We start from the raw sequence: 53,380 nt of genomic DNA on the forward strand, positions 1-53,380 counted from the left end.
ACGCCGCGTTCGCGAAAGATCTGCGCGGCTTTGGGGTCCATTTTGTCGGAAATGAGGACTTTTGGCATAGGATGTCTCCGTTGCCCCGGGGTTGGCGGGGCCTGAATTTACTAATGATCGTCACCCCGGCGCAGGCCGGGGCCGGCATGTTGGTCGCGTCACGCCCGAATTACGGGGCGGCCCCGGCCTTCGCCGGGGTGACGGACGTTATTTCGACACGCTCGCATAGGCCCAGTCGAGCCAGGGCCCGAGCGCGACGATATCCGCGGTGTCGACGGTCGCGCCGCACCAGATGCGCAGTCCGGGAGGTGCATCGCGGTAGCCCGCGATGTCATAGGCCGCCTTTTCCTTTTCGAGCAGCCCGGCGAACGCCTTGATGAACGCCTCGTCCGCACCCTCGACCGTCAGGCAGACGCTCGTCTTCGAGCGCGTCGCTTCGTCCGCCGCGAGGTGCCCGAGCCACGGCCGGTCCGCGACGATCTGGTCGAGCGCGGCGGCATTGGCGTCGCTGCGCGCGATCAGCCCGTCCGCGCCGCCGACCGTCTTCGCCCATTCGAGCGCTGCGATGCAGTCCTCGACCGCGAGCATCGAGGGCGTGTTGATCGTCTCGCCCTTGAAAACGCCTTCGGTCAGCTTGCCCTTGGAGACCAGGCGGAACACCTTCGGCAGCGGCCACGCAGGCGTATAGCTTTCGAGCCGCTCGACCGCGCGCGGCCCGAGGATCAGCACGCCGTGCGCACCCTCGCCGCCCAGCACTTTCTGCCAGGAGAAAGTCGCGACGTCGATCTTGTCCCAGTCGATGTCATAGGCGAACACCGCGCTGGTCGCGTCCGCGAAGGACAGGCCTTCACGGTCGGCGGGGATCCAGTCGGCGTTGGGGACGCGGACGCCCGAGGTGGTGCCGTTCCAGGTGAACAGCACGTCGTTCGACCAGTCGACCGCGTTCAGATCGGGCAGCTGGCCATAATCGGCGCGCACGACGGTGGGATCGATCTTGAGCTGCTTGACCGCGTCGGTGACCCAGCCCTCGCCGAAGCTTTCCCAGGCGAGCGCGGTGACGGGCTTGGCACCCAGCATCGTCCACATCGCCATTTCGTAAGCGCCGGTATCGGAGCCGGGAACGATCCCGATGCGATGCGTATCGGGGAGCTTCAACAGCTCGCGCATCAGGTCGATCGAATATTGCAGCCGCGTCTTGCCGATGTTCGAGCGGTGCGAGCGCCCCAGCGAGTCGGTTGCGAGATTGGCGGCGGACCAGCCCGGAGGCTTGGCGCACGGGCCCGAGGAAAAATACGGGCGTGCAGGCAGGTGCGCAGGACGCGCAGGCAGTTCAGTCATGTAGTCTCTCCTTACAGAGAGCACGCGCGGCGTTGGGACCGCGTGGCCCGTTGCCGCTCCTAAGCCCGTGCCGCGCAACGTCAAGTCGTTTCCGTCGACACACGCGCAACGATCGTTCAGGATGTAGGCTTACCGGGGGGTAATCACATGAAGATCATCGATCCGCGCGAACCCGCTGCGGTGTATTCCATCGTCTTGTGGCTTGTCACGGATCTGGGGGTTGCAGTGTCCGGCGCACTGCTCATCGTCAGCCTCGGGGGTTTCGGCAACATCTGGTCCCCGCCCGCGCTGGACTTCGTCAAGCGCTTTAGCATCGCGACCAACATCTGTTCGATGACAGCGTTTGCTTTGTCCGTGGTATGCTTCGCACGCTGGATCCACAACGCAAGCATACGGGCACACTTGTTTTCCGGCGGGATGACGATGTCGCCAGGCTGGGCAGTCGGTTCCTACTTCATACCGATCATCAACCTGTTCAAACCGTTCCAAGCGATGCGCGAGATCTGGCAGGCCAGTATCGCGCCGAATACCACCGGTATCGTACCCGTGCCGGTCGGGATGCGAATCTGGTGGGGCCTGTGGCTGGTACGCCTCGGTCTGAGCAATGCCAATTACCAGGCCATCGCCAGCGTCAGGAACCTCCTCGACATCGGGATGAGCGGAGCGCTCAACATCCTGACGTTCGTGATCGACGTACCGATGGCGCTGCTGCTGATCGTCCTGATCCGTCGGCTCGGCGCAAATCAGCGTGCGCGCGTCGAAGCGCAGATTTTTGGATAGCGATACGGGCACCGGAAGACGCTAACGGTCTGGCATGTTTCGTAGCCTTGCCGTTGTTCTGCTGACCCTTTCGCTCGCCGCCTGCGCATCGGGAGACCGACGGAACGCGCAAGCGCCGCAGCGCCCGGCGGGCGCGCGCCCGATCACGCTCGACCTGCCGACCAGCCGCGAGACCAAGGCGTGCTTCGCCGACCTGTCGCGCGCCGAGGTGCGTTACTCTCCCCTGCCCGACCGCGATTTTGGCGGCGGGTGCCAGATCGTCGGCGCGGTGCAATTGCTCGACATCGGGATCCCCGTCACCAATCTCCGCGCGATGCGCTGCGGGCTCGCGCGCAGCTTTTCGGGCTGGGTCGAGCATGCGGTCGTCCCCGCGGCGCACCAGATGCTCGGGAGCGATCTGGTGCGGATCGAGAGCATGGGGACCTATGCCTGCCGCAACGTCGTCGGGACCAGCGCCGCCTATGCCGCACGACGCTCGGGCCATGCCACCGCCAATGCGGTCGACGTGTCGGGGTTCGTGCTTCAGGACGGGCGGCGGATCACGATCCAGGGCGGGTGGAACAACCCCGACCCCAACATCCGCGCCTTCCTGCGTACGATCCGCGCCTCGGCCTGCCGCCGGTTCGGCACGGTGCTGAGCCCGGATTACAACGCGGTCCATTACAACCATCTGCATATCGAGGATGATCGCGCCGGGTTCTGTCGCTGAGACACCCCCCTCTGTCCGTTCGTTTCGAGCGAAGTCGAGAAACCTGCGCTGGTGCCGGGTTTCTCGACTTCGCTCGAAACGAACGGGAGGAGGAAGAGGCGAATTGACCGCCTCGCCTGTTTGACGCCTGCATCAAGCGCCGCCTTCAAATCCGCCGCCGAAACGCCTATTTGGCGCAGATGAGTCAGTCCCCCAAGCACGACACGCACGTTCCTTCGCGCGTATTCCCCGCCGCCCGCACCGACGCCGAACAGGCCAAGACCGGTGTCAGCACCCCCCAGACCGAAAACCCGGCGTATCGCCTCGCCTTCCAGGACATGGATTTCCTGCTGCGCGAGGATCTCCGCCCGATCCGCTTCCAGCTCGAATTGCTGAAACCCCAGCTGATCATGGACGAGGCCAACATCGCCTCGACCTTCGTGATGTACGGCTCCGCACGCATCCCCGAGCCCGCCAAGGCGCAGGCGTTGCTCGACATCGCGCACAATGCCGAGGGCGACCGCGAGCAGGCGATCCGCATCGCGGAGAATCTCGTCGCCAAGTCCAAATATTACGACGTCGCGCGCGAACTCGGGCAGCTGGCGAGCGGCTTCCCGGTCGATACCGAGGGCAAGCGCCACTTCGTCGTCTGCTCGGGTGGCGGACCGTCGATCATGGAAGCCGCCAATCGCGGCGCGGCCGACGCAGGCCATGAATCGATCGGGCTCAACATCGTGCTCCCGCACGAACAGGCGCCCAACCCGTACGTCACCCCGTCGCTGTCGATGCAGTTCCACTATTTCGCGCTGCGCAAGATGCACTTCCTGCTCCACGCGCGCGCGCTGGCGGCATTCCCGGGCGGGTTCGGGACGTTCGATGAATTGTTCGAGCTGCTGACGCTGATCCAGACCGGCAAGATCGCGCCGATCCCGGTGCTGCTCTACGGTCGCGAATTCTGGAACCGCGTCGTCAATTTCGACGCGCTGGTCGAGGAAGGCGTGGTCAGCGCCAAGGACCTGTCGATCTTCACCTTCGTCGAGACGGCGCAGGAAGGCTGGGACGTGGTTCAGGCCTTCTACCGCGACCGCGACTGATCCGGACTGCTGCGGAGGCAGGAAAAGGGTATCGGGCGCTGCGCCCGCAGCCCTCGACCCTGGCCTTCGCGAATTCTCTGGGAAAGTCGGTAACGACCCGTCATTGGCTGTTTTCCCGCGAAGGCGGGAATCCAGCGTGCAGCAAAACAACGGCTGACCGTTCTCGCGACTCCTGGACTCCCGCCTTCGCGGGAGAACAGCTATGGTTTCGCAGCGGTCATGCCTCGTCGGGGAGCAGCCTTACTTCCCCGCCGCCGCCGGAACCGTCGTGTTGCCAAGCCCCTCGACGCTCGGCGACGCCTTGCCGCCCGGATCGGCCTTGCCCGCCGCCGGCGGTGCCTTGGCGTCGGTCGCGGTCGGTGCGCCTGCCGGGGGCGGTGGAAGCGGTACGTTCGAGCCCTGCTGGTTGAGATACAGGATCACGTCGGCGCGGTCCTTGCCCGCGGTCAGCCCGGCGAAGGTCATCTTGGTGCCCGCCGCATAGCCACGCGGCGAGGTGAGCCACTTGTTGAGCTCGTCGAAGGTCCACTTCTTGCCCGCACCCGCCGTCTTGAGCGCGTCGGAGAAGGCATAACCGGCCTTGCCCTGCGCGATCCCCTCGCCGACCGTCGCATACAGGTTCGGCCCGATCCCGTTCGCGCCGCCCTGCGCGATCGAATGGCAGGCGGTGCACTTCTTGAAGACTTCGGCGCCGTGCGCCGCATCGGCCTTGGCGAGCAGCGCGGCGATCGGTTCGTCGGGGGCGGCGGCACCGCCGCCAGCGGCGTCGTCGGCGGGCGCTTCGATCGGATAACCGGCCTTTTCGGCCTTGATCGGCTTGACCAACATGTTGCCGCCGATCGTCAGTGCGAGCGCGAGCCCCATGGTGCCGAGCACCCAGCCTGCGATCGTATTGGTGCGATTATCCATATGGTTGCCGCTGCCCCTGCCGATGTCCGGCCCTCACCGGGGCCGCTATGATACTTTCGTGCATAGATTCGCATGGGGCTGACCGCAAGCCGTGCGTGTACCGGGGTTGCACCCGCTTGCCGTCCGGACCCGGGAACGGTACGCGCCGAGCCAATATGGAAAATTTCGCCGCCCCCGCCCGCGCGATCGTCGCCGAGATGACCGCCGCCGCCGCCGCCGACCCGAGCCGCGCGGTCGCGTTTCAGGGCGCGCCGGGCGCGAATTCGCATATCGCCGCGCGCGAGGCGTTCCCCGACGGCCTCCCGCTGCCGTGCTTCGATTTCGCCGACGCGATCGAGGCGGTGCGCGATTTCCGCGCGGATTGCGCGATCATCCCGATCGAGAACTCGCTCCACGGTCGGGTGGCGGACATGCATTTCCTGCTCCCCGAATCGGGGCTGGTCATCACCGGCGAGCATTTCCTCGCGATTCGCTACGCGCTGATGGGGACCGGCCCGCTGGCGGGCGTGCGCGAGGCGGTGAGCCATCCGCAGGCGCTCGGGCAATGCCGGCTGTGGCTGCGCGAGCGCGGGATACTGCCCGCCTCCTATCCCGACACCGCCGGCGCGGCGGCGGTGGTGGCGGAGCGCGGCGACCCTGCGCTGGCGGCGTTAGCGCCCCCTGGCGCGGCGGCGCTGTACGGGCTCGAGACGCTCGCGAGCGACATTGCGGATGCCGAGCACAACACCACGCGTTTCGTCGTGCTCGCGCGCGAGGGGCATGAGCCGACCGGCGACGGCGAGTGGATGACGACGCTGATCTTCGAGGTGAACAACGTCCCCGCCGCGCTGTACAAGGCGATGGGCGGGTTCGCGACCAACGGCGTCAACATGACCAAGCTCGAAAGCTACCAGCGCGGCGGCAGCTTCGCGGCGACCGAATTCTACGCCGACGTCGCGGGGCGGCCCGGCGACCCTGGGCTCGGCCGCGCGCTCGCGGAACTCACCTTCCATTCGAAATGGGTGCGCGTGCTGGGGACGTATCGACAGGCGCGCGTGCGCGGTTGACGCCTGCGTCCGGCGCTCAGGCGGGCCGGACGAGGTGCTCGGGCAAGACCCCCGGTCCGATCAGCTCCATCCCGAACGCGCGCATCACTGCGGCATCCTGCGCGGTGCTACCATACTGCCCGGGTTTGAGCGTCTTGCCGCGCTGCGCGAAGAACGCCTCCATCTTGCCCGCGGGGGCGAAGGAGATAAGCAATCGCCCGGGTGTCGTGCCCGCGAACGCCCAGGCATGCGGAATCCCGCGCGGGCCGAGCACGCAATCGCCGGGGGCGAGCCAATGGCGCGTATCCCCGACCTCGACGACATAATCGCCCTCGAGCACGAAGAACAATTCGTCCTCGCCGTGGTGGAGATGTCGCGGCGGTCCGCCCTTCCGGTCGTTCGCCTGTTCGAGCACGAACAGCGCGCCTGCGGTATCGTCGGTCAGCACCTTGTAGCGCGTGGTGCTGAGCCCGATCGCGCGCATCTTGCCCTCGCGGTCCGCGTCGGCGGCAACCTTGCCGGGAATCGCCGCCCTTACTGCGGCGCGCGCCTGCGTCAGGATCGGCGCGAACACCGCGAGCGCGGGAACGGACAGAAGCGATCGGCGCAGCATCGACGGTCTCCCCGAACTACTGCGCCGATCCTACACCAAAAACCGTCCGCCAGCGACTTCATTCCCCTAGCGTTACGAGCTTGCTTCGCCTCGTTTGCCTATCGCCTCACGTTTTCGACCACGCCGTCTGCATACAGCTTCCTGATGCTGTCCCGCGAGAACGTCAGGTGTTCCGGGGCATAATAGGATGCATCGTCGGTCTTGCCGACGCTGACATCGCGTTGCACGCTCAGAAGGTCTCCGTAATAGGCCTTTGGCATCTCGACCTCTACGGTGCGGGAGTCGGCGCGGACGACGCGCATCGCCCCGTACATCCGCGGTGCATCGGGATCGGGCATCAGCTTGGCGAGGTTGGTTTCGTAAAGGTCGCCCGCGCGCGGGTCCGCGACAAAGAGCTTGTCGATGGCGGTGTCCGCCACGCGCGCGAACGGCAGCGTGGCGATCAATGCGGCGATACCGCCTGCGCCGACCATCCAGCCCCGGCGATCCCACAGCGGGATCGCCTTGCCGGTTTCGGCGGAATCGAAATCTTCGGCACCGGCGGAGTAGGTAGTGTTGCAATTTTCGCATACCAGCACCGGGTTGCGCCCCGTCGTCCAGCGGAAGACCCAGTACAGGTGCCGCACAGTATACTCGACGAAGTGCGCGAACGCGGAGTCTTCGTCGCAAGCATTACAATGCCGTACGCCCGCATCGCCGACATATGCCGCTTTATGCGACGATCCCCAGGAAAGAAACATGACAGCCCCCTCGTTGCCAAAGCGCGCCACGACGGCGCGCTTCTGGCAAACAAGCCATGTTTACCTTGCCGGAGCCAGACTTTTACGTGGCCTCCGCCCACGCCGTCAGCAGCGTGAACGCGATCGCATAGGCGGGCGGCGGCAGGAACGGCCCGTCGCCCCCGGCGAGCACCGTCCGCACATCCTCGCGCGAGACCCAGATCGCGTCTTCCAGCTTATTGGCGTCGAGCGTGATCGTGTCGTTCTCGGCCATGCCGACGCACGCCACCATCAGCGACGAGGGGAACGGCCACGGCTCGCTCGCGATATCCCGCACGTCGCGCACCATGAGTGCGCGTGCTGGGGACGGATCGACAGGCGCGCGTGCGGGGGTAGGGGCTTGCGTTGCTCCCCTCCCTTCCAGGGAGGGGAGGGAAAAGCCGTTACCCCTCCGCCCACGCCGTCAGCAGCGTGAACGCGATCGCATAGGCAGGCGGCGGCAGGAACGGTCCGTCGCCCCCGGCGAGCACCGTCCGCACATCCTCGCGCGAGACCCAGATCGCATCTTCCAGCTCGTTGGTATCAAGCGTGATCGTGTCGTTCTCGGCCATGCCAACGCACGCCACCATCAGCGAGGACGGGAACGGCCACGGCTGGCTCGCGATATAGCGCACGTCGCGCACCCGCACGCCCGCTTCTTCCATAATCTCGCGCGCGACCGCTTCCTCGATCGATTCGCCCGGTTCGAGAAACCCCGCGAGCGCCGAATAGCGCCCCGGCGGGAAGGCCGGCTGGCGACCGAGCAGCGCGCGCCCGTCATGCTCCGCGATCATGATGACGACGGGGTCGACGCGCGGGAAATGCTCCGCGTTGCAATTCGGGCAGCGGCGGCCCCAGCCCGCGCGGAACGGCGCGGTCTGCGTCCCGCAATTCGCGCAGAACTGATGCCGGCTGTGCCAGTCGAGCACGCTGCGCGCGGCGGCATAGGTTGCCGCCTCGCCCGGCGCGAATTGGCCGAGCAGCCCGAACAGCCGGGGCGAGCGCCCGGGCGGCGCGCGCATGCCGGGGATGTAGGCCGCGAAATGCCCGCGCCCGGCCTCGTCGAGCCCGAGCAGCACGAGCTCGGCCCCGTCGGGCACGTCGGCCAGCGTCGTCCAGCCGAGCGTGCCGTCGCCCATCAGCACCGGATCGAACCCGTCGAGCCGGAGCAGCCGCGAGCGCCAGTCCCCGGTCAGCGCGGCGAGCCCCGCTTCGTCGTGGCGCAGCGCGTCCGCCCGGTCGAGCGTCCCGCCCGTAAACCCCGGAGCGATCACCGCTTGGCCAGGACCGGTGCGAGGTCGGCGTAGATCGCCCTGGTCGCATCCGCGCGGAGCGGGTATTTGTCGCTCGGCAGATAGTTGACCATGATCGTCGCGCGAACCTTGTTGACCGGGTCTACCCAGGCGATCGTCCCCGCAGCGCCGCCCCAGCCGTACGTGCCCTTCGCCGGACCACCGGGCGCGTCGTACAGCGTGACCGAGCCCCCCGCGCCGAAGCCCTGCGGGTTGGTCGTGCCCCCCGTCGCCGAGACCGCGCCCGGATAGACCACGCCGAGCGGGAGCAGGTTGGACATCGCGAGCGCGACGGTCGCTGGCTTGAGGATCCGCTTGCCGTCGAGCGTGCCGCCGTTCTGGAGCATGTGGAGGAAGCGGTCGTAATCGCCCGCCGACATCACCAGCCCGGCGCCGCCATAAGGGAAGCTCGGCTTCTGCAGATAGACCGAGGTCGCGGCCGGATCGAGCGGGACACGGTTCGCGCCGAGGATCGCATAGCCGGTCGCGAGCCGGCGCGCGTCGGCTTGCGGCACGGTGAAATAGGTCGACTTCATCTTGAGCGGCTTGAAGATCCGCGTCTCGAGGAAGCGGTCGAACGGCATCTTGCTCGCAACCTCGATCACGCGGCCCATCACGTCGAGGCCGATCGAATAGCTCCAGCGCGTGCCCGGCTCGGCGATCAGCGGCAGCGTCGCGACCTTGTTGGCGAACGCCTCCAGCGTCGCGGGGCGCTTGAGCCGCATCTGCGCCTCGCTTTTCGCGTCCGAGGTGAACGGGGTGATTCCCGCGTCCTCATAGGCCTTGAGCAGCGGGCCCTTGGTGATGATGGTGTAGCCGAGCCCGGCGGTGTGGGTGAGCAACTGGCGGATCGTCATCGCATGCGTGGCGGGCAGCGCGACCAGCGAATCCGGGCTGACCTGGACCTTCATATATTTGAAGGCGGGAATGAAATCGCTGACTTTCTGGTCGAGGCCGATCTTGCCTTCCTCGATCAGGATCATCGCCGCCATCGCGGTGATTGGCTTGGTCATCGAATAGACGCGCCACAGGCTGTCGGCATCGGTCATCGCCGCGCCGGGTTCGTCGCCCAGCTTGCCGTCGGCGATGACAGCGGGGGGCGCATCGCCGCGCCCGATCACGCCGACGATGCCGGGCATCTTGTTGGCGGCGATATAGTCGGCGAACAGCTTCTGCGTGGCGGGCAGCGCCGGCGCGGTCGCGCCGCGCGCTTCGGTCTGCGCGGCGGGGCGGGGTGCCATCGTCGGCGCGGGTTGCTGGGCAAATGCGGTGCCGGCCATGAGGGCGGCAAGGGTAGTTCCTGAAACCAGATACCGAATCATCACGCTCTCCTGTTTGCCGCCCGTATCGTCGTCGCCGCCTTGGCAAAGACCGTCGGCAGCCCGGCCGAGTCGAGCTCGGCGACGGGCCACCATTCACCCGAATCGCCATGCCCACGCCCGCGCGCCACGGCAAGCGACAGTTCCAGCCGGAAGTGCGTGAAAACATGCGCCACCGTATCGGGAAGCAGCGTCCAGGCGGCGGCCACCGGCGGATCGGCGAGGCCGGGCGGTGCTTCTGTCCACGGCCCCGTCGGCAAGGCGCGCATCCCGCCGAGCAACCCGCGCGGCGGGCGGCGGACGAGCAGCACGCGGTCGTTCTGCTCGAGCCAGAAGATCGTGCCGTGGCGCTGCGGCTTGACTGCCTTTGGCTGCTTGATCGGGAAACCCTCGGGATTGCCCCGGGCGTAGGCGGCGCATTCCGCCGACAGCGGGCAGGCGAGGCAGCGCGGTGCGCGCGGGGTGCAGACGCTCGACCCGAGGTCCATCATCGCCTGCGCAAAATCGCCCGCGCGCGTGTCCGGGGTGATCGTGTCGGTCGCTGTGCGAATTTCTGCTAACCCTTTGGGAAGAGGGGTTTCTATAGCAAACAGCCGCGCGACGACACGTGCAACGTTCGCATCGATTACCACCGCGCGCTCCCCGAACGCGATCGCGGCGATCGCGGCGGCGGTATAGGCGCCGACCCCGGGGAGCGCGCGCAGGCCCGCCTCGGTTTCGGGGAACCCGCCCGCCGCGACCACGGCGCGCGCGCAGGCATGGAGGTTGCGGGCGCGGGCATAATAGCCAAGCCCCGCCCACGCCGCCATCAGATCGCCCTCCGGCGCCGCGGCGAGCGCCTCGACGCTCGGCCAGAGCGCGACGAACTCGGCGAAGCGCGGGGTGACCGCGGCGACTGTCGTCTGCTGGAGCATGATCTCGGACAGCCAAACGCGATACGGATCGGGCGCGTTGCTGCCTGGGGCGGCGCGCCACGGCAGCGTGCGCGCATGGGCGTCGTACCAGGCGAGCAGATGTAGGGGCAAATGACGGGCGATATGGGAAGGACGCTTGGCGGACACGGCCCCGCTATGGCATGGACGGCGCAATGAGCACCAGCGGCACCAAGGCCCCCACCAAGACAAAGCTTCCGCCCGCGCAGCCCGAGCATCGCCGCGGCGGCCGCGCGCGTTCGGTCGCCGAGCTTTTGCCCGACGCGGGACGCGCCGCCTTCCGCCGTTTCGGCTTCGTCCAGAGCGCGGTCGTCACGCGCTGGGGCGAGATCGTCGGGCCGCGCTACGCCAACGTCTCCGCGCCCGAATCGATCAAGTTCCCGCACGGCGAACGCACCGGCGGGACGCTCAACCTCGTCGTGCGCGGCGCGCATGCGACGATGATGCAGCATATCGCGCCTGAGATCATCGAGCGGGTCAATCGCTTCTTCGGCTATGCCGCGATCGCCAAGGTGCAGATCCGGCAGGGCGACGTGATCAGCCGGCCCAGGCGCACGCCCCCGCCGGTGCTCCCGCCCGCGCCGGTCGAGCTCGGCGCGAGCCTGCGGACGATCGCGGATCCGGAATTGAAGGCGGTGCTCGAAGCGCTTGCGGCAGGGGTGGCGGCGTCGCGCGGCGCGCCGGTGATCGGGGAATAACGGATGCGGAACTTGGGGTGGGTCGCCGCGCTGGCGACCGTTGCGATGGTCGCGCCGCTGGGCGCAGCACCCGTGCGGCACGCGCCGGCGCGCCGGGCTGCGGTCGACTGGACGCGGACGGTGGTGCGGACGCCGGAAGGCGGCGTGCGGATGGGCAATGCGGACGCCAAGGTCAAATTGGTCGAATATGGTGCGCGCACCTGCCCGACCTGCGCCGCCTTCGCGATCGACGGCGCGCCCAAGCTCGTCGCGGGTTATGTCGCGACGGGTAAGGTCAGCTACGAATTCCGCGATTACCCGGTGCACGGCGCGCTGGATCTGGGGCCGATGCTGCTCGGCGATTGCGTGCCGCTGCCGCGGTTTTTCCCGCTGTTGCAGGCGATGATGGCGCAGCAGAAGACGCTGGTCGGGCGCGATGCGCAGATCCCCGACGCCAAGGGCAAGGAACTGGAGAAAGCGACGCCCAATGCGGTAGCGGCCTATCTCGCGGAATTCTACGGCTATACCGATCTGGCGGTGAAGATGGGCCTGACGCGTCCGGCGGCGGCGGCCTGCCTCGCCAATACCAAGGCGGTCGACGGAATCGTCGCTCGCGCCAATGCCGCACAGACGAGCTACAAGATCAGCGGGACGCCGAGTTTTGTCCTTGGAGGCAAGCTGCTGCCCAACGTGTATAGCTGGGATGCGCTCGAACCCGTGCTCAAGACCGCGCTTGCCGCCCGATAACCCCGTCACCCTAGGAGCTATTCCACGATGAAAACCCGTATCCTGGCGCTCGCGCTTCCCGCTCTCGTGCTGGCAGCCTGCGGTAGCGGCACGTCCGGCAGCGGCAACACCACCGCCGCCAGCGCACCGGTCGCCGCGAAGGCCGCCCCCGCCGGCAAGAGCTGGACCGACACGGTCGTCAAGACCGGCGACTATGGCTATCGCATGGGCAACCCCGATGCGCCGATCAAGCTGGTCGAATATGGCTCGCGCGCCTGCCCGTTCTGTGCGCAGTTCGAGGCCGAAGGCTTCCCGCTGCTCAAGGCGCAATATGTTGCGAACGGCAAGGTTTCCTACGAGTTCCGCGATTATCCGATCCATGGCGCGCTCGACATCGCGCCGATCCTGCTCGGCCACTGCGTCGATGAAAGCGCGTTCTTCCCGCTGCTCGAGGCGATGATGGCGAACCAGCAGACCCTGCTCGCGAAGGAGCAGGAGGTCGGCCAGAAGGTCCAGGGCATGCAGGGCGCCTCGCCGCAAACGATCGCGACGACCTTCGCGCAGGATCTCGGCTATCTCGACTTCGTCAAGCAGCGCGGCGTTCCGGACGCCAAGGCGCGCGCGTGCCTGGGAGATTCGACTCAGCTCGATGCACTGACCAAGGCGACCGCCAAGGCCAATGCGGATCACAACGTCCAGAGCACGCCGACCTTCCTGATCAACAACGAGCCGGTCGAGCTGCAGCCGACCGGTCCGGCCTGGCCGCAGCTGGAACAAGCGCTCAAGCGCGCCGGCGGCTGATCTGGCAGGGGGCGGGAGGCCCGGGGGGATGCAGATCAAGCGGCTCAGGCTGTCGGGGTTCAAGAGCTTCGTCGACGCCGCCGATCTGCGGATCGAACCCGGGCTGACCGGAATCGTCGGGCCCAACGGCTGCGGCAAGTCCAACCTGCTCGAGGCGCTCCGCTGGACGATGGGGGAGACGTCCGCGCGGTCGCTGCGCGGGGCGGGGATGGACGACGTGATCTTCGCGGGGACGTCCACCCGTCCGGCGCGCGATTTCGCCGAAGTTTCGATGCTGATCGAAACGCCCGGGGCGGCGGGGCCGAAGGAGAGTGAAGTCGTCCGCCGGATCGAGCGCGGGACGGGGTCGGCCTACCGGATCGACGGGCGTGACGTTCGCGCGAAAGACGTTGCGCTGTTGTTCGCGGATTCGGCGACGGGCGCACATTCGCCCGCGCTGGTCAGCCAGGGGCGGATCGGCGCGATCATCGCCGCCAAGCCCGCCGAGCGCCGCGCGATGCTCGAGGAAGCCGCCGGGATCGCGGGGCTCCACGTTCGTCGCCGCGACGCCGAGCAGAAACTGCGCGCGACCGAGGCCAATCTCGCGCGGCTCGATGAACTGATTTCGGACCAGGACGCGCGCGCCGCATCGCTTCGGCGTCAAGCGAAACAGGCCGAACGCTATCGCGCGCTGTCCGACCAGATCCGCGCCGCCGAAGCGCGCATGATCTACGCGCGCTGGCGCGATGCGCAGGCGGCATCCGATGCGGCGAAGGCCGAGGCGGCAACCTGCGAGGCGCGTGTGTCCGATGCGGCCGAGGCGCAGCGCGCGGCGGCGGCCTATGCGCTTGCCGCGACCGAGGCGTTGGGGACCGCGCGCGCGGCCGCACAGGCGATGCGCGATGCGGCAAGCGACGCGGCGCATCGCCTGGCGACCTTGCGGAGCGAGCAGGCGGCGGCGGTGCGGCGGCGTGATGAACTTGCGGCCGGACGCGCGCGGCTGGCGGAGGACCGGTTGCGCGAAGGCGCGCTTGCGCACGATGCCGCCGGGGCGATCGCGCGGTTGACCGAGGAAACGCGTGCCACCGAGACGCGGCTGGCCGAAATGACGGCGCGCGTTCCGGCGCTGGAGGCGCGCCAGGCCGAAGCGGAACGCGCCGGGCGCGACGCGGAGGTGGCGCTGGCGCAGGGGCTTGCCGCACAGGCGACCGAGGCAGCGGACGCGCGCGTGGCCGAGGCGGCGCTCGCCGCAGCGCGCGCGCGCGCCGATCGCAGCGCGCGCGATCTCGCCCGGGTGACGGCGGAAGCGGCTGCGTTGGGCGATGCGGCACCGCTGCTGAAGGATCGCGCGATGGCGCAGGAAGCCCGCGCGCAGGCGTTGCAACATGGGGAAGATGCGCGCGCCGGTCTCGCGCGCGCGGATGCCGACGAACGCGGTGCGCGCGATCAGCGCGACCGGGCGCAGGCGACGCGGTCGGGCGCGCATGCCGATCTGGCGGCGCTCGACAGCGAGGCGGCGGCGCTGACGCGCGCGACCAAACGCGACGGGCGCGACCGCGTGCTCGACCGGATGCGGCCCGATCCGGGCTATGAACGCGCGCTCGCGGCGGCGTTGGGGGATGATCTGGAGGCCGGGCTCGATCCGGTGGCCGAGCGGTTCTGGGCGGGCGCCGATGCGCAGCCCGAAGATCCGGCCGTGCCGCCTGGCACGGTGCCGCTCGCGACCCACGTCGTCGCCCCGCCGGCGCTGGCGCGGCGGCTGTCGCAGGTGTTCGTGGTGGACAGCGATGACGGTGTCGCGCTCGCGGTCGGGCAACGATTGGTGACGCTGCGCGGGAGCGTGCGGCGCTGGGACGGCTATGTCGCCAAATCGGGCGGGGCTGCGGCGGCCGAGCGGCTCGAGCGGATGAACCGGTTGCGCGCGATCGAGGATCAGCGGCCGGCGGCAGTGCGTGCGGTCGACTCCGCCGATGCCGAACTCGCACGGATCGATGCGGCGATCGCCGAGGCGCGAACTGCGGCGGTCGCGGCACGGCGGTTGCTCGAGAGCGCGGAGAGTCGCGCGCGCGACGCAGCGCGCGCCGAAGACCGCGCGACCGCCGCAATCGAGCGGATCGAGGCGCAACGCACCGACCTGGCGGCGCGGCGCGCGCGGGTCGAGGCGGATCATGCCGAAGCCGCCGCTGAAGCAACGCGCGCCGCCGCGACGCACGCAGCGCTTCCCGATGGCAGCGCCACGCGCGCGCGCGTGGCTGACCTCTCGCGCGAAGCCGAGCACCGTCGCGCCGAGATTGCCACCGCACGTGCCGACCGCGCCGGGGTCGACCGCGACCTTGGCAGCGCGCGTGAACGCCTCGCGGCGATGGCGGCAGAAGTGAAGGGCTGGCGTACGCGCGCGGGCGAGGCAGCCAAGCGGATCGCGGACATGGACAAGCGCGACGCGGCGCTCTTGGTGGAAGCGAAGGCGCTGGCCGGTCGTCCCGAGGCGCTCGCGGCCGACGTCGTCGCGCTGGAAGCGGCCCATGCCACCGCGCGCACCGATGCCGATGCCGCCCAGGCGGCCGAACGCAGCGCCGACGTGGCGCTCCGCGCCGCCGAAGCAACCGCCGCCGCCGCTGCCGAAACACTCGCGCAGGCGCGCGAGGCGCGCGCTGGCGCGGCGGCGCGCGCGGAGAACCAGGAACTGCGCCGGATCGAGATGAACCGGCTCGCTGGCGAGCGCTTCCAATGCCCCTCGGTGCTGTTGCCCGAACGAGTCGGCTTTGACGGCGCGACGGTGCGCGCGCCGGCCGAGGAATCCGCAACCCATGAGAAACTGAACGTCGATCGCGAGCGGATCGGCCCGGTCAACCTCGTCGCGGAGAGCGAGCTCGCCGATCTGGAGGCAGCGTCGCAGGGGAATGCCGCCGAGCGCAAGGAACTGGGGTTGGCGGTCAACCGGCTGCGCGGATCAATCGGCACGCTCAACCGCGAGGGGCGGCAGCGGCTGCTCGCTGCGTTCGAGGCGGTCGACGGGCATTTTCGGCGGTTGTTCACGACGCTGTTCAACGGCGGTAGCGCGCATCTCGAACTGGTCGATTCCGACGATCCGCTGGAGGCCGGGCTCGAGATTATGGCGCAGCCGCCGGGCAAGAAGCTGCAATCGTTGACGTTGCTGTCGGGTGGGGAACAGGCGTTGACCGCCGTGGCGTTGATCTTCGGGCTGTTCCTGACCAACCCCGCACCGATCTGCGTGCTCGACGAGGTGGATGCGCCACTGGACGACGCCAATATCGAGCGGTTCTGCGACCTGCTCGACGTCATGACCCGCGAAACCGAAACGCGCTATTTGATCGTCACCCACAATGCGGTGACAATGAGCCGGATGCACCGGCTGTTCGGCGTGACCATGATCGAGCAAGGTGTAAGCCGGCTGGTCTCGGTAGATCTCAGTGCGGCCGAAACCTTACTGGCGGCGGAATAGGCGCCGGGCCGTCACCCCGGGCCAACCCGGGGTGACGGAGGCGGCATTAGCGGCAGCGGTTCTTTGCGGTGATCGTGCGATCGATCGCGCGACCCGCGAACGCCCCGCCGACACCACCGGCGATCGTACCAAGCGCACCATGGCCGAGCACCGAATTGCCGAGCAGCGCACCACCGACGCCGCCCGCGACGAGGCCGGTCGTTCCGCTCGAATGGCGGCACGTACGGTAATGGCGACGCGCATGCCCGTAATAGCGCTTTTTCGCTTCGGCCTTGGTCGTCGGCAGGGTCATGCTGACCGGAACGACCAGCGATGCGGCCGCGAGCGAGAGGAGGAATTTGCGCATGAGGGGTTCCCTGGAAACTTGTTGTTAAGGCGCAACGTGTTGATGTCGATTAAGTTGCAGTGCCACATAAGTGAGTGCCTACGGTGTACGACATTCGGGAAGATCCCGCCAATGCAACCGAGCGTCAGCGCACCGCGAGCGTCGGAGATGCGCCGTTGCGGGTGCGCAGCGCCTGCGCCCCGCTGACCCCGATCCCTGCGCCCGTATCTGCGACCATGGGGTTGTGGGAATGCGACCTGCTGTCGCACGCGCTGGCATGGAGCGACGGCGTGTACGACCTGTTCGGACTTCCGCGCGGCGTAAAGATCGACCGCCGAGAAATTGCGGGGCGCTATACGCGTCAGTCGCGGATTGATCTCGAACTCGCGCGACTGGAGGCGATCCGCGATTGCACGGGTTTCATGCTCGATGCGCAGATCGAAGTATCGGGCGGGGCGCGCTGGATCCGGATCGTCGCGCAAGCCGAGGCGGTCGATGGCAAGGCGGTCCGCTTGTTCGGATCTAAGCATGACGTGACGTTCGAACGCGCCTTGTGGGCGGCGCAGGGACGCGCGCTCGACGTCAAGCCGTGTCGGGGGCCGTCCGCGGACACAGAACCCATGCGGGCGCCGGTCGTAGCAACGACGACCCGATAAGCCACAGCATCGACGCGGCGCGGAACGTCGCTGCGACGGCAATGTCCGACGACGATGCCGCGGGATGATATCCATCGATCCCCGCGAACCACCAGAATTCGGCGAAATACGCCGCGATATCGCCCAGCGCGAACCACGCCACCGGCCACAGCCGATAACTCGTCAGGACCAGCATCGGATAGAGCCACAAGTCGAACTGGGGGGAATAGACCTTGTTGGTCAACAGGAACCAGGCGAGCACTGGCGCGAACAGCAGCCACGGCCGCGCTCGGTGGCGGATCCAGCCCAGCCCGACGATCATCGCGGCCCCGCCGAGGAAGACCAGGCCGGACCACAGGTTGCGTGTCGGGACCGGCGTGACCCACCAGCCCGCTTGCGCCAGGATTTCCCAGACCGACGCCGCCGTGCCGGATCGCGCGGAAGAAAAGGTGTAGAATTCCGACCAGTTGGCGAAGGCTTGAACCGCGATCGGTGCATTCACCAGGCCCCAGCTACCGATGGCTATGGCCGCCAGGACTGTCGCTGCGCCGACCCGTCGCCAGACCCCGCCGCCCCCGCGAGCGAACAGCGCTGCCAGCCCGAAGACCGGAAGCAGCAGCACCGGAAACAGTTTGGCGGCACTGCCCAGTGCCGCCAGCGCGGTGGCGATCCGCAGGCCGCCGCGCCGCGCGAACAGCACCGCGGCGACCGCAAACGTCACCGCAAGCATGTCCCAATTATGCCCGAGATACAGGACTAGCGGCGGCGCGCCTGCCCATGCAAATTGCCGTGTGCGATCGACTCTGGCCCGTCGCATCATTGCGAGGACCAGGAACGCCAGCCCGGCATTGACCGCAGCGACAACGAACAGGAAATGCGCCGCCGTTGCGCCCGACCCGAACAGCGTTCGCGTGACGAGCCCCTCCGCCCAGATCAGCCAACCGGTGAGCACCGGATATTCCATCCGCGCCTCGAGGTACGGGATCTGCCCTGCCGAAACCCCGCGCAGTCCCCAGAACGGCACCGCATCGCTGTAACATCCTGTGAGATACTGGATGTCGCCGAGCCAATAGGCGCCGCAATGCCCCTTGAACGCCCAGCCGAGCAGGCAGGTGATTGCCAGCACCCAGCGTGGATCGATCCGCTTCGCCCAGCCGTTCATGATCGCCTCCTTCGAAGGCAACGCCTTATATCGCCGGGATTAAACCGTCGACAGAAGGCGAAAAGGAACGTAGAGAGAACATCATGGCGCAACTCGATGTCCAGCAAAAGCTTGCGATCCTTGCGGACGCGGCGAAATATGATGCTTCCTGCGCTTCCTCGGGTTCCGTCAAGCGGACGTCACGCGACGGCAAGGGCGTCGGGTCGACCGATGGCGGGATGGGTATCTGCCATGCCTATGCGCCCGACGGACGGTGCATTTCGCTGCTCAAGATCCTGCTGACGAACAGCTGCATCTTCGACTGCCATTATTGCATCAACCGCAAGAGCTCGAATGTCCGCCGTGCGCGCTTCACCGCGCAGGAGGTCGTCAACCTCACCCTGTCCTTCTACAAGCGCAATTATATCGAGGGGCTGTTCCTCTCCTCGGGGATCATTGGCTCGTCCAACTACACGATGGAGCAGATGGTCGAGGTCGCGCGGTCCCTGCGCGAGGATCATAATTTCCGCGGCTATATTCATCTCAAGACGATTCCCGATGCCGATCCCGCGCTGGTCGAGCAGGCTGGGCTCCATGCCGATCGCCTGTCGATCAACGTCGAGCTGCCGACCGTCTCGGGGCTCAAGCGGCTTGCGCCCGAAAAGTCGGCGGTGCGGATCGAGGATGCGATGGCGGAGACCAAGACCTCGATCATCGACGCGACTGATGCCCGCAAGAAGTTCAAGTCCGCGCCACGCTTCGCGCCCGCGGGGCAATCGACCCAGATGATCGTCGGCGCGGATGCCGCGACCGACGGCGACATCGTGATGCGTGCCTCGTCGCTGTACAACAGCTTCGATCTGCGCCGAGTCTATTATTCGGCGTTCAGCCCGATCCCGGATGCCAGTACCGTGCTCCCGCTCCAGCGCCCGCCGCTAATGCGCGAGCATCGGCTGTATCAATCGGACTGGCTGATGCGCTTCTACGGCTATACCTCGACGGAAGTCGTGTCGGCGGCGGACGAGACGACGGGGATGCTCCCGCTCGACATCGACCCGAAGCTCGCCTGGGCGCTCAAGCATCGCGCGATCTTCCCGGTCGACGTCAACCGCGCGCCGCGCGAGCGGTTGTTGCGCGTGCCAGGGCTGGGGGTGAAGGCCGTCAACTCGATCCTCGCCGCACGCCGCTGGCGGCGGCTGCACCTCGCGGATGTCGCGCGACTGACCGTGTCGATCACCAAGCTGCGCCCGTTCCTGATCGCGGAGGACTGGCGACCGCTTGCGCTCAGCGACAAGGCGGAATTGCGGCCTGTCGTTGCACCCAAGGTGAAGCAACTGGAGTTGTTCGCCTGACGGGCAAAGGCCCGATCGGGAGGATGATACGATGCACAGGGTAACGCTGGCCGAGCCGGACGATTTCGACGGCTGGCGCGAGGCTGCGCGCGGGCTGGCGGTGGCCGGGGTCGCGCCTTCGGACGTGACGTGGCAGGTCGGCGACGCGCCGGTCGACCTGTTCGGCGAGGATCTGCCGCTGCCGCACAGCGACGCGCCCGCCTTCTCGGTATCGCGCGGCTTCGTCGATCTTGCGCGCAAGGCGCTGCTGCACAGCGATCCCGAGCGGTTTGCGTTGCTCTATACGCTGCTGGTGCGGCTGCGCGACCGGCCCGGCGCGGTCGAGGACAAGGCCGACCCGCTGGTCCGCAAGCTCGAAGGCTTCGCGCGCGAGGTGCGCAAGGACATCCACAAGATGCGCGCGTTCGTGCGCTTTCGCGAGGTCGAGGAGGAGGAGAAGGCGCGGTTCGTCGCATGGTTCGAGCCCGAGCATCATATCGTCCGTTACAATGCCGGCTTCTTCCTCGATCGCTTCGCCAGCATGCACTGGTCGATCCTGACCCCCGAGATCGCTATCCACTGGGACGGCACGACGCTTGCCGAGGGGCCGGGCGCATCGAAGGCGGATGCGCCAGCGGGCGACCCGATCGAGGATGTGTGGAAGACCTATTACGCGTCGATCTTCAACCCGGCGCGCGTCAAGATCGGTGCGATGCTCAAGGAGATGCCGCGGAAATACTGGAAGAACATGCCCGAGACCGCGCTGGTCCCAGGGCTGATCGCCTCGGCGCAGGCACGGGAGTCAGGCATGATCGCGAAGGCAAGGGACGAGGTCGGCGGCAATAGTGTGATCGCGTGGGATGCGCTGCGCGACGAGGCATCCGCATGCACGCGCTGCCCGCTTTATGGGCCGGCGACGCAGACCGTGTTCGGCGAAGGCCCGGTCGATGCGCCGCTGATGTTCGTCGGTGAGCAGCCCGGCGACCAGGAGGATCTGGCAGGACGGCCGTTCGTTGGTCCAGCGGGGCAATTGTTCGACCGTGCATTGGCGGCGGCTGGGGTCGACCGAACGCGCACCTATGTCACCAATGCGGTCAAGCACTTCAAGTTCGAGCAACGCGGCAAGCGGCGAATCCATTCGAAGCCCGGTGCGGGGGAGATCGAGGCGTGTCGCTGGTGGGTCGAGCAGGAGCGGTTGCTGGTCAAGCCGCAGGTGACGGTCGCGCTGGGGGCGACCGCGGCGCGGAGTCTGCTCGGGCGGGTGGTGACGATCTTGAAGGAGCGTGGGCGGCCGATTGCGCTGGCCGATGGCGGGACGTGCTGGATCACGGTGCATCCGAGCTACCTGCTGCGCCTGCCCGATCCGGCGGCCGCAGAGGTGGAGTTCGGGCGGTTCGTCGAGGATCTGCGGATGGCGGGGGCCGGGGTGGCGGGGTTTGCCGGGTGAGGCCCATCCTGTCATGCAAGACTTGTTCGAAACCTCATGTGTTCTCCCGCGAAGGCGGGAGCCCAGGAGTCGCGAACGCTATCGTCGGTCATTCTGCCTGGCCCTGGATTCCCGCTTTCGCGGGAAAACAGTATGTGGGAGGCGTAGTCGCCGCTCTCCAAGGCTTCTGACGCCAGGATCAAACCCAAGCTAACCCGGAGGATCCATCGTTCATTAGGATAAAGATAGGTGGGGAGCTTCTGTTGCTCGGTGCTCCCCGTACCGCCGGTGTCCGCTTCTGTTGCCCGGTGCGGCCCGAACCGCGCTTAGCTTAGTAACCTAGACCGTGAGGCCTTGAGTTACGCTGCAATCGCGAGTGCTTCGTTATCGTTTGCACTTGTGGTTTTGAGCCTTTTACAGGTTACTCAGCCCGGGAAAAAACAGCGCTTTTCGAAACACGTCGATCCTGCTTCGGCCCCGTCATGACCGGTCTGGCTGAAAGCCGTGGCCGGTTGTGGTGGAGCCGCCGGGTACTGCCCCCGGGTCCGTTGTATCTATTGCACGCCGCACTTTATCGCCATAGCCGGGCGAACCCGGCAGAACCGATATAGGCATTGCCGCACGAATGGGAAGCGTACAAAATTAGGTCAGCGCCTTTGACTCGCCACAAAAGCGGTGCATGGGCTATAGTATCATGCTTACCCAACGGTCCCGCTACGCCCTGCGCGCGATGATGTTCCTGGCTGGTGCTCCCAAGGGGAGCCCGCCGATCCCGATGAACCGGATCGCCGCGGAAGCAAACGTCCCGCGCAAGTTTCTCGAACTGATCCTCGCCGACCTGCGCGAGGCGGGGTTCCTCCACAGCCACCGCGGCAAGATGGGCGGCTACTGCCTGTCGCGTCCGACCCACCTGATTTCACTGGGCGAGATCATCCGCGTGATCGAGGGGCCGCTCGCGCTGGTCCCGTGCGTCAGCCGTACCGCTTATCGCTCGTGCAAGGACTGCAAGGACGAGGCGACCTGCGCAATCCGCCACGCGATGATGCGCGTCCGCGATGAGACCGCGCGGATCCTCGACGGGACCAGCCTCGCGGATTCGATCGCCGAGGATCTGGTCGCGGCCTGACGGGGCGCTTGCAGGATGATACTCGAGTCACCCTAGGGAGGGCCGGGGCCGTGTCGTTACCCAGGCGCGGCGGCGTGCCGTATTGTCGGTCGCGCCACATAACACGGCGGCCCCGGCCTTCGCCGGGGTGACGGGCGGATTACCGCCGCTTCAGTTCATCCCGGATCTCGCGCAGCAGCGTCACGTCGGCGGGTTCGACCGGCTCGGCGGGGACTTCCGGCGGTTTCGGCATCAGGCGGTTTACGCCACGCACGATCAAGAAGATGATGAACGCGACGATCACGAAATTGACCGCGGCGGTCAGGAACGCGCCATACCCCAGCAACGGCACGCCGGCTTTCTTGAGGGCGGCATAATCCGACGACCCGGCAAGCGCGCCCGGCACCTTGCCCAGCACCAGGAAATAGCTCGAAAAGTCCAGCCCCCCGGTCAGGCGCCCGATCACCGGCATGATCACGTCGTCGGTCAGCGACGTCACGATCTTGCCGAACGCCGCGCCGATGATCACCGCGACGGCCAGGTCCAGCACGTTTCCGCGCGCAATGAAGGCCTTGAACTCCTTGAACATACATCGTCCCCAACCGATTTCGTTTCGCGTGGCCATCGTACCCCGCTATCATGGGGGCGCAAGGTCTGGAGGGATCCTAACAATGAAGTACCGCACCCTGTTCGTCGCCTCGGCCGGTCTGGCGCTCACGGCATCGCTGTCCGGTTGCGGGCTCAACAGCGTCCCGACGCAGGAAGAAAACGCCAAGGCCAAATGGGCCGACGTAGAGAATTATTACCAGCGCCGGGCCGACCTCATTCCGAACCTCGTGGCCACGGTGAAAGCCGCCGGCGCACAGGAAAAGAGCATCCTCGTCGAAGTGACACAGGCGCGCGCGGGCGCGAACCAGGTCAAGCTGACGCCCGACCAGCTCAACGATCCGGCCAAGGTCGCCGCCTATGAGAAGGCGCAGTCCAACGTGACCGTGTCGCTCCAGCGGCTCCAGGAAGCCTATCCCGAGCTCAAGAGCCAGGCGAATTACGCGACTCTAATGGACCAGCTCGAGGGTACCGAGAACCGTATCTCGACCGCCCGCCACGATTACAACGGCGCGGTGCAGAGCTATAACACCACGATCCGGACCTTCCCCGATGCGATCGGTGCGAAGATTTTTTACGGGGCGAAGCCGCTCGTTCCGTTCAAGGCGACGACCCCCGGTGCCGAAGCCGCGCCCACGGTGAACTTCGGCAACAGCAATTGATCATGGGGCTCAGAGGGCCCGTCCGATGCAGATCCTGAAATCGTTCCTGCTCGCGGTGGCGGTGCTGTTCGGCACCGTCACCACCGCCGCCGACGCGCAGACCTATCCGAAGTTCACCGGGTTGGTCGTCGACGCGGCGAACGTCCTGCCGCCCGCGACCGAGGCGGACCTGACCGCCAAGCTCGAGGCGTTGCAGAAGGACACCAAGCGCCAGCTGATCGTCGCGACCATTCCCAGCCTCGAGGGGCGCGAGCTCGAGGAATATGGCGTCGGGCTCGGCCGCGCCTGGGGCGTCGGACTGAAGGACGTCAACAATGGCGCGATCCTGTTCATCGCGCCCAACGAACCCAAGGGGCATCGCGGGCCGCGGATCGAGGTCGGCTACGGGCTCGAACCGTTCCTGACCGACGCCTTCACCGGGCGCGTGATCCGCGAGCAGATGATCCCCAAACTGTCGCAGTCGGGGGACATTCCCGGCGCGATGGAAGCGGGCACAGATGCGCTGATCAAGCAGCTGCGCGCCTCGCCCGAGGAAGCCAAGGCGGCGACCGATGCCGCGGCGGCGGCGTTCGACAAGACACATCGCCGCTCGACCAACAGCGGCGGGGGGATTCCGTTCGGACTGATCTTCTGGGGCATGGTGATCGGTTTCGTCCTGCTCTCCGCTTTGCGGCGGCGCGGCGGTGGTGGGCAGCAGTATCGCAGCGGGATCGCGCCCGCGATTCTCTGGGGCGCGACGCTCGGCGGCTGGGGCGGAGGCACCGGGGCCGGTGGAGGTGGTGGCTGGGGCGGCGGTAGTGGCAGCGGCGGATCCGATGGCGGATCCGACGGCAGCTGGGGCGGCGGCGGCTTTACCGGCGGCGGCGGCGGATCGTTCGGCGGCGGCGGCGCATCGGGGGATTGGTGATGGCACGGACACCACGGCTGACGCCCGACGATCATGCGCGCGTGCTTGCCGCAGTCGAGGCCGCCGAACATGGCACCGACGGCGAGATCGTGACGATCGTCACCGAACGCTCTGATTCCTATCATGATGCGGCGCTGCAGGTGGCGATCCTCGCGATGCTGCTGGTCGTCGCGCTCGCCGCGGTCGATCCGCTGCGGATCGAGCTGTGGCTCAGCGGCTTTACGCAAGGGTGGGACGCGGCACCCGATCCACGGCTGTTGCTCGGCGCGTTGCTGGTGGTCGAGACGCTGGTGTTCCTTCTGGTGCGGCTGGCGCTGTCCTACATGCCCTTGCGGCTCGCGCTGGTCCCCAAGGCGACGCGGCGGCGGCGGGTGCGGCGGCGGGCGATCCAGTATTTCAAGGTCGGCGCGGAGCGGCGGACCGAAGCGCGGGTCGGCATCCTGCTGTATCTGTCGCGCGACGAACGGATGGCCGAAATCGTTGCGGACGAGGGCATCCACCGTGCGGTCCCGGCCGAGCGCTGGGGCGACGCGATGGCGGCGCTGGTGCACGAGACGCGTGACGGCAGGCCGGGCGCGGGCATGGCGGCGGCGGTCGAGCGGATCGGCGCGATCCTGTCCGAGAGCTTCCCCAAGACCGAGACCGACCGCAACGAACTTCCCGACAGGCTGATCGAACTATGACCGCAGCGACGGTGTGGGCGGGCAAGTACATCAAGGTCATCAAGGACGGGACCTGGGAATATGTCGGCCGCGCCCGCGGAATCGAGGCGGCGGTGATCCTCGCGATCGACGACGGGCATGTCCTGCTGGTCGAGCAATATCGTGTGCCGCTGGGCAAGCCATGCCTGGAGTTGCCGGCCGGTCTGGTCGGCGACGAGGAAGCGGGGGAGGACGTGCTCGATTCCGCCGCCCGCGAGCTGGAGGAAGAGACCGGATATCGCCCGGACTCCGTCGAATCGCTCGGGTTCTTCTATTCCTCGCCGGGCATGGTGTCGGAAGGCTTCACGCTGGTCCGCGCGCGCGGGTTGCGCCGGATTGGCGATGGCGGCGGGGTCGAAGGCGAGAACATCACCGTCCACCGCGTCCCGGTCGCCGAGATCGCAGCGTTCGTCGCAGCCAAGCGCGCAGCGGGGGTGGCGATGGATGTGAAGTTGCTGCTGTTGCTCGGGGCGGGGATGCTGGCGACATAAGCCCGTTATGCCGGCGTAGGCCGGGGCGGCGTCACTGTGCTCGCGTGGCATTCGATAGCGCGCCGGCCCCGGCCTTCATCGGGGTGACGGCGGCAGTTCTGACGACCACCGCAAGGGTCATGCGCGTCACCCCGGCGCAGACCGGGGCCGCATGGTTACTCTCACACGGCGTTCGATAACGCGCAGGCCATGGCCTGAAGTAACGGCGGTCCTACCGAAAGTTGTCGGCGTAGCTCTGCAGTTTGAGCGTACGTTCGGGCGCCGGAACGATCGTGAACGCAAGCCCCTCGCGCTCGGCATAAGCGACTGCGGCTTCCTGCGTCGGGAAGGTCAGGCGCACCTGGTCGCGCGTGTCGCCGGATCCTGCCCAGCCCGTCAGCGGATCAGGGACCTTGGGTTCGGCGGGTGCAAAATCGAGCACCCAGATCGAGGTGCGGGCACGCCCGGAGGACATGGCGTTCTTGGGGCGCTGATAGATTCGGGCGGTCGACATGGCGTCTCCTTATCGTGCTTCGCGCGCGCGCGCATCTGCGTTTTTCGTCCGCAGCGTCGCCGAGGCGGCGGCAGGGTCGTCGGGCCACGGATGGCGCGGATACCGCCCGCGCATTTCGCGCGCGACGTCCGCCCAGCTGCCCGCCCAGAAACCGGGCAGGTCGCGCGTGGTCTGGATCGGGCGGCCGGCGGGGGAGGTGAGGCTCAGCACCAGCGGCACGCGCCCGCCGCCGACCATCGGATGCGCCGCCAGCCCGAACAGTGCCTGCGGGCGAAGCTCGACGCGCGGGCCACCCTCGGCGGCGTAGTCGATAGCATGGCCGCTCCCGGCCGGACTGTGAAAGTGCGTCGGCGCAAGCCGGTCGATCGCGGTCAGCGCGTCCCAGCCGATCACCCCGCGCACCGCATCGGTCAGCGCCCCCTGTTCGATCGTGTCGAGCCGCCGCTTGCCTTCGAGCAGCGGGACCAACCATTCGTCCGCGCGCGCCAGCAGCGCGGCATCGTCGAGCGCGAGGTCCGCGCCGCCATGCGCGGCGGCGAAGGCGGCACGGTGGCGCAGCGCCTGCGCCGAGTCGCTCCACGGCAGACAGGAAAGGCCATGCGTCCTGATCCCGTCGACCAACGCGGTGGTGATCGCAGCGGGGTCGGCGGTGGCGTCCGGTCCGCTCGACAGCCGCAACGCGCCGAGCCTGCGCTCGCGTTTCGTCACGACACCCCCGGTCGTAGGGTCGAAGGTGACGGTGCGGTGCGTCGCGATCCGGTCGCCGAACAGCGTGTCGATCGTCGGCAGGTCGATCGCGGCAGCGGACAGGATCCGCGCCCCCGAGGCGAGTCCCTGCGTTTCGGCCACTGCCAGCCATTCCGCGCGGGCTAGGCTAGCGGTCGGGTCGAGCTTGAACCCGCGCCCGCCGACCGACGCCCAGGTCTCGCCCGAGGCGTCACGGCGGCGCGCGATCCGGTCCGGGAAGGCCAGCGCGATCGCGGTGGCGGTCGCTTTGTCCCGCTCTCCGCTCGCGGGGGGAAGGCGGGTCGGAGAAAGCGCGGCCCAGCGCCTGGCCAGCTTGCGCCCGGCCTCGGCGCGTTGTCCCCGTTCGCCATGCCATCGGCGCCGGCGCGATCCGAGGTCGACGTCGCTGCCGCCGAGCCCGCGCTCGCCGAGCAGCACTGCAACCTCCGCCGCGGTCGACGCGAATCCCAGATCGCCCGCGCGCACCAGCATGTGGCCGAGCCGCGGCGCCAACGGGAGTCGCGCGATCGCCTTGCCATGCGCGGTGGGGCGGCCATCGGCGTCGATCGCGTCGAGCGCCATCAGTCGGGTCCGGGCCTCCTGCACCGCCGCCTCGGTCGGCGGATCGAGCCACGCCAGCGCGCGCGGATCGGCGACGCCCCATAAGGCACAGTCGAGCGTCAGCGCGGACAGGTCGGCTTCGAGGATCTCGGGCGGGTCGAACCGCGGCAATCCGGCGGTGGCGGCTTCCTCCCACAAGCGATAGGCGACCCCCGGCCCCTGGCGCGCCGCGCGGCCCGCGCGCTGCGTAACCGCCGCCTGACTCGCGCGCTCGGTGACGAGCCGAGTCATTCCCGCCGCCCGGTCGTAGCGCGGTCGCCGCGCCAGCCCCGAATCGACCACAACGCGAATGCCGTCGAGCGTCAGGCTGGTCTCCGCAATCGCGGTCGCCAGTACGATTTTGCGCATACCGCCCGGATCGGACGCGATCGCGGCACGCTGCGCGGCGGGATCGAGGCTGCCGTGGAGCTTGTGGAGCACGATGCCGCTGCCAAGTCCCTCGAGCCGCTCGGCGGTCCGTTCGATCTCGGCAACGCCGGGCAGGAAGGCGAGCACCCCGCCGCTTTCCTCGCGCAACGCAAGCCGAATCGCCGCAGCAACCGAATCCTCGATCCGCTGCTCGCCCGCGCGGCCGAGATGCCGCAGCGTCAGCGGAAACATCCGGCCTTCGCTTTCGATCACCGGCGCGTCGCCCATCAGCCCGGAAAAGCGCGACCCGTCGAGCGTCGCCGACATCGCGAGCAGCCGCAGATCAGGCCGCAACCCGCCCTGTGCATCGAGCGCGAGCGCCAGGCCGAAGTCGCTGTCCAGACTCCGTTCGTGGACTTCGTCGAACAATACCGCCGATATGCCCGCGAGTTCGGGGTCGTCCTGGATGCGCGCGACGAAGATTCCTTCGGTCACCACCGTCACCCGGGTCATGGCGGAGCGCTTCGAATCCATCCGGGTCGCGTAACCAAACGTCTTGCCGACCGCCTCGCCCGCCAGCGCCGCCATCCGCTCGGCCGCCGCGCGTGCGGCAAGGCGGCGTGGCGACAGCAGCAGGACTTCGCCGGTGCACCACGACTCGCCCAGCAACGCCGGTGCGACAGCGGTGGTCTTGCCGGCCCCCGGCGGCGCGACGAGAACGGCGTTGCTGCCGTCGCGCAACGTCGCGAGCAAGTCGGGAAGGACGGCGAAAATCGGAAGCCCGCTCATGCCGCCGTCCGTGCCATCCCACGGCGTCGGGGGACAGCCAAATCCTGCGCGGGGTGGCAAGCGAGATGCCATTTGCTATATCGTTCCGGTACCGAACCGAATGGATGGGTGATGGGCGCGCGCGTACTGATCGTCGGACTCGACCCCGATCTCGTCGATTATACCGATCCCGATCTGCCCCCCGGGATGGACGCAGCAAGGGTTCACGCCGGTCTGGTAGAGGTCAATGCGGCCTTCGCCGCGCGCGGCGACCACGTCGACACGTGCGTCCGAGCGCGAGGCTTATGACTGTATCGTGATCGGCGCCGGGATCCGGCGGCCGCAGCGCAACCTGCCGCTGTTCGAGCACGTCGTGAATGCGTTGCGCATCCATGCGCCGGATACGCCGATCGCCTTCAACACGACGCCAGCCGACAGCGTTGCCGCGGCAGATCGCTGGCTGACTTCGGCTTCGGCGTCCTAGTATCACATTGGCAGGCAATGATAGGGCGCGTTCCGGACGGAGGAACGCGTGGCTGGTCATCAACACAATCATCATCATGGTCAGCATAACGATCATGGGCATAGCCATGGCGGGCACGGCCACAGCCATGCGCCCGCGAGCGGGCACGATCGTGCCTTTGCGGTCGGGATCGCGCTCAACCTAAGCTTCATCGTGGGCGAGGTCGTGTTCGGGCTGATGGCCCATTCGGTGTCGCTGCTGGCGGATGCCGGACACAATCTGTCGGACGTGCTCGGTCTGGGCGCCGCATGGGCGGCGATCGCGCTGGGGCGGCGGTCGCCTTCCAAGCGGTTTACCTATGGGCTGAAGGGTTCGACGATCCTCGCCGCGTTGCTCAACGCCCTGCTGTTGCTCGTCGCGCTCGGGGCGATCGTTCTGGAAGCCGCGCAGCGGCTCGCCATGCCCGCGGCGGTCGATGGCCCGCTGGTCGCCTGGGTCGCGGGCGCGGGAATTCTGATCAATGGGATCACCGCGCTGATGTTCCTGCGCGGCAGCGCCGACGACATCAACATTCGCGGTGCCTATCTCCACATGGCCAGCGACGCGATGGTGTCGGCCGGAGTCGTGGTGTCAGGGGTGTTGATCTGGTGGACCGGTGCCATGTGGTTGGACCCTGTGGTCAGCATCGTCATCGCGGTCCTGATCTTCCTGCAAACCTGGGGATTGCTGCGCGAATCGGTCGAAATGTCGCTTGCCGCCGTACCGCGCGGAATCGATTCAGACTTGGTTCGCGACGAGTTGCAGGAGCTGCCTGGGGTCGCCCGCGTCCACCACATCCATATCTGGCCGATGAGCACGACGGAGACCGTGCTTACGGCGCATTTGGTGATGCCGGGCGGGCATCCAGGCGACGCCTTCCTCGAATCCGCGCGAGCGATGCTGAAGGACCATTTCGGAATCGGCCACGCGACCTTGCAGGTCGAACTGACGACGTCGGACATGTCGCCGGAGCCGCAGTGTCGCGCGCATTGACGGCCTGCCGACCCGAACTAGGGCGATTCAAGACGCGGTCATGCTGGTCGTGACGGTAGTGAAGGTCGCCGATAGCTTGCTTCCCAGCGATTGCATCGCGGTCATCGACGCCACGGCGATGAGCGCCGCGATCAAACCATATTCGATCGCGGTGGCGCCACGCCGTTCGTTCCAGAATCGCTTCATGTCGTTTCCCCTGCCGCATTGACAGGGAATTGGTGACGCCGAAAGCTTGCCAGCATTTGGGCGCGCGCCTCCGTATCTCTACGGTATCGCGCGCCTTCGAGCGTCAATAGGCGCGCGCGACCGCGAACTCGACCGCTTCGATCATCGAGTCCTTTGCCTTGCCATTGGCAAAGACGCCAAGCGCATCGATCGCACGCTGTCCGTAATGCCGGGCGCGCGCGAGCGTGTCCTCGACCGCGCGAGTCGAACGGACCAGGGAAATCGCGCGGGCGAAATCCTCGTCCCGATTGCGATGGCCTTCGATCGCCGCCTTCCAGAAGGTACGGTCCTCGGCTCCGCCGCGCGCATAAGCGAGGATCACGGGTAGCGTCGCCTTGCCCTCGCGGAAGTCATCACCCGCGTCCTTGCCCATCGTGCCCGCGTCCGAGACGTAATCGATCGCATCGTCGACCAGCTGGAACGCAATGCCGAGGTTGCGGCCATAGGCGTCGAGCGCGAGTTCTTCCGACTCGGGACGTTCGGCGACGACGGCGGACACCCGGCATGCGGCGGCAAACAGCGCGGCGGTCTTGGCGCCGATGATGTCGAGATAGCGTTCCTCGGGCGTGTCGACCCGGCGTGCCGCTGTCAGCTGGTTGACCTCGCCCTCCGCAATGATTGCGCTCGCGCCAGCAAGAATGCCGAGCACCTTGAGCGACCCGTCCTCGACCATGAGCTCGAACGAGCGGCTGAACAGGAAGTCGCCGACGAGTACACTCGCCGGATTGCCCCAGATCAAATTGGCGGTGCGCTTGCCGCGCCGCAGGTCGGAGCCGTCGACGACATCGTCGTGGAGCAGTGTCGCGGTGTGGATGAACTCGACCGCCGCGGCGAGCCGGTGATGCCGCGTTCCGGTATAGCCGAGCAGGCGCGCGCTTGCGAGCGTCAGCATCGGGCGCATCCGCTTGCCGCCGCCGGCGATGAGGTGACCCGCCAGTTCGGGGATCAACGGGATCTGCGATTGCATGCGCGACAGGATCACCGCGTTGACCATGTTCATGTCGCCCGTGACGAGCTGAACCATGGGTTCGAGCGACGGGGTGGGCCGTGTTTCGCCCAGGCGGTGGATCGTGGCGGTCATGTGGACTGCGATGTGGCCGCGTGGCGTCGCAAACGCAACCCTTTGCGGGTTGCACAGGGCGCCTGGGTCCCGCAAAAAGACGCCTCACGGGACGGGAGTATGCTGGTGTCCGACGAAACGCTCAACGGATACCGCCAAAGTATCGACAATATCGATGCTGCGCTGGTCTTCTTGCTGGCTGAACGGTTCAAGGTGACCAAGGCGGTCGGGCGCTACAAGGCGCGCGCCGGATTGCCGCCGGCGGACCCCGGGCGTGAGGAAGAGCAGATCGCGCGTCTGCGCGGCCTGGCGGACGATGCGCAACTGGACGCCGATTTCAGCGAGAAATTCCTGCGGTTCATCATCGACGAGGTGATCCGCCACCACGAGCGGGTGCGCGAAGCCGAATAGCATCGCAACCGACCACGTCGCGCGAGCAGCGGCGCAATCGCGCTGTACCCGCGCGCCAACCGATGGCAGACGGTGCCGCACCTTCCGACCGCGTCTTTTGTGATCGCTGCCGTGCCGCATCGATCTGAACCAGGAGCATTTCATGGCCTTGAACCCGGGCACCAAGCCCGCCGCACCCGCCGCCGGGGGGGATGCCGACCACGGCGTCAACGCGCCCGACCTGCAGGTCTTCGTCTTCGCGCTGTTCTTCATCTTCGGTGGCATCACCAGCCTGAACGACGTGATCATCCCCAAGCTGAAGGATCTGTTCACGCTCAATTACGGGCAGGCGCTGCTCGTCCAGTCGGCATTTTTCGCGGCCTATTTCGTCTTTTCGCTCCCGGCGGCGGCGATTGTCCGGCGGCTTGGCTATATGCAGACCGCTTCGATCGGGCTGTTGCTGATGACGGTGGGCTGCGTGCTGTTCATCCCGGCTTCGTCGTCCGGGTTGTTCGTGGTGTTCCTGATGGCGCTGTTCGTGCTCGCGATCGGCATTACCACGGTGCAGGTCGTAGCCAACCCGCTGATCAGCCTGCTGGGCGCGCCCCGTACCGCATCGAGCCGGCTGACCTTCGCGCAATTCTTCAATTCGCTCGGCACGACGATCTTTCCGATCGTGGGATCGATCCTGATCCTCGGCAGTCTTGCGAAGATTGACCCCAAGACGTTGTCGGGCGCGGCGCTCGACGCCTATCGCACCGCCGAGACGCAGACCGTCGTCCACACCTATCTCGGCCTCGCGATCGCGCTGGTGCTGGTCGCGGTGGTCGTGTGGTCGCGCCGCAAGCGCCTGCCGCATACGGTGGAACAGAATGGCAGCATCTTCCAGGCGTTCGACCTTCTCAAGCGTCCGCGCTTCGCCTTCGGGACGGCGTGCATCTTCCTGTATGTCGGCGCGGAAGTCGCGATCGGGTCGCTGATCGTCAGCTATCTCGAACAATCGACCACGATGGGCTTCGACGCGGTTACCGCGGGCAAGCATGTCGCTTATTACTGGGGCGGCGCCATGATCGGCCGCTTCATCGGCGCGTTCGTGCTGCGCGTCCTGTCGCCGGGTAAGGTGCTGGCGGGCGTGGCAACGGGGGCGATCTTGCTGATCGCTCTGTCGACGCACAGCACCGGCGCGGTTGCGGGCTGGTCGCTGCTATCGATCGGGCTGATGAACTCGATCATGTTCCCGACGATCTTCAGCCTCGCCAGCGAAGGCCTGGGGGCACGCGCCGCGGAGGGATCGGGGATCATCGCCACCGCGATCGTCGGCGGGGCAATCGTGCCGCCCTTGACCGGCGTTCTCGCCGATCATTCGACGCTGCAATTCGCGCTGCTGGTACCGGCGCTGTGCTACCTCATCATTGCCGCCTATGGGATCTTTACCCGCAAGCCGACGGTCGCCTGACCGTATCGCGGGCCGTTCCCTGCTGGAACGGCCCGCCCCGCGGTGATTACGGCATCGAGATCTGGACGATCGCATCGACCTCGACCGCCGCGCCGAGCGGAAGGCTGGTCACGCCGACGGCGCTGCGCGCGTGCTTGCCAGCCTCACCGAACAGTTCGACCATCAGGTTGGACGCGCCATTGGCGACCTTCGGCTGATCGGTGAAGTCCGCGGTCGAATTGACGAACACGCCGAGCTTCACGATCCGCTCGACCCGGTGGAGACCGCCAAGCGCTGCCTTGACCTGCGCGACCAGCATCAGTGCGCACGCCTGTGCCGCCGCGGCACCTTCCTCGAGGCTAACGTCGGCGCCAAGCCGACCCGTGATGACCGCGCCGTCCTTGAACGGCAGCTGCCCGGAGATATGAAGCAGGCCATTGACCTCGACGGTCGGCACATAGGCGGCCACCGGCGCAGCGGCCGCGGGAAGCGTCAGGCCGAGTTCGGCGAGCTTGTGGTCGATACGGTCTGTCATGGGAATAGCTCCTCATAGTAAGGGGTTAGGCAGGCTGGCCGCTGGCGAAGCGATCCGCGATCCAGCGCTCGGCGACTTGCCAATCGTCGATGCGAACGTGCGCATCGGGGGCTGGGGGCACGTTGACCGCGAGCTTCGGCTCGGAAATCATGTGGACGCGGTGAACGCCGGGCGCGTGCTTGGCGACCGACGCATGGTGGACCGCGAGATCGTCGACGAACACCGTAACCGGGTTGCCGAATTCGGCCTGGAGCCGCGCGACCGGATCGCCCTTGCCACCCTGGTTCGTCTCGACCCGATAGGGCATGTCGTGACCAAGCAACTGCGCGATCCGTGGTTCGCGATTATGATCGCCCAGATTGGTGAGGATCACCACGTCGGCCATCGTCGACAAAGCGGCAAGCGCCTCGCGCGCATGCGGGACGAGCGTCTGGCGTCCCATTTCGTGCGGGAAGAACTGGTCGAGCAGGCCCCACATCTCCTCGCGCGTCGGAGGCGGGGCGCCGTCACGCCGCGTCATGCTGTTGGCGAAGTCGCCACCCTCGATCGCAAAATCGATGTCATGCGTTTCGTGCAGCCACACGCCGAAGTGCCGCACCATGTGCAGCAGCACCTCGTCGCAATCGCAGATCAACAGGCCTTTCACGCAAAGTCTCCGGAAGTGTTCGGGCCGTCGAGCGCGGCATGGGCTTCGGCAAAAGCCTGAGGCGGGACGTCAAGTCCCTCGGCGCAGGCGATGAGATCGGGTTCATGCGCCAGCAGGAAGGCAAGCGTGGCGGACAGTACGCTCGGCTCGCCTGCGCGCGCGCGCAAGTCTGCGGGCGTCAGGCCGGTCACGTCGAGCAGGCGCATCGCGCGGTCCGGCTCGGCCAGCGTCCAGACCAGCGCACGGAGCGCAAGCTGCGCAGGATCGGAGTTTGTCAGCGAGGCGCGCATTGCGTATTCATCTGGCCCATGGACGAGGAAAGCGCTGGCGTGGCAAAAAGGGTGCTTGTTGTCGAGGACAACGAACTCAATCTCAAACTTTTCTGCGACCTGCTGGAGGCGCACGAATATGCCACCGAAGGCGTCCGGGATGGCCGGGAAGCTGTTCTGCGCGCACGGAATTTTAAACCGGACCTGATCGTCATGGACATCCAGCTGCCGCATGTCAGCGGATATGACCTGATCCTGCAACTCAAGGCCGATCCGGTCCTGAGCGGGATCCCCGTAATGGCCGTGACCGCCTATGCGGGGCGCGAGGACGAGGAACGGATTCGCGCTGCCGGGGCCGACGCCTATGTGTCCAAGCCGATTTCGCTGATTCGCTTCGTCGATGCGGTAGCCGCGCTGCTTTGACAGCCGCACGCAATAGCCAGCAAAGAGCAATACGCAAAAAAGCCGCAAGGCTTGCGCCCGCGGCTTCTGGCCCGGGCGAACCCGGGGAAGGCAAACCGCAAATGCGGCTTACTTGATCTTCGCTTCCTTGAACTCGACATGCTTGCGCACGACGGGGTCGTACTTGCTGAAGCTCAGCTTCTCGGTCTTGGTACGCGGGTTCTTCTTCGTGGTGTAGAAGAAGCCAGTGTCCGCCGTGCTGACGAGCTTGATCTTGACCGTGGTCGGCTTTGCCATGACCTGAATTCCTGTGATCTGAAAATGCAAAAGCGGCGAACCGGTCGCCGCTCTCAAGCGCTGTCCGATGGCGGATGTAGTTGGGAATGTCAAGCCGAAGCCAAGGCGTCTGCAGGGTCGGGAACGGGTTTAACGTGCCCTTTACCGAACTGGGTCCAGATTGCGGGTCTAGGGAGTGTCCTGCCATGACGCCAGTTTCTGCCACCGAGACACCCGACGTCATCGCTCTTGCCGAACGGGTCAGCCTGATCGCCGTGCGTGCCGCACGGGCACCGATTCCGGCGCTCGCCGCGGAGATCGAAGCGATCCGCGCCGCTGCTGCGGCGTGCGGCAACTTCCCGGCGGTTGCGGTTACCCAGGCAATTTCGGCGGCACTGGAGCGGGGCGAGCGGGGTGCCTTGGTCCAGGCGTGGATCATCGTGCTGCGCGATGCGGTCTTGTCCGGACGTCACGATCAGCGCGCGTGCGACACCTATGGCGCGGCCTGTTCGGTGCGACTCGCGGGCTGATTCGCACAGGTCATGGATGCCCTGATGGCCGCGCTGGTCGCGGCGCTCCTTGTTCAGGCGAGCGATCGGACCCCGTTCACCAGCGCCCTGCTCGGTACGCGCTTCGCCGACAAGCGTGCCGTGCTCGCGGGCATCGCCCTTGCGATCGCGCTGGGCAATGCCGCCGGGGCCATCGGGGGGTGGCTTGCCGCGCCCTATGTCTCGCCCGATGCGGCGGACCTGCTCGTGGCGTTCGCGGTGCTGTCGGCGGGCGTTGCTGCGTGTTGGCCGATTCGATCGCGGGGCGTTCCGCAACGCCTCGGGGCATTCCCGGCGGCACTTACGGCGATCGGTCTGCTCGCGATCGGCGATCGCACGCAATGCATCACCGCCGCGCTCGCCGCCCGCAGCAGCACCCCAGCGCTCGCTGCCGTCGGTGCGACGATCGGCGCGATTGCCGTGAATGTCCCGGCCGTGTTCCTGGGCGAACGGGGCTGGGGTCGCTTGCCGCTGACCCCGGTGCGACGTGTCGCTGCGGCGGTGCTGATCATTGTAGGAGCGATCCAGACGCTGGCCGCGATGCGTCTGATCTAGGGGACCGCCCAGGCCGAACGGCGCGCCTGGTTCCCGTTCGAGACCAGCCGCTAGGATGCTCGTACCGACCTCCGCCGTGGTCAGGATGACCCGGTTGCGGTTGCGGGCGATCCCGCACGGGAAGCGGCGCATCGGTTAGGCGATCCCAAGCGCGATGCGGGCGTTGTGATGCGCACAGCCAAACACGGCGACGATGGCAAGGACGACGAGCACGATCCACGATCGAATCAGGGCCATGCCGGCGCCGTAGCGGGGTGGCGCTACCACCGCCAGCGATGGGTCTGGCGGAACATCCGCAGCACGGCCATGTTGTGGCACGATGCGGGCGTTTGCGGACCTTCTCGATCGGTTGATCTACACGCGGTCGCGCAATGCCAAGCTGCGCCTGATCGTCGACTATCTCCGCACGACGCCGGATCCCGACCGCGGCTGGGCGATGGCGGCGCTGACCGGGGAGCTCGACTTGCCGGGGGTGAAACCCGCCGTGATTCGCGCGCTGATCGAAGCGCGGGTCGATCCCGTGCTGTTCCGGATGAGCCGCGATTATGTCGGCGATACCGCGGAAACGGTTGCATTGCTGTGGCCGACTCCGCCGGGCACCGTGGTCGAGGCACCACTCGGCATGGCCGACGCGGTCGAGCGGCTGGCGAAGCTGTCGCGCTCGGATACGCCCGCCGTCCTCGGCAAGATGCTCGACCAGCTCGATTCGGACGAACGCTTCGCCTTGCTCAAGATGGCGACCGGGGCGCTTCGGATCGGCGTCTCGTCGCGGCTCGCCAAGACGGCGCTGGCACAGGCGTTTGATCTCGATGTCGAGGCGGTCGAGGAAGTGTGGCACGGCATCGCGGCACCCTACACGGCGCTGTTCGACTGGGCCGAGGGGCGCGGCGCGCAGCCGACTGCCGCCGACGTGCCGGTGTTCCGCCCGTTCATGCTTGCGCATCCGCTCGAGGACGGGCGGGTCGATCTCGCCGATTATGCCGCGGAATGGAAATGGGACGGCATCCGCGTCCAAATCGTCCACGTCGCCGGGGAAACGCGGCTCTACAGCCGCACCGGTGACGACATCACCGCGAGCTTTCCCGAAGTCGCGCGTGACTTTACGACCGTCGGTGCGGTCGACGGCGAACTGATGGTGAAGGGCGATGCGCAGGGCGCCGCGACCGAGGAAGGTGGGGCAGCCAGCTTCAACGCGTTGCAGCAGCGACTCGGGCGCAAGATCGTCTCGGCGAAGATGCTGGCGGACTCCCCCGCGTTCGTGCGGCTCTACGACATCCTGTTCGATGGCGAGGAGGATCTGCGCCCGCTGCCATGGAGCGCGCGGCGCGAGCGGCTCGAGGGGGTCGCGGGCCGGCTCGACCCCGAACGGTTCGATCTCAGCACCGTGATCGCGGCGGAGGACTTTACCGCGCTCGAGGGGATCCGCGCTGGCGCGCGCGACGGCGCAATCGAAGGGGTGATGCTCAAGCGCCGCGATTCCCCCTATGTCGGTGGCCGCAAGACCGGACTGTGGTACAAATGGAAGCGCGATCCGCTCACCGCCGATTGCGTGATGATGTACGCGCAGCGCGGCAGCGGGCGGCGGTCGTCTTTCTACAGCGACTATACGTTCGGCTGCTGGACCGAGGACGGCGCGCTGCTTCCGGTCGGCAAGGCCTATTCCGGGATCACCGACGAGGAATTGAAGTTCCTCGACAGCTTCGTGCGCAATCATACGACCGGACGGTTCGGCCCGGTGCGCGAGGTGGACAAGACGCTGGTGCTGGAAATCGCGTTCGATTCGATCCATGAATCGAAGCGGCACAAGTCGGGCGTGGCGATGCGCTTTCCCCGCATCGCGCGGATCCGTACCGACAAGCCCGCCGCTGAGGCCGACACGTTGGACGGCCTCAAACGATTGATAACCTGACCGCTCGACACGCGCGGGCGGGCTGATAATCTGCTCCCCAAAAGGGGAGTAAGGCGTGCACAAATTAGTCATGGCGGCGATTGCCGCGCTGTTGGCGGGGACGGCCGCGAACGCCGAGACATTCGCGATCCAGGCGGGGCATGTGATCGTCGATGCCGCCAGGCCGGCGCGGGGCGCCTCCACGGTGGTGGTCACCGACGGCAGAATCGCCCGGATCGAGGACGGAGCGACTGCACCCGCCGGCGCGACCGTCGTCGATCTGCGCGACAAGACCGTCATGCCCGGGTTGATCGACGTCCATGTCCATCTCACCAGCAATTCGGGCGAGCCCTAGTACCAGGGACTGACCCCGAAATATTCCGAACCCTATGCCGCCACGGTCGGCCTGCGCAATGCGCTTATCACAGCGCGGGCGGGGTTCACCACGGTCCGCGATCTCGGCGGGCCGCCGCTTGCGAGCATCGCGATGCGGGATGCGATCAAGGAAGGGGGTTTCCCGGGGCCGCGAATCCAGGTCGCTGGCCCGGCGCTGTCGATCATCGGCGGGCATGGCGATGCGACCGTGGGGCTCGCGCCCAACCTTCGCGCGGCGATCGAGGCAACGGGTGAGCAATTCTGGGTCTGCACCGGGCCGCTCGAATGCGGGAAGGCGGTCCGCAAGATTGCCGCTTACGGCGTCGACGTGATCAAGTTCCACGCGACCGGCGGGGTGCTCGACGACGGGAAGATCGGGCTCGAACAGCATTTCACCGACGAGGAAATGAAAGCGATCTGCGACACCGCGCACCAGCTCGGGCTCAAAGTCGCGGCACATGCGCATGGCGCGAAGGGGATCGGCGCGGCGGTGCGTGCCGGGGTCGATTCGATCGAGCACGGCACCTATGCCGATGATGCCGACGTCGCGCTGATGAAGGCGCGCGGGACGTATTATGTCGGCACGCTGATGGCGTTCAGCGGGCTGCGACTGTATCTCGGCAAGGGCATCTACACCGCCAATACCGAAATCAAGGCGCGGCAGACGCTGCTCGTGTGGGGCAAGGCGCTGAACCGTGCGTACAAGGCAGGCGTCCCGATCGCGCTTGGCACCGATGCCGCCGTCTTCCCACACGGTCGCAACGGCGAAGAGGTCGGGCTGATGGTCAGCAAGGGCGGGATGACCCCGCGCGACGCGCTGATCGCGGCAACGAAGGGGGGTGCGGATCTGCTCGGACTGTCGCGCGAGACCGGGACGCTCGAGCCCGGCAAGTCCGCCGACCTGATCGCCGTGACGGGTGACCCGCTGACCGATCCGGCTGCGGTGACGCATGTGAGCTATGTGATGGTGGAAGGTCGCGCGATTCCGCTGCGGTAGCGCGACTTGCCTGGACCGGTGCGCGTTCTATGCGAAAGTCGGTTCTGCCTCACGGTTTCCCGTTAAAGCGGGAATCCACAGTTCGGCAGAACCACGACGTTTGCATGTCCGACCGCTGCACTCCTGTCGTCTCAGGCGCACGGTCGGGGTGTCGGACCGGTTTCGTTTTTAGCAAGGGATCCGCCGTGTCACCACATCGGCCTTCCGAACGCGCTTGGGGTTCCGAAGGTGCAAGAACCCTGGCCGCCGGCGACGCGCGGTGGTTACAGGTGACAGCGCCTGTCCCCCTCGTTACCTCTCTCTCATGACCGACTTGCGCACGCTGTACCCCGAGATCGAACCTTACGCGACGGGGATGCTCGACGTCGGCGACGGTCATCGCGTCTATTACGAACGCTGCGGGACGCCGGGGGGCACGCCGGCGGTGTTCCTGCACGGCGGCCCGGGGGGCGGGATCGCGCCGAGCCATCGCCGGCTGTTCGACCCGGCGCGCTACGACGTGCTGCTGTTCGACCAGCGGGGATGCGGCCGCTCGACCCCACATGCGTCGCTGGAGGCGAACACGACCTGGCATCTCGTCGCGGACATCGAGCGGTTGCGCGCGATGCTGGGGGTCGACCGCTGGCTGGTGTTTGGCGGGTCATGGGGGTCGACCTTGTCGCTGGCCTATGCCGAAACCCATCCGGAGCGGGTCAGCGCGCTGATCCTGCGCGGGATCTACACTGCGACGCCGGCCGAGATCGCCTGGTATTATCAGTTCGGCGTGTCCGAGATGTTCCCCGACAAATGGGAGGGCTTCGTCGCGCCAATCCCTCCCGCCGAGCGAAACGACATGGTCCGCGCCTACCATCGCCTGCTGACCGGAAACGATAGCGCGCGGCAACTGGCAGCGGCCAAGGCATGGACGATCTGGGAAGGGGAGACGATCACGCTGCTTCCCGATCCGGCCATGTCCGAAGCGTTTAGCGATGGCCATTTCGCCCTGGCGTTCGCTCGGATCGAAAATCACTATTTCGTCCACGATTGCTGGCTCGAGGACGGACAGCTGCTGCGCAATGCCGGGCGGCTGGCGGGAATTCCCGGCACCATCGTCCATGGCCGGTACGACATGCCGTGTCCGTCGCGCTATGCCTATGCGTTGCACAAGGCCTGGCCCGAGGCCGATTTTCATCTCGTCGAGGGTGCGGGCCATGCCTATAGCGAGCCGGGCATTCTCGACCAGTTGATCCGCGCGACCGACCGGTTCGCCAACGGCTGAGAACGGCGCGCGGGCGTCGTCCAAAGCGCTTCGACGGACCGGGGACGCTGGCGAGGATCAGGCGCTACGGACGGTAAAGGCTCCGCCAACCCTGCCGGGTGCGCCTGCGAAAGCATGGGCGCAGGAGTCCCGAACGCCTTCAGCGGATCCTTTGCGCAGCCCCCAACTGCCCACCGGTGGAGGAACGGGGCGGACGCCCCTGGCCGCGTAATCTCCGCTCAGCGCGTCCATTGCGCCAGCCAGTCCGCCAGCGCTTGCGGCGTCAGCGTCCGAGCGTCGGCCAAGGCGGCGGTCCGTCCGGCGTTGCGGAGGGTGTCGGTGCGGGGATCGATGATCAGCACACTTGGCACGCCACCGCCGAAATGGCCGTCGAGCCCATAATGCGCTGCAATGTCCATGTTCTTGTCGAATCGTCCGACGTCCACGGTCACGATCTCGTAATGTCGCGCCAGGAAGCTGTGGAGCGCGGGCAGGTCCATCGTGCCGGCGAGAATGCGGCAATCGAGGCACCAGTTTCCGCCCAGGTCGACCAAGAGCAACTTGTGCCCGGCCTTTGCCCGCGCTCGGGCGGCAGCGATCTGCGCCCTGGCGTTGGCGGCTTCGTTATAGGGCAGGGGCAGCGGCGTCTTGAGCTGCGCGAAGCTGGTTGCGGCAATCTTCGGCGCGGGCGCGGCCACGATCGGAGTGGCAAGGGTCAGCGCAAGGAGGGTTGCAGGCTTCAGCAGGCGCATAACGAGGACTTTCCTGGGAGCAGACGCCCTCGAACCGACAGGTTCGGGCGATCCATTCCGGTAAGGCACCTCAGCGCATTGAACGACAAAGAAAAACCCGGCGGGCATAAAGCCCGCCGGGTTTTTCGTAACCGGTATCGATGCGTAGGGTTTACGCGATCGACGTCAGGTTGACGGCTGCCATCTTGCCGCGGCGGTCGACTTCGAGTTCGAACTCGAGACGATCGCCCTCGTTGAGCGAGGTCATGCCGCCGCGCTCGACTGCCGAGATGTGGACAAACGCATCGGGCTGTCCATCGTCGCGCTGAATGAAGCCGAAGCCCTTCATCGCGTTGAAGAACTTGACCGTGCCGGTAGCCTTCTCGCCGGTCAGCTGGCGCTGGGGCGCGCCGCCGGGGGCCGGACGACCACCAGGGGCCGCTGCATCACGCTCGCGCGGCGGACCGCGGTCGGTGACGGCCATCGGCTCGCCGTCGATCTTGAGATCGGTTGCAGAGATGCGGCCACCGCGGTCCACCAGCGTGAAGCCAAGCGGCTGGCCTTCGGCCAGACCGGTCAGGCCGGCCTGTTCGACCGCCGAGATGTGAACGAACACGTCCTCGCCGCCGTCGTCGCGAACGACGAAGCCGAAACCCTTCTGGCCGTTGAAAAACTTAACGACGCCCGTGCCTTCGCCGACAACCTGCGGGGGCATCCCGCGACCGCCGCCAGCTGCACCACCGCCGAAGCCGCCGCCACCGCCGCTGCGGAAACCACCGCCGCCACCGCCGCCGCCGCCGAAGCGATCACCGCCGCCACCGCCGCCGCCGCCGAACCGGTCACCGCCGCCGCCGAAACGATCGCCGCCACCGCCAAAGCGATCGCCACCACCGAAGCCGCTGTCGAAGCCGCCGCTGTCGCCGAAACCGTCGCGCTTGTCGCGCCCACGCCCGCCACGATCGCCGCGGCGTCCTTTATCGAAACTCATGCCCTGTTCGTCTTCCCGCTTCGTCCGACCTCATTATAGCAACCATTGCATCGGACGAAAGACGCAAGGCTTCGTGCACCAAACCGCTCGTGCCACCGACTCGTGTTAGCCTAATTTTCCATACGCTGCGAACAAATTCGTCCAAATTGGGGCGTGGGTCGCACCGATCTTGCGCAAGCGTTGCAACCACGGCACAGGCTGCGCCCTTATGTCGATCCTTGCGCTCCTGTCCGATCCCGCCGCCTGGGCCGCGCTGGCGACCCTGATCGTCATGGAGGTTGTCCTTGGAATCGACAATCTCGTGTTCATTTCGCTCCTGTCGAACAAGCTGCCGGAGGGACAGCGCGTGCGGGTTCGGCGCGTCGGGATCAGCTTGGCGCTGGTACTCAGGCTGATCCTGCTGTCGACGATCGCGTGGATCGCCGGGTTGGTCGAGCCGGTGTTCGACCTGGGCCTGACCGGCGCGCTTGGCGATCATGGCCAGCCATCTTTCGAAACGGCGTTTTCGGTGCGCGACCTGATCCTGATCGCGGGCGGGGTATTTCTGCTATGGAAGGCGACGAGCGAAATCCACCACACGCTCGACCCGAACGACTCGGGCGAGGAGACCGCTGAGAAGCCCTCGATCGCCATTTCCTTCGGCAGCGCGATCCTCCAGATCCTGCTGCTCGACATCGTCTTCTCGTTCGATTCGATTCTGACCGCGATCGGGATGACCGACCAGTTGCCGATCATGCTGGTGGCCGTCGTCGTCGCGGTCGGGGCGATGCTGTGGGCCTCGACCCCGCTCGCCAATTTCATCGAGCGCAACCCGACGGTCGTGATGCTGGCGCTGGGGTTCCTGCTGATGATTGGCGCGATGCTGATCGCGGATGGCTTCGGCGTGCATGTGCCAAAGGGCTATATCTATGTCGCCATGGCCTTTTCCGGTGGGGTCGAGGCGCTTAACATCGCGGCCCGGCGCAGTCGTGCACGCACGCGCGGGCATTGAGCCCAACCCGATTCGTCGCTAGGGCCGGGCGATGAGCGTAACACTCCACGAAGAAGACATTCCCGCTGACCTGTTCGCGCCTGGCGTCGACATCGCGGTGGATACCGAGACCATGGGTCTCATCACCCCGCGCGATCGACTGTGCCTGGTCCAGCTGTCCGACGGCGGACCCGACGAGCATCTCGTCCGCTTCGGACCCGAGAGCACCTATGCCGCGCCCAACCTGCGCGCGCTGCTCGAGGATCCGGCCCGGACCAAGCTGTTCCACTTCGCGCGCTTCGATCTCGCCGCGATCAGCCATTATCTGCAGGTCACCGCAACCCCCGTTTATTGCACCAAGATCGCATCGCGGTTGATCCGCACCTATACCGACCGCCACGGTCTCAAGGAACTGGTGCGCGAGTTGCTGGCGCAGGACATTTCCAAGGCGCAGCAATCGTCCGACTGGGGTGGCCCGGTGCTGAGCGATGCACAGAAGGACTATGCTGCATCCGACGTGCGGTTCCTCCACGCCTTGCGCGAGGAACTCGATCGCCGGCTGGCCCGCGAAGGGCGCACGGCGCTGGCGCGTGCCTGCTTCGAGTTCCTGCCCGCACGCGCCGAACTGGATCTGGCGGGCTGGCCAGAGACCGACATCTTCGCGCATGCCTGACCCCCGCGCGATCCGCAGTGCGCGCCAGCGCTGGGCCGCGCCCGGCAGCAGCCACGACCGTACGGTCGCGGTGTTGCGCGTCGTGCTGCCGGTCGCGATCGGGATCATGGCAGCGTTCGTCGTCGTCCTGCCGCTATACGCCGGCGGGGATGTCAGTTTCCTGCTCGACAAGAAAAAGGTGGAGGTCGCCAAGGAGCGGATCCGTATCCAGTCCGCGACCTATCGCGGCCAGGACGACAAGGGACAGCCGTTCGCCGTAAACGCCGGGTCGGCGGTGCAGAAGAGTTCGGCCGAGCCGATCCTGCGGCTAAACAAACTGTCCGCTCAGATCGGGCTGACCGATGGCCCCGCCAACGTCGTCGCGGATCGCGGCCATTACGACATGGACACGCAGCAGGTCATGATCGACGGGCCGTTGAAGGTCGACAGCACCGGCGGCTATCACCTGGCAACGCAGGACGCGACACTCGATCTCAAGAGCAAGACGCTGAAAAGCGGCGGGGCGGTGACCGGTACCGTGCCGCAGGGCACGTTCAGCGCGAACCAGATGAATGTCGATCTCAATAGCCATGTCGTCAAGCTAGACGGCAATGCGCGCTTGCGGATCGTGCCGCGAAAGACGAGATAGGCCGCATGCGCCGCACCCTCACCTTGCTGACCCTTTCGCTCGCGCTCGCGAGCCCGGCCTTGGCGCAGGGGCGCAATTCGCAGGCGCCGATCAACCTCAACGCCGATCATATCGAGTTGCAGGACAAGGCCAACCGCGCGTTGTTCTCGGGCAATGTCGTGGTCAAGCAGGCCGAAATGACCCTCAACGCCCAGCGCATGACGGTCAGCTATGCCGGCCAGATCAGCACCGGCGCCTCGCCGGAAGCGCAGCGGATCGATGCTTCGGGGGGCGTCACGGTCACGCGCCCGACGCAGACGGCGCGCAGCAACTTCGCGGTATACGACCTTAAAAAAGGCGTGATCACGATGCTCGGCGCGGTGACGCTGATCCAGGCGGGCAATACCGTCAACGGTGGTCGCCTCACGATCAATCTCGATACCGGTCGCGCAATCATCGACGGCTCGTCGGTCGGTGGCGGCGGGTCGTCGAGCGCTCCGGGCACGACCACGACGAGCAATGGTCGTGTGTCGGGCACGTTCTCGGTCCCCAAGCGCAACTGAGCCTGCCGTACCGCGGGCGGACTCGTCGCCCCGCCGGTCGCGCTTTCCTGATCGCATCGATTGGCGTAGATGCGGCAGCGGACATGCGATATGCATGCACGAAGCCTGCCAGATGCCGCCCGGTAACGCTTCGGTAAGATCGAAATGCGAGCAGGGACGTGCGATGACCGATACGCTTACCCCAACGCCGGGCCTGACGCTCGATACCGCGCCGCCGATCGCGGAAGCGCCGGTGATGAACGGCCTGTCGGTCGTGTCGATCGCCAAGTCCTACGACAAGCGCCCGGTGCTGACCGACGTGTCGGTGTCGGTCGGCAAGGGCGAAGTGGTCGGGCTGCTCGGGCCGAACGGAGCAGGCAAGACGACCTGCTTCTACTCGGTGATGGGCCTGGTAAAGCCCGATTCGGGTCGCATCATGCTCGACGGCGAGGACATTACCGGCCTGCCCATGTATCGCCGCGCGATCCTGGGGCTCGGCTATCTGCCGCAGGAAACGTCGATCTTCCGCGGCATGACGATCGAGCAGAACATCCTGAGCGTGCTCGAACTGGCGGTGCCCGATGCGACCGAGCGCAAGGCACGGCTCGATACGCTGCTCGAGGAATTCGGGTTGACGCGGCTGCGCGATTCCCCGGCGATGGCGCTGTCCGGCGGCGAACGCCGGCGCGCGGAGATTGCCCGCGCGCTTGCTGCCAATCCGTCGATCATGCTGCTCGACGAGCCGTTCGCGGGGATCGATCCGTTGTCGATCGCGGATATCCGGGACCTGATCTGCGAATTGAAGCGACGCGGGATCGGCGTGCTGATCACCGATCACAACGTCCGCGAGACGCTCGAGATCGTCGACCGCGCCTATATCATTTATGACGGTCGCGTGCTGTTCACCGGATCGCCTGCCGAACTGGTTGCCGATGCCAATGTGCGGCGCCTGTATCTCGGCGAGGGCTTCTCGCTGTGATGGCATGACCCCGGTCTCCCTCTTTGCAACCAGAGCCGCACGGTAGCGATGTCGCTCGCGCCTCGTCTCGATCTGCGCCAGTCGCAAGCGCTGGTGATGACGCCGCAGTTGCAGCAGGCGATTCGCCTGCTCGCACTGTCCAATCTCGAGATCGAGGGGTTCCTCGCCGAGGAGATCGAGCGCAACCCGCTGCTGGAATCCGGTGAACCGAACGACGATGGCCCGACGCTGGAACGCGAGCCCGATATCGCGCCGCGGGACGAACCCGCCCCCGCCGACGAACTGCTAATGCAGGGTGGCGACACCGGGGAAGCATCGCTCGACGTCGACTTTACCGCAGAGAGCTTCCATCATGACAGCGTCGCGGACCAGCCCGGCGGCGCGGGGATGGACGGTGCGCTCGGGCTGAACGGCGCGACAAGCGGTGGCGCCGGGAGCGAGGATGGCCCCGACCTCGACTCCTTCACGACCGCCACGCTCAGCCTGTCGGATCACCTGCTTGCGCAGGCCGGGACCGCGGTCGACGGACCTGACTTGTTCATCGCCGCGCATCTGATCGACCAGATCGACGAGTGCGGCTATCTCACTGCGCCGCTGCTCGACATCGCGACCCGGCTGGGGGTGCCGCTGGCTCGGGTCGAAGCGGTGCTGGAAACGATCCAGACGTTCGATCCTACCGGTGTCGGCGCACGCGACCTTGCCGAATGCCTCGCGCTCCAGGCGCGGGAGGCGGACCGCTACGACCCGTGCATGGCGCGGTTGCTCGACCATCTCGATCTGCTCGCGCGGGGCGACCTCTCACGGTTGCGGCGGATCTGCCATGTCGACGACGAAGATCTCGCCGACATGATCCGCGAACTGCGCGGCTACGACCCGAAGCCCGGCTGTCGCTTCGGGGGGGAGCCGGCGCAACCCGTCGTCCCCGATCTGTACGTCGCCAAGCGCAAGGACGGCTGGGGCATCGAGATCAACGCCGCCACGCTGCCGCGCGTGCTGGTCAACCGCACCTATTATGTCGAGCTGTCGGCGGGAAAGACCGACAAGGCGTCCAAGGCGTGGCTGGGCGACATGCTCGCGAGCGCGAATTGGCTGATCAAAGCGCTGGACCAGCGGCAGCGGACGATCATCAAGGTCGCCACCGAAATCGTGAAGCAGCAGGAGGCGTTCTTCCTCCATGGCGTCGCGCACCTCAAGCCGATGACGCTGCGCCAGGTGGCCGAAGCGATCGAGATGCATGAATCGACGGTGAGTCGCGTGACCAGCAACAAATATCTGTCGTGCGCGCGGGGTCTGTACGAGCTCAAATATTTCTTCACCTCCGCGATCCAGTCCTCCGACGGCGGGGATGCGGTGTCGGCGCAGGCGGTGAAATCCGCGATCAAGGCGCTGATCGCGGCCGAGGGGGATGCGATCCTGTCGGACGATACGCTGGTCGAGCAGTTGAAGGCCAAGGGCTTCGACATCGCGCGCCGCACCGTCGCCAAATACCGCGAGGCGCTCGGCATTGGCAGTTCCGTCCAGCGCCGCCGCGCGCGGGCGCTTGGGGCGGGGTGAAGCCGCGGGCGCAGTGGCGGACGGTGAGCATCAGTGCGGATAGAAGGCGGAGCGATACGGACCAAGGTGTAACGCCAGCCTAGTCGTCCTCATCCTCATACCCCACCAGCGCCAGCGCGCGCGCCTTCATCTGGCGGGTGGCGCACCAGTGTACGAGGGCATCCTCGCGCCCGTGCGTGACCCACACTTCCTTTGGGGCGATTTCGGTCAGCGTGTCGGTCAACTCGTCCCAATCGGCGTGATCGCTCAGAATCAACGGCAGCTCGATCCCGCGCTGCACCGCGCGCTGGCGGACCCGCATCCAGCCGGAGGCCATGGCGGTGATCGGGTCGGGGAGGCGGCGTGACCAACGGTCCGCCAGCGCACCCGGTGGGGCGATGACGACGTGCCCCATCATCTCCGCCTTGCTCGCCGCCGTCGCCGGGCGAAGCTCGCCGAGATCGACGCCATGCGCCTGATACAAGGCGCACAGCCGTTCGAGTGCGCCGTGGATATAGATTGGCGCGGCATGTCCACGCACGCGCAGTTCCGCAATCACGCGTTGCGCCTTGCCGAGTGCATAGGCGCCGACCAGCACGCAGCGGTCGGGATTGGCGTGGAGGGCGGCGATCAGCTTGTCGATCTCGTCCCCGGTGTCGGGGTGGCGGAACACCGGCAGCCCGAACGTCGCCTCGGTGATGAACACGTCGCACTTCACCGGCTCGAACGGGGCGCAGGTCGGATCCGGCCGACGCTTATAGTCGCCCGAGACGACGATCCGTTCCCCACGATAGTCGAGCACGATCTGCGCGGAGCCCAGCACATGCCCGGCAGGGACAAAGGTCGCGCGCACCTCGCCGAAATCGTGCGTCTCCCCGTAGGCGACCGGATGCCCCGCCTGCTCGCCGTAGCGTGCGTCCATGATCGCCAGCGTCTCGGGCGTTGCCCACACCGCGCCATGCCCGCCGCGCGCATGGTCGGCATGGCCATGCGTCACCAGCGCGCGCGCCGTCGGGCGCGACGGGTCAACCCACACGTCGGCGGGTTTGACATGAATGCCATGGGGTTGCGGATCGATCCAGTCGCCGAGTTTTGCCATCCGACCCATGTGGGGGCGGTGACACGCGCGCGCCATTGCCGGGTCATGCAAAAGGTGGAGCGGCAACCATTCGGCGTGCCATGCATTTCTCCAGCGTAACGAACAGGGAGATATCCGATGCGTGCACTCACTCTTGGTTTGCTGGCTGCGTCAACGCTGATTGCCGGTTGCGACGAATATGGCGGCCGCCCGGGCGGTTATGGCGATAACCGCTACGCGCAATATGATTATGACCGGCCGGATCCGTCCTACAACGGTTATGATGCATCGCGCTATTATCGGGACGATCGCCGCCATTACCAGGAGCGTCGCCTGTCGGAGAACGATCGGGTCTATCGCGGCAGCGACGGGCGCTACTATTGCCGCCGTAACGACGGCACGACCGGGCTCGTTGTCGGTGGCATCGCTGGCGGGGTTCTGGGTGCGGCGATTGCCCCGGGTGGCTCGGGCCTCCTCGGTGCCCTGATCGGCGGCGCGGGCGGTGCGCTTGCGGGCAAGGCGATCGACAAGAACGGCAGCGACAACCGCTGCCGTTGAGTGGGTAGGGAGCGCGGTTCCGAAGGGACCGCGTTCCCGCCGTACCGGAACGCTCCCGGCGATGGACCGTTGACCACCCTCAGCATCCGACAAAGGTCCATCATGAGCAAGACGCACAAACATCACCCGAAAAAACCGCCGCATGCGGCCGGCAAGCCCGAGCCCAAGCGTCCGTCCCGGACCATCAGCACGGCAACCGCCTGGTCGATCGGTGCGGCCGCGATCGCGGCCGGCGCGGGTATCGCTGCGTTTCTGACGCGGGGCAGGATTGCGGCGCTGCTGTCGGGGTCTGCTGCCGAGGGCCATGTTCCGACCGACTTGCTCGACCCGAAGCGCAATGCCGACGATCGTGCTATCGCCGATTTCCGTCCCGACATGTCGGCACCGATGACCGCTGCCGAACGGGAGGCGCTTCGCCCTGCGACCGGCCCGGCACCCTCGATGGTCGCCTCGCGTGGGACTATGAACGCACAGACGGGCGCGTCCAACTAACATCTCTTGCAGAATCGGCCGCCGTGCGCTGGCGGCCGACCGCGTCGGCGCGTCAGCGTCCGGCGTATCGACGATGCACGATGCGGCGGATGAGCGCCTGAAACGCGATGATCGACAGCAGGCCGGCCTGGCTGAACCGTGCATCGACGAACGCAATCCCTAACGACAGCAGCGCGCCTGCAACGACGCCAAAGCTGCGCGTCCGTGCCAATGTCACGGCTTCCGAAGGGACATCGTCCCGTACGATATCCGTCGCCGTGGCCAAGCGGGTCACCCGCAGGCTCAGCAACCCACTCACGACCAGCGTAAGCGCATAGACGATCGATGGTACGAGCATGCCGGCATTGGCGCTCATGAATGCCGTCGCGAACGGCAGGAACACGATGGCGCACAGCAGCTGGAGATTGGGACCGACCAGACGATCGGAATAATGGCCGGCAAGGCCGAACGCGCGGTGATGCCCTGTCCAGAACGCGCCGATGACGAAGAAGCTGACGAAAAACCCGACAAAATTGGGCAGCAGCGCCAGCAGCGCCGCGACATACGCCTGCCACGGCGACCCGAACGGCAGATGCGGGGGATGGACTTCGATGATCAGCAGCGTGATCGCGATCGCAAAGACGGCGTCCGAGAAGAAGATCATGCGTTCGAGCGGATGATCCGGTTTATGTCCGTTATGCGACATCGTGCGTTTTCCCCCGGGTTTGCGGCCGGTTATCGACGACCCAGGGTCGCTTGCGCAAGCGACCGATTGCACCCCGTCCAACGCCGCCCCATATCGCTGCCATGAGTGGAAACGAAACGGTGTGGCACGGCACTACGATCCTGTCCGTGCGTCGCAATGGTCGTGTCGTCATCGCCGGGGACGGCCAGGTGACACAGGGCCAGACGGTGATGAAACCCAACGCCAAGAAGGTGCGGCGGCTCGGCGACGGATCGGTGATCGCGGGCTTCGCCGGCGCCACCGCGGATGCGTTCACGCTGTTCGAACGGTTGGAGCGCAAGCTCGAGCAGCATCACGGGCAGCTGCTACGCGCCGCGGTCGAGCTGGCCAAGGACTGGCGGACCGACAAATATCTGCGCAACCTGGAAGCGATGATGATCGTCGCCGACAAGGAGGTTACGCTGATCCTGACCGGCAACGGTGACGTGCTCGAGCCCGAAGCGGGCGTCGCGGCGATCGGGTCCGGTGGCAATTACGCGCTCGCGGCGGCACGCGCACTGGTCGATTACGAGAGCGACGCCGAGACGATCTGCCGCAAGGCAATGGCGATCGCGGCGGAGGTCTGCGTCTACACCAACGACCGGCTGACCGTGGAAAGCCTCGAAACGAGCTAACCCATAAAGCCCCTCCCCTTCAGGGGAGGGGTTGGGGTGGGGACGTGTGAAACAGGCCCCCCGCCCGATCACCCAGAACTGCCCCACCCCAACCCCTCCCCTGAAGGGGAGGGGCCTAAGAGAGACCCCAACCCCTTCCCGAAGGGGACGGGCGCGAGAGAGACCCATGAACGACTCCCTGACCCCCAAGGCCATCGTCCGCGCGCTCGACGCGCACATCATCGGGCAGGCCGATGCCAAGCGCGCGGTTGCGGTTGCGCTGCGCAACCGGTGGCGGCGCCAGCGGCTTGGGGATGACCTTCGCGACGAGGTCAGCCCGAAAAACATCCTGATGATCGGACCGACCGGTTGCGGCAAGACCGAGATCAGCCGCCGCCTCGCCAAGCTGGCCGACGCGCCGTTCATCAAGATCGAGGCGACCAAGTTCACCGAGGTCGGCTATGTCGGCCGCGACGTCGAGCAGATCGCGCGCGATCTGGTCGAGGAAGCGGTCCGGCTGGAGAAAGAGCGCCGCCGTAGCGCGGTCAAGGACAAGGCCGAGGAAGCGGCGATGGCACGGCTGCTCGATGCGTTGACCGGCAAGGGCGCGAGCGAGGCAACGCGGGAAGCCTTCCGCCAACGCCTCCACGACGGGCATCTGCGCGACACCGAGATCGAAATCGAGCTCGAGGCCGCGCCGCAGATGCCGTTCGAGATGCCTGGCGGCGGCGCGCAGATGATCAACCTGTCCGAGATGATGGGCAAGGCGTTCGGCGGCGGCCAGATGAAGCGCCGCAAGCTGACCGTGCCCGCCGCCTGGGACAAGCTCGTCGAGGAAGAAGCCGACAAGCGCTTGGACCAGGACGAGGTGAGCCGCGTGGCCTTGGCGGATGCCGAGGCGAACGGGATCGTCTTTCTCGACGAGATCGACAAGATCGCGGTCAGCGACGCGCGCGGCGGGTCAGTCAGCCGCGAAGGCGTGCAGCGTGACCTGCTTCCCTTGATCGAGGGAACGACAGTGTCGACCAAATACGGGCCGATGAAGACCGACCATGTGCTGTTCATCGCGAGCGGCGCGTTCCATGTCGCCAAGCCGTCCGACCTGCTGCCCGAGCTGCAGGGGCGCCTGCCGATCCGGGTCGAGCTGAAGGCATTGACCGAAGACGATTTCGTTGCGATCCTCAGCGACACCAAGGCATCGCTCACCCAGCAATATGTCGCGCTGATCGCGACCGAGGGCGTGACGATCACCTTCACCGACGACGGCATCCGCGCGATCGCGAAGATGGCGGCACTGGTCAACGGCGACGTCGAGAACATCGGAGCGCGGCGATTGCAGACGGTGATGGAGAAGCTGCTCGAGGACATCAGCTTCAACGCCGAGGATCGTGGCGGAGAGACGATCGCGATCGATGCGGGCTATGTCGAGACGCATCTGGCGGGGATCGCGCGCAATACCGACCTCAGCCGTTTCGTGCTGTAGAACTGGGCACGCTTCAATGTATCGTAAACCCGGGGCAGGGTGGTTGTGATGCGGGCCGGTCAGCGTGTCGTCTTCACCCTGTTCCACGGTACGAACATGCCGATCCGACACCGTGGCCCCGGAATGCCGATGCCCCCGCGTTGCAACGTGTAGATCATGTCGTTGCGGCACAACTGCCCGCCGTGGATCTCGGTCACGATAATCGCGTCGGTATCGAGCCCGGGGCAGGCGGCCGGCAGGTCGTTTCGCCAGATCCGCGGTCCGTCCTGGTACAGCAGGACATGATCGTTCATCGCTTGCGGGGTCAGCTGGCGGCTCGTCGACAGGCAGGTTTCCGCTGTGCCCGCGGTTCGCCCTGCCAATGCCTTGTCGAGATCACGCGTGTCCGAAGCTGTCGTCGCGCCCATTGCGAGCAT

The 53,380-nt window shown here is 66.8% G+C and carries 63 protein-coding genes and 1 other RNA gene (2 of these 64 only partly in view); 38 read left to right on the forward strand and 26 right to left on the reverse strand.

From position 1 onward, the window contains the following. Together serA and L8K25_RS08695 are read right to left on the reverse strand one after the other, a co-directional pair. Positions 1–68 carry the 5' portion of a phosphoglycerate dehydrogenase gene (gene serA / locus L8K25_RS08690; RefSeq protein ID WP_242138475.1) on the reverse strand. It extends 1,510 nt beyond the left edge of the window, so 68 of the gene's 1,578 nt are visible here — the first part of the coding sequence; its start codon is at positions 66–68; its stop codon lies beyond the left edge, outside the window. Positions 69–207: 139 nt separating this feature from the next. Continuing rightward, the gene (locus L8K25_RS08695) at positions 208–1,338 is read right to left on the reverse strand and encodes a phosphoserine transaminase (protein ID WP_242138476.1); all 1,131 of its coding nucleotides are present in this window, start codon (positions 1,336–1,338) and stop codon (positions 208–210) included. Positions 1,339–1,485: 147 nt separating this feature from the next. On the opposite strand from L8K25_RS08695, the gene L8K25_RS08700 reads away from it, so the two are divergent. The 3 genes from L8K25_RS08700 (at position 1,486) to L8K25_RS08710 (ending at position 3,900) form a co-directional block, all read left to right on the forward strand. Further along, positions 1,486–2,118 (forward strand): DUF4328 domain-containing protein, encoded by a 633-nt coding sequence (locus L8K25_RS08700; RefSeq protein ID WP_242138477.1) that lies wholly within the window; start codon positions 1,486–1,488, stop codon positions 2,116–2,118. A gap of 34 nt (positions 2,119–2,152) precedes the next feature. Beyond that, positions 2,153–2,827, forward strand: coding sequence for an extensin family protein (locus tag L8K25_RS08705; protein WP_242138478.1), 675 nt, complete (start codon positions 2,153–2,155; stop codon positions 2,825–2,827). Between the two features lie 179 nt (positions 2,828–3,006). After that, positions 3,007–3,900 (forward strand): TIGR00730 family Rossman fold protein, encoded by an 894-nt coding sequence (locus L8K25_RS08710; protein ID WP_242138479.1) that lies wholly within the window; start codon positions 3,007–3,009, stop codon positions 3,898–3,900. Positions 3,901–4,140: 240 nt separating this feature from the next. On the opposite strand, the gene L8K25_RS08715 is transcribed toward L8K25_RS08710, so the two are convergent. Beyond that, positions 4,141–4,809, reverse strand: coding sequence for a cytochrome c family protein (locus tag L8K25_RS08715; RefSeq protein WP_242138480.1), 669 nt, complete (start codon positions 4,807–4,809; stop codon positions 4,141–4,143). Between the two features lie 155 nt (positions 4,810–4,964). Here L8K25_RS08715 and L8K25_RS08720 point away from each other — a divergent pair, with 155 nt between their 5' ends. Then, complete coding sequence (locus L8K25_RS08720) at positions 4,965–5,855, forward strand: prephenate dehydratase (RefSeq protein WP_242138481.1); 891 nt, start codon at positions 4,965–4,967, stop codon at positions 5,853–5,855. Positions 5,856–5,871: 16 nt separating this feature from the next. Here L8K25_RS08720 and L8K25_RS08725 read toward each other — a convergent pair whose 3' ends face one another. The 6 genes from L8K25_RS08725 to L8K25_RS08750 all read right to left on the reverse strand — a co-directional run bounded on the left by L8K25_RS08725 (position 5,872) and on the right by L8K25_RS08750 (position 10,829). Then, a complete protein-coding gene (locus tag L8K25_RS08725; RefSeq protein WP_242138482.1) occupies positions 5,872–6,447 on the reverse strand; it encodes a cupin domain-containing protein in 576 nt (191 codons plus the stop codon). A gap of 98 nt (positions 6,448–6,545) precedes the next feature. Further along, on the reverse strand, positions 6,546–7,187 hold the full coding sequence (locus L8K25_RS08730) for a zinc ribbon domain-containing protein (RefSeq protein ID WP_242138483.1): 642 nt from the start codon (positions 7,185–7,187) through the stop codon (positions 6,546–6,548). An 82-nt stretch (positions 7,188–7,269) separates the two neighbouring features. Continuing rightward, on the reverse strand, positions 7,270–7,515 hold the full coding sequence (locus L8K25_RS08735; protein ID WP_242138484.1) for an NUDIX hydrolase: 246 nt from the start codon (positions 7,513–7,515) through the stop codon (positions 7,270–7,272). 94 nt (positions 7,516–7,609) lie between these two features. After that, positions 7,610–8,479, reverse strand: a complete 870-nt coding sequence (gene nudC, locus L8K25_RS08740; RefSeq protein WP_242138485.1) for an NAD(+) diphosphatase — start codon at positions 8,477–8,479, stop codon at positions 7,610–7,612. After that, positions 8,476–9,819 (reverse strand): serine hydrolase domain-containing protein, encoded by a 1,344-nt coding sequence (locus tag L8K25_RS08745; RefSeq protein ID WP_242138486.1) that lies wholly within the window; start codon positions 9,817–9,819, stop codon positions 8,476–8,478. Before L8K25_RS08745 ends, nudC begins: the two co-directional genes overlap by 4 nt. Next, positions 9,819–10,829, reverse strand: coding sequence for an A/G-specific adenine glycosylase (locus L8K25_RS08750; protein WP_242138751.1), 1,011 nt, complete (start codon positions 10,827–10,829; stop codon positions 9,819–9,821). The genes L8K25_RS08745 and L8K25_RS08750 overlap by 1 nt, the downstream gene beginning before the upstream one ends. A gap of 62 nt (positions 10,830–10,891) precedes the next feature. Here L8K25_RS08750 and L8K25_RS08755 point away from each other — a divergent pair, with 62 nt between their 5' ends. From L8K25_RS08755 to smc, 4 genes are read left to right on the forward strand one after another with little or no spacing between them, the layout of a single operon-like run. Next, positions 10,892–11,446 carry a DciA family protein gene (locus L8K25_RS08755; RefSeq protein WP_242138487.1) on the forward strand — a complete coding sequence of 185 codons (555 nt, stop codon included), beginning with the start codon at positions 10,892–10,894 and terminating at the stop codon, positions 11,444–11,446. A 3-nt stretch (positions 11,447–11,449) separates the two neighbouring features. Further along, positions 11,450–12,172, forward strand: a complete 723-nt coding sequence (locus tag L8K25_RS08760) for a thioredoxin domain-containing protein (RefSeq protein WP_242138488.1) — start codon at positions 11,450–11,452, stop codon at positions 12,170–12,172. Between the two features lie 27 nt (positions 12,173–12,199). Continuing rightward, on the forward strand, positions 12,200–12,952 hold the full coding sequence (locus tag L8K25_RS08765; RefSeq protein ID WP_242138489.1) for a thioredoxin domain-containing protein: 753 nt from the start codon (positions 12,200–12,202) through the stop codon (positions 12,950–12,952). 28 nt (positions 12,953–12,980) lie between these two features. Further along, a complete protein-coding gene (gene smc / locus L8K25_RS08770; protein ID WP_242138490.1) occupies positions 12,981–16,394 on the forward strand; it encodes a chromosome segregation protein SMC in 3,414 nt (1,137 codons plus the stop codon). Between the two features lie 46 nt (positions 16,395–16,440). On the opposite strand, the gene L8K25_RS08775 is transcribed toward smc, so the two are convergent. After that, complete coding sequence (locus L8K25_RS08775; protein WP_242138491.1) at positions 16,441–16,740, reverse strand: hypothetical protein; 300 nt, start codon at positions 16,738–16,740, stop codon at positions 16,441–16,443. 83 nt (positions 16,741–16,823) lie between these two features. Here L8K25_RS08775 and L8K25_RS08780 point away from each other — a divergent pair, with 83 nt between their 5' ends. Continuing rightward, positions 16,824–17,375 (forward strand): hypothetical protein, encoded by a 552-nt coding sequence (locus L8K25_RS08780; RefSeq protein ID WP_242138492.1) that lies wholly within the window; start codon positions 16,824–16,826, stop codon positions 17,373–17,375. Here the strand turns inward: L8K25_RS08780 and L8K25_RS08785 are convergent. Continuing rightward, the gene (locus L8K25_RS08785) at positions 17,302–18,516 is read right to left on the reverse strand and encodes a hypothetical protein (protein WP_242138493.1); all 1,215 of its coding nucleotides are present in this window, start codon (positions 18,514–18,516) and stop codon (positions 17,302–17,304) included. The two genes, L8K25_RS08780 and L8K25_RS08785, sit on opposite strands and share 74 nt — an antisense overlap. Before the next feature lie 83 nt (positions 18,517–18,599). On the opposite strand from L8K25_RS08785, the gene L8K25_RS08790 reads away from it, so the two are divergent. Both L8K25_RS08790 and L8K25_RS08795 read left to right on the forward strand, forming a co-directional pair. After that, a complete protein-coding gene (locus L8K25_RS08790; protein WP_242138494.1) occupies positions 18,600–19,847 on the forward strand; it encodes a putative DNA modification/repair radical SAM protein in 1,248 nt (415 codons plus the stop codon). 31 nt (positions 19,848–19,878) lie between these two features. Next, a complete protein-coding gene (locus L8K25_RS08795; protein WP_242138495.1) occupies positions 19,879–21,273 on the forward strand; it encodes a UdgX family uracil-DNA binding protein in 1,395 nt (464 codons plus the stop codon). A gap of 266 nt (positions 21,274–21,539) precedes the next feature. Here the strand turns inward: L8K25_RS08795 and ssrA are convergent. Beyond that, positions 21,540–21,888: a transfer-messenger RNA gene (ssrA, locus tag L8K25_RS08800) on the reverse strand. 58 nt (positions 21,889–21,946) lie between these two features. Here ssrA and L8K25_RS08805 point away from each other — a divergent pair. Then, on the forward strand, positions 21,947–22,378 hold the full coding sequence (locus L8K25_RS08805; protein WP_242138752.1) for an Rrf2 family transcriptional regulator: 432 nt from the start codon (positions 21,947–21,949) through the stop codon (positions 22,376–22,378). A gap of 139 nt (positions 22,379–22,517) precedes the next feature. Here the strand turns inward: L8K25_RS08805 and mscL are convergent, their stop codons facing one another. Next, positions 22,518–22,946 carry a large conductance mechanosensitive channel protein MscL gene (gene mscL / locus L8K25_RS08810; RefSeq protein WP_242138496.1) on the reverse strand — a complete coding sequence of 143 codons (429 nt, stop codon included), beginning with the start codon at positions 22,944–22,946 and terminating at the stop codon, positions 22,518–22,520. Positions 22,947–23,028: 82 nt separating this feature from the next. Here mscL and L8K25_RS08815 point away from each other — a divergent pair, with 82 nt between their 5' ends. From L8K25_RS08815 to L8K25_RS08830, 4 genes are read left to right on the forward strand one after another with little or no spacing between them, the layout of a single operon-like run. Beyond that, positions 23,029–23,625 (forward strand): LemA family protein, encoded by a 597-nt coding sequence (locus L8K25_RS08815; protein ID WP_242138497.1) that lies wholly within the window; start codon positions 23,029–23,031, stop codon positions 23,623–23,625. A 25-nt stretch (positions 23,626–23,650) separates the two neighbouring features. After that, a complete protein-coding gene (locus L8K25_RS08820) occupies positions 23,651–24,532 on the forward strand; it encodes a TPM domain-containing protein (RefSeq protein WP_242138498.1) in 882 nt (293 codons plus the stop codon). Continuing rightward, positions 24,532–25,215 carry a TPM domain-containing protein gene (locus L8K25_RS08825; protein WP_242138499.1) on the forward strand — a complete coding sequence of 228 codons (684 nt, stop codon included), beginning with the start codon at positions 24,532–24,534 and terminating at the stop codon, positions 25,213–25,215. The genes L8K25_RS08820 and L8K25_RS08825 overlap by 1 nt, the downstream gene beginning before the upstream one ends. Then, entirely contained in the window at positions 25,212–25,724 is a 513-nt protein-coding gene (locus L8K25_RS08830; protein ID WP_242138500.1) for an NUDIX hydrolase, read from the forward strand. The genes L8K25_RS08825 and L8K25_RS08830 overlap by 4 nt, the downstream gene beginning before the upstream one ends. 211 nt (positions 25,725–25,935) lie before the next feature. Here the strand turns inward: L8K25_RS08830 and L8K25_RS08835 are convergent, their stop codons facing one another. Beyond that, entirely contained in the window at positions 25,936–26,217 is a 282-nt protein-coding gene (locus tag L8K25_RS08835; protein ID WP_242138501.1) for an ETC complex I subunit, read from the reverse strand. Positions 26,218–26,226: 9 nt separating this feature from the next. Continuing rightward, entirely contained in the window at positions 26,227–28,701 is a 2,475-nt protein-coding gene (gene hrpB / locus L8K25_RS08840) for an ATP-dependent helicase HrpB (RefSeq protein WP_242138502.1), read from the reverse strand. A gap of 111 nt (positions 28,702–28,812) precedes the next feature. Here hrpB and L8K25_RS08845 point away from each other — a divergent pair, with 111 nt between their 5' ends. From L8K25_RS08845 to L8K25_RS08855, 3 genes are read left to right on the forward strand one after another with little or no spacing between them, the layout of a single operon-like run. Then, positions 28,813–28,989: a hypothetical protein gene (locus L8K25_RS08845; RefSeq protein WP_242138503.1), complete on the forward strand. Its 177-nt coding sequence runs from the start codon at positions 28,813–28,815 to the stop codon at positions 28,987–28,989. Between the two features lie 7 nt (positions 28,990–28,996). Beyond that, a complete protein-coding gene (locus tag L8K25_RS08850) occupies positions 28,997–29,164 on the forward strand; it encodes a hypothetical protein (RefSeq protein WP_242138504.1) in 168 nt (55 codons plus the stop codon). A 48-nt stretch (positions 29,165–29,212) separates the two neighbouring features. Continuing rightward, the gene (locus tag L8K25_RS08855; protein ID WP_242138505.1) at positions 29,213–30,175 is read left to right on the forward strand and encodes a cation diffusion facilitator family transporter; all 963 of its coding nucleotides are present in this window, start codon (positions 29,213–29,215) and stop codon (positions 30,173–30,175) included. Between the two features lie 27 nt (positions 30,176–30,202). Here L8K25_RS08855 and L8K25_RS08860 read toward each other — a convergent pair whose 3' ends face one another. Further along, the gene (locus tag L8K25_RS08860; RefSeq protein ID WP_242138506.1) at positions 30,203–30,361 is read right to left on the reverse strand and encodes a Flp family type IVb pilin; all 159 of its coding nucleotides are present in this window, start codon (positions 30,359–30,361) and stop codon (positions 30,203–30,205) included. Positions 30,362–30,464: 103 nt separating this feature from the next. Further along, the gene (locus tag L8K25_RS08865) at positions 30,465–31,481 is read right to left on the reverse strand and encodes a polyprenyl synthetase family protein (protein WP_242138507.1); all 1,017 of its coding nucleotides are present in this window, start codon (positions 31,479–31,481) and stop codon (positions 30,465–30,467) included. 105 nt (positions 31,482–31,586) lie between these two features. On the opposite strand from L8K25_RS08865, the gene L8K25_RS08870 reads away from it, so the two are divergent. After that, positions 31,587–31,871 (forward strand): chorismate mutase, encoded by a 285-nt coding sequence (locus tag L8K25_RS08870; RefSeq protein ID WP_242138753.1) that lies wholly within the window; start codon positions 31,587–31,589, stop codon positions 31,869–31,871. A 142-nt stretch (positions 31,872–32,013) separates the two neighbouring features. Beyond that, positions 32,014–33,306 carry a sugar MFS transporter gene (locus tag L8K25_RS08875; protein WP_242138508.1) on the forward strand — a complete coding sequence of 431 codons (1,293 nt, stop codon included), beginning with the start codon at positions 32,014–32,016 and terminating at the stop codon, positions 33,304–33,306. Between the two features lie 46 nt (positions 33,307–33,352). On the opposite strand, the gene L8K25_RS08880 is transcribed toward L8K25_RS08875, so the two are convergent. Genes L8K25_RS08880 through L8K25_RS08890 form a run of 3 tightly spaced genes read right to left on the reverse strand, consistent with a single transcriptional unit; the run spans position 33,353 to position 34,756 of the window. Then, on the reverse strand, positions 33,353–33,820 hold the full coding sequence (locus L8K25_RS08880; protein WP_242138509.1) for a RidA family protein: 468 nt from the start codon (positions 33,818–33,820) through the stop codon (positions 33,353–33,355). A gap of 25 nt (positions 33,821–33,845) precedes the next feature. Beyond that, positions 33,846–34,466 (reverse strand): HAD family hydrolase, encoded by a 621-nt coding sequence (locus L8K25_RS08885; RefSeq protein WP_242138510.1) that lies wholly within the window; start codon positions 34,464–34,466, stop codon positions 33,846–33,848. Continuing rightward, on the reverse strand, positions 34,463–34,756 hold the full coding sequence (locus tag L8K25_RS08890) for a DUF3572 domain-containing protein (protein ID WP_242138511.1): 294 nt from the start codon (positions 34,754–34,756) through the stop codon (positions 34,463–34,465). Before L8K25_RS08890 ends, L8K25_RS08885 begins: the two co-directional genes overlap by 4 nt. 39 nt (positions 34,757–34,795) lie before the next feature. On the opposite strand from L8K25_RS08890, the gene L8K25_RS08895 reads away from it, so the two are divergent. Further along, positions 34,796–35,158, forward strand: coding sequence for a response regulator (locus L8K25_RS08895; RefSeq protein WP_242138754.1), 363 nt, complete (start codon positions 34,796–34,798; stop codon positions 35,156–35,158). A gap of 108 nt (positions 35,159–35,266) precedes the next feature. On the opposite strand, the gene rpmG is transcribed toward L8K25_RS08895, so the two are convergent. Continuing rightward, positions 35,267–35,434: a 50S ribosomal protein L33 gene (rpmG, locus tag L8K25_RS08900; protein ID WP_010162189.1), complete on the reverse strand. Its 168-nt coding sequence runs from the start codon at positions 35,432–35,434 to the stop codon at positions 35,267–35,269. Positions 35,435–35,619: 185 nt separating this feature from the next. On the opposite strand from rpmG, the gene L8K25_RS08905 reads away from it, so the two are divergent. The 6 genes from L8K25_RS08905 to pip all read left to right on the forward strand — a co-directional run bounded on the left by L8K25_RS08905 (position 35,620) and on the right by pip (position 41,034). Then, positions 35,620–35,943, forward strand: a complete 324-nt coding sequence (locus tag L8K25_RS08905; RefSeq protein ID WP_242138512.1) for a hypothetical protein — start codon at positions 35,620–35,622, stop codon at positions 35,941–35,943. Positions 35,944–35,967: 24 nt separating this feature from the next. Further along, the gene (locus L8K25_RS08910) at positions 35,968–36,516 is read left to right on the forward strand and encodes a TMEM165/GDT1 family protein (RefSeq protein ID WP_242138513.1); all 549 of its coding nucleotides are present in this window, start codon (positions 35,968–35,970) and stop codon (positions 36,514–36,516) included. A 319-nt stretch (positions 36,517–36,835) separates the two neighbouring features. Next, positions 36,836–38,425 (forward strand): cisplatin damage response ATP-dependent DNA ligase, encoded by a 1,590-nt coding sequence (locus L8K25_RS08915; protein ID WP_242138514.1) that lies wholly within the window; start codon positions 36,836–36,838, stop codon positions 38,423–38,425. Between the two features lie 55 nt (positions 38,426–38,480). After that, complete coding sequence (locus tag L8K25_RS22800) at positions 38,481–38,759, forward strand: hypothetical protein (protein WP_347341142.1); 279 nt, start codon at positions 38,481–38,483, stop codon at positions 38,757–38,759. 9 nt (positions 38,760–38,768) lie between these two features. After that, positions 38,769–39,776, forward strand: a complete 1,008-nt coding sequence (locus L8K25_RS08920; RefSeq protein WP_347341148.1) for an amidohydrolase family protein — start codon at positions 38,769–38,771, stop codon at positions 39,774–39,776. A gap of 304 nt (positions 39,777–40,080) precedes the next feature. Further along, on the forward strand, positions 40,081–41,034 hold the full coding sequence (gene pip, locus L8K25_RS08925; RefSeq protein ID WP_242138515.1) for a prolyl aminopeptidase: 954 nt from the start codon (positions 40,081–40,083) through the stop codon (positions 41,032–41,034). 218 nt (positions 41,035–41,252) lie between these two features. On the opposite strand, the gene L8K25_RS08930 is transcribed toward pip, so the two are convergent. Then, a complete protein-coding gene (locus L8K25_RS08930) occupies positions 41,253–41,765 on the reverse strand; it encodes a thioredoxin family protein (RefSeq protein ID WP_242138516.1) in 513 nt (170 codons plus the stop codon). 151 nt (positions 41,766–41,916) lie between these two features. Continuing rightward, positions 41,917–42,732, reverse strand: coding sequence for a cold-shock protein (locus L8K25_RS22690; protein ID WP_277923266.1), 816 nt, complete (start codon positions 42,730–42,732; stop codon positions 41,917–41,919). A gap of 208 nt (positions 42,733–42,940) precedes the next feature. Between L8K25_RS22690 and L8K25_RS08950 the strand changes: the two genes are divergently transcribed. From L8K25_RS08950 to rpoN, 6 genes are all read left to right on the forward strand, one after another. Then, complete coding sequence (locus L8K25_RS08950) at positions 42,941–43,723, forward strand: TerC family protein (protein WP_242138517.1); 783 nt, start codon at positions 42,941–42,943, stop codon at positions 43,721–43,723. A 31-nt stretch (positions 43,724–43,754) separates the two neighbouring features. After that, positions 43,755–44,375 (forward strand): ribonuclease D, encoded by a 621-nt coding sequence (locus tag L8K25_RS08955; protein ID WP_242138518.1) that lies wholly within the window; start codon positions 43,755–43,757, stop codon positions 44,373–44,375. Further along, positions 44,368–45,003 (forward strand): LPS export ABC transporter periplasmic protein LptC, encoded by a 636-nt coding sequence (gene lptC / locus L8K25_RS08960; protein WP_242138519.1) that lies wholly within the window; start codon positions 44,368–44,370, stop codon positions 45,001–45,003. Before L8K25_RS08955 ends, lptC begins: the two co-directional genes overlap by 8 nt. A 5-nt stretch (positions 45,004–45,008) precedes the next feature. Next, entirely contained in the window at positions 45,009–45,545 is a 537-nt protein-coding gene (locus L8K25_RS08965; protein WP_242138520.1) for an LptA/OstA family protein, read from the forward strand. Positions 45,546–45,780: 235 nt separating this feature from the next. Next, positions 45,781–46,503, forward strand: a complete 723-nt coding sequence (gene lptB / locus L8K25_RS08970) for an LPS export ABC transporter ATP-binding protein (RefSeq protein WP_242138756.1) — start codon at positions 45,781–45,783, stop codon at positions 46,501–46,503. 48 nt (positions 46,504–46,551) lie between these two features. Then, positions 46,552–48,057, forward strand: coding sequence for an RNA polymerase factor sigma-54 (rpoN, locus tag L8K25_RS08975; protein ID WP_242138521.1), 1,506 nt, complete (start codon positions 46,552–46,554; stop codon positions 48,055–48,057). A 79-nt stretch (positions 48,058–48,136) separates the two neighbouring features. On the opposite strand, the gene L8K25_RS08980 is transcribed toward rpoN, so the two are convergent. Then, positions 48,137–49,135, reverse strand: a complete 999-nt coding sequence (locus L8K25_RS08980; protein ID WP_242138522.1) for a ligase-associated DNA damage response exonuclease — start codon at positions 49,133–49,135, stop codon at positions 48,137–48,139. A gap of 117 nt (positions 49,136–49,252) precedes the next feature. Between L8K25_RS08980 and L8K25_RS08985 the strand changes: the two genes are divergently transcribed. Together L8K25_RS08985 and L8K25_RS08990 are read left to right on the forward strand one after the other, a co-directional pair. Beyond that, complete coding sequence (locus L8K25_RS08985) at positions 49,253–49,672, forward strand: hypothetical protein (protein ID WP_242138523.1); 420 nt, start codon at positions 49,253–49,255, stop codon at positions 49,670–49,672. 102 nt (positions 49,673–49,774) lie between these two features. After that, the gene (locus L8K25_RS08990; protein ID WP_242138524.1) at positions 49,775–50,164 is read left to right on the forward strand and encodes a hypothetical protein; all 390 of its coding nucleotides are present in this window, start codon (positions 49,775–49,777) and stop codon (positions 50,162–50,164) included. A 52-nt stretch (positions 50,165–50,216) separates the two neighbouring features. Here the strand turns inward: L8K25_RS08990 and L8K25_RS08995 are convergent, their stop codons facing one another. Next, positions 50,217–50,849, reverse strand: coding sequence for a TMEM175 family protein (locus L8K25_RS08995; protein WP_242138525.1), 633 nt, complete (start codon positions 50,847–50,849; stop codon positions 50,217–50,219). A 101-nt stretch (positions 50,850–50,950) separates the two neighbouring features. Between L8K25_RS08995 and hslV the strand changes: the two genes are divergently transcribed. Together hslV and hslU are read left to right on the forward strand one after the other, a co-directional pair. Then, the gene (gene hslV, locus L8K25_RS09000) at positions 50,951–51,502 is read left to right on the forward strand and encodes an ATP-dependent protease subunit HslV (protein WP_242138526.1); all 552 of its coding nucleotides are present in this window, start codon (positions 50,951–50,953) and stop codon (positions 51,500–51,502) included. A gap of 166 nt (positions 51,503–51,668) precedes the next feature. Then, the gene (gene hslU / locus L8K25_RS09005; RefSeq protein WP_242138527.1) at positions 51,669–52,964 is read left to right on the forward strand and encodes an ATP-dependent protease ATPase subunit HslU; all 1,296 of its coding nucleotides are present in this window, start codon (positions 51,669–51,671) and stop codon (positions 52,962–52,964) included. A 59-nt stretch (positions 52,965–53,023) separates the two neighbouring features. Here hslU and L8K25_RS09010 read toward each other — a convergent pair whose 3' ends face one another. Beyond that, on the reverse strand, positions 53,024–53,380 hold the 3' portion of the coding sequence (locus L8K25_RS09010) for a hypothetical protein (protein WP_242138528.1). 21 nt of this gene lie beyond the right edge of the window; 357 of the gene's 378 nt are visible here — the last part of the coding sequence; its start codon lies beyond the right edge, outside the window; the stop codon is at positions 53,024–53,026.

The organism is Sphingomonas sp. TREG-RG-20F-R18-01 (assembly GCF_022662475.1).
Lineage (GTDB): Bacteria > Pseudomonadota > Alphaproteobacteria > Sphingomonadales > Sphingomonadaceae > Sphingomonas.

Coding starts and splice junctions, on each gene's coding strand:
- L8K25_RS08835 (WP_242138501.1), bottom strand. CDS start 26,217: ATGTCGACCGCCCGAATCTATCAGCGCCCCAAGAACGCCATGTCCTCC.
- L8K25_RS08990 (WP_242138524.1), top strand. CDS start 49,775: ATGAGCAAGACGCACAAACATCACCCGAAAAAACCGCCGCATGCGGCC.
- L8K25_RS08695 (WP_242138476.1), bottom strand. CDS start 1,338: ATGACTGAACTGCCTGCGCGTCCTGCGCACCTGCCTGCACGCCCGTAT.
- L8K25_RS08825 (WP_242138499.1), top strand. CDS start 24,532: ATGGCACGGACACCACGGCTGACGCCCGACGATCATGCGCGCGTGCTT.
- L8K25_RS08745 (WP_242138486.1), bottom strand. CDS start 9,819: ATGATTCGGTATCTGGTTTCAGGAACTACCCTTGCCGCCCTCATGGCC.
- smc (WP_242138490.1), top strand. CDS start 12,981: ATGCAGATCAAGCGGCTCAGGCTGTCGGGGTTCAAGAGCTTCGTCGAC.
- L8K25_RS08980 (WP_242138522.1), bottom strand. CDS start 49,135: ATGGCAAAACTCGGCGACTGGATCGATCCGCAACCCCATGGCATTCAT.
- L8K25_RS08760 (WP_242138488.1), top strand. CDS start 11,450: ATGCGGAACTTGGGGTGGGTCGCCGCGCTGGCGACCGTTGCGATGGTC.
- L8K25_RS08930 (WP_242138516.1), bottom strand. CDS start 41,765: ATGCGCCTGCTGAAGCCTGCAACCCTCCTTGCGCTGACCCTTGCCACT.
- L8K25_RS08880 (WP_242138509.1), bottom strand. CDS start 33,820: ATGACAGACCGTATCGACCACAAGCTCGCCGAACTCGGCCTGACGCTT.
- L8K25_RS08875 (WP_242138508.1), top strand. CDS start 32,014: ATGGCCTTGAACCCGGGCACCAAGCCCGCCGCACCCGCCGCCGGGGGG.
- L8K25_RS08705 (WP_242138478.1), top strand. CDS start 2,153: ATGTTTCGTAGCCTTGCCGTTGTTCTGCTGACCCTTTCGCTCGCCGCC.
- L8K25_RS08820 (WP_242138498.1), top strand. CDS start 23,651: ATGCAGATCCTGAAATCGTTCCTGCTCGCGGTGGCGGTGCTGTTCGGC.
- L8K25_RS08910 (WP_242138513.1), top strand. CDS start 35,968: ATGGCCGCGCTGGTCGCGGCGCTCCTTGTTCAGGCGAGCGATCGGACC.
- rpmG (WP_010162189.1), bottom strand. CDS start 35,434: ATGGCAAAGCCGACCACGGTCAAGATCAAGCTCGTCAGCACGGCGGAC.
- L8K25_RS22690 (WP_277923266.1), bottom strand. CDS start 42,732: ATGAGTTTCGATAAAGGACGCCGCGGCGATCGTGGCGGGCGTGGGCGC.
- L8K25_RS08795 (WP_242138495.1), top strand. CDS start 19,879: ATGCACAGGGTAACGCTGGCCGAGCCGGACGATTTCGACGGCTGGCGC.
- L8K25_RS08805 (WP_242138752.1), top strand. CDS start 21,947: ATGCTTACCCAACGGTCCCGCTACGCCCTGCGCGCGATGATGTTCCTG.
- L8K25_RS08710 (WP_242138479.1), top strand. CDS start 3,007: ATGAGTCAGTCCCCCAAGCACGACACGCACGTTCCTTCGCGCGTATTC.
- L8K25_RS08890 (WP_242138511.1), bottom strand. CDS start 34,756: ATGCGCGCCTCGCTGACAAACTCCGATCCTGCGCAGCTTGCGCTCCGT.
- L8K25_RS08950 (WP_242138517.1), top strand. CDS start 42,941: ATGTCGATCCTTGCGCTCCTGTCCGATCCCGCCGCCTGGGCCGCGCTG.
- L8K25_RS08905 (WP_242138512.1), top strand. CDS start 35,620: ATGACGCCAGTTTCTGCCACCGAGACACCCGACGTCATCGCTCTTGCC.
- L8K25_RS08720 (WP_242138481.1), top strand. CDS start 4,965: ATGGAAAATTTCGCCGCCCCCGCCCGCGCGATCGTCGCCGAGATGACC.
- L8K25_RS08915 (WP_242138514.1), top strand. CDS start 36,836: ATGCGGGCGTTTGCGGACCTTCTCGATCGGTTGATCTACACGCGGTCG.
- L8K25_RS08815 (WP_242138497.1), top strand. CDS start 23,029: ATGAAGTACCGCACCCTGTTCGTCGCCTCGGCCGGTCTGGCGCTCACG.
- L8K25_RS08755 (WP_242138487.1), top strand. CDS start 10,892: ATGGACGGCGCAATGAGCACCAGCGGCACCAAGGCCCCCACCAAGACA.
- mscL (WP_242138496.1), bottom strand. CDS start 22,946: ATGTTCAAGGAGTTCAAGGCCTTCATTGCGCGCGGAAACGTGCTGGAC.
- L8K25_RS08725 (WP_242138482.1), bottom strand. CDS start 6,447: ATGCTGCGCCGATCGCTTCTGTCCGTTCCCGCGCTCGCGGTGTTCGCG.
- L8K25_RS08965 (WP_242138520.1), top strand. CDS start 45,009: ATGCGCCGCACCCTCACCTTGCTGACCCTTTCGCTCGCGCTCGCGAGC.
- L8K25_RS08830 (WP_242138500.1), top strand. CDS start 25,212: ATGACCGCAGCGACGGTGTGGGCGGGCAAGTACATCAAGGTCATCAAG.
- L8K25_RS08845 (WP_242138503.1), top strand. CDS start 28,813: ATGGGCGCGCGCGTACTGATCGTCGGACTCGACCCCGATCTCGTCGAT.
- L8K25_RS08775 (WP_242138491.1), bottom strand. CDS start 16,740: ATGCGCAAATTCCTCCTCTCGCTCGCGGCCGCATCGCTGGTCGTTCCG.
- pip (WP_242138515.1), top strand. CDS start 40,081: ATGACCGACTTGCGCACGCTGTACCCCGAGATCGAACCTTACGCGACG.
- rpoN (WP_242138521.1), top strand. CDS start 46,552: ATGTCGCTCGCGCCTCGTCTCGATCTGCGCCAGTCGCAAGCGCTGGTG.
- hslU (WP_242138527.1), top strand. CDS start 51,669: ATGAACGACTCCCTGACCCCCAAGGCCATCGTCCGCGCGCTCGACGCG.
- L8K25_RS08765 (WP_242138489.1), top strand. CDS start 12,200: ATGAAAACCCGTATCCTGGCGCTCGCGCTTCCCGCTCTCGTGCTGGCA.
- L8K25_RS08735 (WP_242138484.1), bottom strand. CDS start 7,515: ATGGTGCGCGACGTGCGGGATATCGCGAGCGAGCCGTGGCCGTTCCCC.
- L8K25_RS08730 (WP_242138483.1), bottom strand. CDS start 7,187: ATGTTTCTTTCCTGGGGATCGTCGCATAAAGCGGCATATGTCGGCGAT.
- hrpB (WP_242138502.1), bottom strand. CDS start 28,701: ATGAGCGGGCTTCCGATTTTCGCCGTCCTTCCCGACTTGCTCGCGACG.
- L8K25_RS08785 (WP_242138493.1), bottom strand. CDS start 18,516: ATGAACGGCTGGGCGAAGCGGATCGATCCACGCTGGGTGCTGGCAATC.
- L8K25_RS08790 (WP_242138494.1), top strand. CDS start 18,600: ATGGCGCAACTCGATGTCCAGCAAAAGCTTGCGATCCTTGCGGACGCG.
- lptB (WP_242138756.1), top strand. CDS start 45,781: ATGAACGGCCTGTCGGTCGTGTCGATCGCCAAGTCCTACGACAAGCGC.
- lptC (WP_242138519.1), top strand. CDS start 44,368: ATGCCTGACCCCCGCGCGATCCGCAGTGCGCGCCAGCGCTGGGCCGCG.
- L8K25_RS08985 (WP_242138523.1), top strand. CDS start 49,253: ATGCGTGCACTCACTCTTGGTTTGCTGGCTGCGTCAACGCTGATTGCC.
- L8K25_RS08955 (WP_242138518.1), top strand. CDS start 43,755: ATGAGCGTAACACTCCACGAAGAAGACATTCCCGCTGACCTGTTCGCG.
- L8K25_RS08715 (WP_242138480.1), bottom strand. CDS start 4,809: ATGGATAATCGCACCAATACGATCGCAGGCTGGGTGCTCGGCACCATG.
- L8K25_RS08865 (WP_242138507.1), bottom strand. CDS start 31,481: ATGACCGCCACGATCCACCGCCTGGGCGAAACACGGCCCACCCCGTCG.
- L8K25_RS08995 (WP_242138525.1), bottom strand. CDS start 50,849: ATGTCGCATAACGGACATAAACCGGATCATCCGCTCGAACGCATGATC.
- L8K25_RS08860 (WP_242138506.1), bottom strand. CDS start 30,361: ATGAAGCGATTCTGGAACGAACGGCGTGGCGCCACCGCGATCGAATAT.
- hslV (WP_242138526.1), top strand. CDS start 50,951: ATGAGTGGAAACGAAACGGTGTGGCACGGCACTACGATCCTGTCCGTG.
- L8K25_RS08700 (WP_242138477.1), top strand. CDS start 1,486: ATGAAGATCATCGATCCGCGCGAACCCGCTGCGGTGTATTCCATCGTC.